This window comes from Serratia sp. CY81684 (assembly GCF_052166595.1).
GTDB lineage: Bacteria > Pseudomonadota > Gammaproteobacteria > Enterobacterales > Enterobacteriaceae > Serratia > Serratia nematodiphila.
In genome coordinates, this window is record NZ_JBJNOO010000004.1 from 1 (window position 1) to 57,671 (window position 57,671).

At 59.6% G+C, this 57,671-nt stretch carries 47 protein-coding genes; 13 read left to right on the forward strand and 34 right to left on the reverse strand.

Going from position 1 to position 57,671, the window contains the following annotated elements; translation table 11 throughout:
• Positions 1-342: 342 nt before the first annotated feature.
• Complete coding sequence (gene gmhB, locus ACJ8QF_RS15085) at positions 343-906, reverse strand: D-glycero-beta-D-manno-heptose 1,7-bisphosphate 7-phosphatase (RefSeq protein WP_015378880.1); 564 nt, start codon at positions 904-906, stop codon at positions 343-345.
• 188 nt (positions 907-1,094) lie between these two features.
• Between gmhB and metN the strand changes: the two genes are divergently transcribed.
• The 6 genes from metN (at position 1,095) to proS (ending at position 6,689) form a co-directional block, all read left to right on the forward strand.
• A complete protein-coding gene (gene metN / locus ACJ8QF_RS15090) occupies positions 1,095-2,126 on the forward strand; it encodes a methionine ABC transporter ATP-binding protein MetN (protein WP_004932012.1) in 1,032 nt (343 codons plus the stop codon).
• Positions 2,119-2,772 (forward strand): methionine ABC transporter permease MetI, encoded by a 654-nt coding sequence (locus ACJ8QF_RS15095; RefSeq protein ID WP_004932010.1) that lies wholly within the window; start codon positions 2,119-2,121, stop codon positions 2,770-2,772. Before metN ends, ACJ8QF_RS15095 begins: the two co-directional genes overlap by 8 nt.
• A 39-nt stretch (positions 2,773-2,811) precedes the next feature.
• Positions 2,812-3,627: a MetQ/NlpA family lipoprotein gene (locus ACJ8QF_RS15100; protein WP_004932008.1), complete on the forward strand. Its 816-nt coding sequence runs from the start codon at positions 2,812-2,814 to the stop codon at positions 3,625-3,627.
• Positions 3,628-3,741: 114 nt separating this feature from the next.
• Positions 3,742-4,146 (forward strand): Rcs stress response system protein RcsF, encoded by a 405-nt coding sequence (rcsF, locus tag ACJ8QF_RS15105; protein ID WP_004932006.1) that lies wholly within the window; start codon positions 3,742-3,744, stop codon positions 4,144-4,146.
• A complete protein-coding gene (gene tsaA, locus ACJ8QF_RS15110) occupies positions 4,143-4,850 on the forward strand; it encodes a tRNA (N6-threonylcarbamoyladenosine(37)-N6)-methyltransferase TrmO (RefSeq protein ID WP_004932003.1) in 708 nt (235 codons plus the stop codon). Before rcsF ends, tsaA begins: the two co-directional genes overlap by 4 nt.
• A 120-nt stretch (positions 4,851-4,970) precedes the next feature.
• Positions 4,971-6,689, forward strand: coding sequence for a proline--tRNA ligase (gene proS / locus ACJ8QF_RS15115; protein ID WP_004932002.1), 1,719 nt, complete (start codon positions 4,971-4,973; stop codon positions 6,687-6,689).
• Between the two features lie 61 nt (positions 6,690-6,750).
• Here proS and nlpE read toward each other — a convergent pair whose 3' ends face one another.
• Genes nlpE through ACJ8QF_RS15130 form a run of 3 tightly spaced genes read right to left on the reverse strand, consistent with a single transcriptional unit; the run spans position 6,751 to position 8,429 of the window.
• Entirely contained in the window at positions 6,751-7,434 is a 684-nt protein-coding gene (gene nlpE / locus ACJ8QF_RS15120) for an envelope stress response activation lipoprotein NlpE (RefSeq protein WP_004932000.1), read from the reverse strand.
• A 29-nt stretch (positions 7,435-7,463) separates the two neighbouring features.
• Positions 7,464-7,877: an alternative ribosome rescue aminoacyl-tRNA hydrolase ArfB gene (arfB, locus tag ACJ8QF_RS15125; protein ID WP_004931997.1), complete on the reverse strand. Its 414-nt coding sequence runs from the start codon at positions 7,875-7,877 to the stop codon at positions 7,464-7,466.
• A 3-nt stretch (positions 7,878-7,880) separates the two neighbouring features.
• Entirely contained in the window at positions 7,881-8,429 is a 549-nt protein-coding gene (locus tag ACJ8QF_RS15130) for a YaeQ family protein (RefSeq protein ID WP_004931995.1), read from the reverse strand.
• A 214-nt stretch (positions 8,430-8,643) separates the two neighbouring features.
• Here ACJ8QF_RS15130 and ACJ8QF_RS15135 point away from each other — a divergent pair, with 214 nt between their 5' ends.
• Complete coding sequence (locus tag ACJ8QF_RS15135) at positions 8,644-8,844, forward strand: YaeP family protein (RefSeq protein ID WP_033652508.1); 201 nt, start codon at positions 8,644-8,646, stop codon at positions 8,842-8,844.
• Complete coding sequence (gene rof / locus ACJ8QF_RS15140) at positions 8,831-9,094, forward strand: Rho-binding antiterminator (protein ID WP_004931991.1); 264 nt, start codon at positions 8,831-8,833, stop codon at positions 9,092-9,094. Before ACJ8QF_RS15135 ends, rof begins: the two co-directional genes overlap by 14 nt.
• Before the next feature lie 50 nt (positions 9,095-9,144).
• On the opposite strand, the gene ACJ8QF_RS15145 is transcribed toward rof, so the two are convergent.
• From ACJ8QF_RS15145 to rpsB, 25 genes are all read right to left on the reverse strand, one after another.
• Positions 9,145-9,459, reverse strand: a complete 315-nt coding sequence (locus ACJ8QF_RS15145; RefSeq protein ID WP_063990775.1) for a c-type cytochrome — start codon at positions 9,457-9,459, stop codon at positions 9,145-9,147.
• Positions 9,459-10,790 (reverse strand): tRNA lysidine(34) synthetase TilS, encoded by a 1,332-nt coding sequence (gene tilS, locus ACJ8QF_RS15150; RefSeq protein WP_154871637.1) that lies wholly within the window; start codon positions 10,788-10,790, stop codon positions 9,459-9,461. Before tilS ends, ACJ8QF_RS15145 begins: the two co-directional genes overlap by 1 nt.
• 56 nt (positions 10,791-10,846) lie before the next feature.
• On the reverse strand, positions 10,847-12,298 hold the full coding sequence (dtpD, locus tag ACJ8QF_RS15155) for a dipeptide permease DtpD (RefSeq protein ID WP_286093547.1): 1,452 nt from the start codon (positions 12,296-12,298) through the stop codon (positions 10,847-10,849).
• Between the two features lie 68 nt (positions 12,299-12,366).
• Positions 12,367-14,505 carry a lysine decarboxylase CadA gene (cadA, locus tag ACJ8QF_RS15160; protein WP_004931982.1) on the reverse strand — a complete coding sequence of 713 codons (2,139 nt, stop codon included), beginning with the start codon at positions 14,503-14,505 and terminating at the stop codon, positions 12,367-12,369.
• A 95-nt stretch (positions 14,506-14,600) separates the two neighbouring features.
• On the reverse strand, positions 14,601-15,944 hold the full coding sequence (cadB, locus tag ACJ8QF_RS15165) for a cadaverine/lysine antiporter (RefSeq protein WP_004931980.1): 1,344 nt from the start codon (positions 15,942-15,944) through the stop codon (positions 14,601-14,603).
• Positions 15,945-16,314: 370 nt separating this feature from the next.
• Positions 16,315-17,871, reverse strand: a complete 1,557-nt coding sequence (cadC, locus tag ACJ8QF_RS15170; RefSeq protein ID WP_442537659.1) for a lysine decarboxylation/transport transcriptional activator CadC — start codon at positions 17,869-17,871, stop codon at positions 16,315-16,317.
• 89 nt (positions 17,872-17,960) lie between these two features.
• Positions 17,961-18,350 (reverse strand): VOC family protein, encoded by a 390-nt coding sequence (locus ACJ8QF_RS15175; protein WP_442537660.1) that lies wholly within the window; start codon positions 18,348-18,350, stop codon positions 17,961-17,963.
• Between the two features lie 111 nt (positions 18,351-18,461).
• The gene (locus ACJ8QF_RS15180; protein ID WP_442537661.1) at positions 18,462-20,606 is read right to left on the reverse strand and encodes a lysine decarboxylase LdcC; all 2,145 of its coding nucleotides are present in this window, start codon (positions 20,604-20,606) and stop codon (positions 18,462-18,464) included.
• 111 nt (positions 20,607-20,717) lie between these two features.
• Entirely contained in the window at positions 20,718-21,677 is a 960-nt protein-coding gene (gene accA, locus ACJ8QF_RS15185) for an acetyl-CoA carboxylase carboxyl transferase subunit alpha (RefSeq protein WP_004931972.1), read from the reverse strand.
• 12 nt (positions 21,678-21,689) lie between these two features.
• Positions 21,690-25,178 (reverse strand): DNA polymerase III subunit alpha, encoded by a 3,489-nt coding sequence (gene dnaE, locus ACJ8QF_RS15190; protein ID WP_171454637.1) that lies wholly within the window; start codon positions 25,176-25,178, stop codon positions 21,690-21,692.
• 77 nt (positions 25,179-25,255) lie between these two features.
• Positions 25,256-25,849 carry a ribonuclease HII gene (gene rnhB, locus ACJ8QF_RS15195; RefSeq protein WP_015378890.1) on the reverse strand — a complete coding sequence of 198 codons (594 nt, stop codon included), beginning with the start codon at positions 25,847-25,849 and terminating at the stop codon, positions 25,256-25,258.
• Entirely contained in the window at positions 25,846-26,994 is a 1,149-nt protein-coding gene (gene lpxB / locus ACJ8QF_RS15200; protein ID WP_442537662.1) for a lipid-A-disaccharide synthase, read from the reverse strand. The genes rnhB and lpxB overlap by 4 nt, the downstream gene beginning before the upstream one ends.
• A 3-nt stretch (positions 26,995-26,997) precedes the next feature.
• Positions 26,998-27,786 carry an acyl-ACP--UDP-N-acetylglucosamine O-acyltransferase gene (lpxA, locus tag ACJ8QF_RS15205; protein ID WP_004931964.1) on the reverse strand — a complete coding sequence of 263 codons (789 nt, stop codon included), beginning with the start codon at positions 27,784-27,786 and terminating at the stop codon, positions 26,998-27,000.
• 3 nt (positions 27,787-27,789) lie between these two features.
• On the reverse strand, positions 27,790-28,245 hold the full coding sequence (gene fabZ, locus ACJ8QF_RS15210) for a 3-hydroxyacyl-ACP dehydratase FabZ (protein ID WP_004931962.1): 456 nt from the start codon (positions 28,243-28,245) through the stop codon (positions 27,790-27,792).
• Between the two features lie 160 nt (positions 28,246-28,405).
• Complete coding sequence (gene lpxD, locus ACJ8QF_RS15215; RefSeq protein ID WP_004931959.1) at positions 28,406-29,428, reverse strand: UDP-3-O-(3-hydroxymyristoyl)glucosamine N-acyltransferase; 1,023 nt, start codon at positions 29,426-29,428, stop codon at positions 28,406-28,408.
• 3 nt (positions 29,429-29,431) lie between these two features.
• Positions 29,432-29,929, reverse strand: coding sequence for a molecular chaperone Skp (skp, locus tag ACJ8QF_RS15220; protein WP_004931958.1), 498 nt, complete (start codon positions 29,927-29,929; stop codon positions 29,432-29,434).
• Between the two features lie 156 nt (positions 29,930-30,085).
• Complete coding sequence (bamA, locus tag ACJ8QF_RS15225) at positions 30,086-32,512, reverse strand: outer membrane protein assembly factor BamA (RefSeq protein ID WP_004931955.1); 2,427 nt, start codon at positions 32,510-32,512, stop codon at positions 30,086-30,088.
• Positions 32,513-32,547: 35 nt separating this feature from the next.
• Positions 32,548-33,903, reverse strand: coding sequence for a sigma E protease regulator RseP (rseP, locus tag ACJ8QF_RS15230; RefSeq protein ID WP_442537735.1), 1,356 nt, complete (start codon positions 33,901-33,903; stop codon positions 32,548-32,550).
• Between the two features lie 27 nt (positions 33,904-33,930).
• Positions 33,931-34,773, reverse strand: a complete 843-nt coding sequence (cdsA, locus tag ACJ8QF_RS15235; RefSeq protein ID WP_004931949.1) for a phosphatidate cytidylyltransferase — start codon at positions 34,771-34,773, stop codon at positions 33,931-33,933.
• 9 nt (positions 34,774-34,782) lie between these two features.
• Positions 34,783-35,541, reverse strand: a complete 759-nt coding sequence (ispU, locus tag ACJ8QF_RS15240; protein ID WP_004931947.1) for a (2E,6E)-farnesyl-diphosphate-specific ditrans,polycis-undecaprenyl-diphosphate synthase — start codon at positions 35,539-35,541, stop codon at positions 34,783-34,785.
• A gap of 277 nt (positions 35,542-35,818) precedes the next feature.
• Positions 35,819-37,015: a 1-deoxy-D-xylulose-5-phosphate reductoisomerase gene (gene ispC / locus ACJ8QF_RS15245; protein WP_004931944.1), complete on the reverse strand. Its 1,197-nt coding sequence runs from the start codon at positions 37,013-37,015 to the stop codon at positions 35,819-35,821.
• A 157-nt stretch (positions 37,016-37,172) separates the two neighbouring features.
• Positions 37,173-37,730, reverse strand: coding sequence for a ribosome recycling factor (gene frr, locus ACJ8QF_RS15250; protein WP_004931943.1), 558 nt, complete (start codon positions 37,728-37,730; stop codon positions 37,173-37,175).
• Between the two features lie 118 nt (positions 37,731-37,848).
• A complete protein-coding gene (gene pyrH / locus ACJ8QF_RS15255) occupies positions 37,849-38,574 on the reverse strand; it encodes a UMP kinase (RefSeq protein ID WP_004931940.1) in 726 nt (241 codons plus the stop codon).
• Positions 38,575-38,722: 148 nt separating this feature from the next.
• Complete coding sequence (gene tsf / locus ACJ8QF_RS15260; RefSeq protein WP_004931939.1) at positions 38,723-39,574, reverse strand: translation elongation factor Ts; 852 nt, start codon at positions 39,572-39,574, stop codon at positions 38,723-38,725.
• Positions 39,575-39,703: 129 nt separating this feature from the next.
• On the reverse strand, positions 39,704-40,429 hold the full coding sequence (gene rpsB, locus ACJ8QF_RS15265; RefSeq protein WP_004931937.1) for a 30S ribosomal protein S2: 726 nt from the start codon (positions 40,427-40,429) through the stop codon (positions 39,704-39,706).
• A gap of 345 nt (positions 40,430-40,774) precedes the next feature.
• On the opposite strand from rpsB, the gene map reads away from it, so the two are divergent.
• From map to ACJ8QF_RS15285, 4 genes are all read left to right on the forward strand, one after another.
• A complete protein-coding gene (map, locus tag ACJ8QF_RS15270; RefSeq protein ID WP_004931936.1) occupies positions 40,775-41,569 on the forward strand; it encodes a type I methionyl aminopeptidase in 795 nt (264 codons plus the stop codon).
• 73 nt (positions 41,570-41,642) lie between these two features.
• Positions 41,643-44,297, forward strand: coding sequence for a bifunctional uridylyltransferase/uridylyl-removing protein GlnD (gene glnD / locus ACJ8QF_RS15275; protein ID WP_004931933.1), 2,655 nt, complete (start codon positions 41,643-41,645; stop codon positions 44,295-44,297).
• A gap of 42 nt (positions 44,298-44,339) precedes the next feature.
• Complete coding sequence (dapD, locus tag ACJ8QF_RS15280) at positions 44,340-45,164, forward strand: 2,3,4,5-tetrahydropyridine-2,6-dicarboxylate N-succinyltransferase (RefSeq protein WP_004931932.1); 825 nt, start codon at positions 44,340-44,342, stop codon at positions 45,162-45,164.
• 129 nt (positions 45,165-45,293) lie between these two features.
• Positions 45,294-45,683: a DUF3461 family protein gene (locus ACJ8QF_RS15285; RefSeq protein WP_004931929.1), complete on the forward strand. Its 390-nt coding sequence runs from the start codon at positions 45,294-45,296 to the stop codon at positions 45,681-45,683.
• Positions 45,684-45,740: 57 nt separating this feature from the next.
• On the opposite strand, the gene ACJ8QF_RS15290 is transcribed toward ACJ8QF_RS15285, so the two are convergent.
• The 5 genes from ACJ8QF_RS15290 to ACJ8QF_RS15310 all read right to left on the reverse strand — a co-directional run bounded on the left by ACJ8QF_RS15290 (position 45,741) and on the right by ACJ8QF_RS15310 (position 55,904).
• Complete coding sequence (locus tag ACJ8QF_RS15290; RefSeq protein WP_016929894.1) at positions 45,741-46,193, reverse strand: flavodoxin; 453 nt, start codon at positions 46,191-46,193, stop codon at positions 45,741-45,743.
• A 33-nt stretch (positions 46,194-46,226) separates the two neighbouring features.
• On the reverse strand, positions 46,227-46,997 hold the full coding sequence (truC, locus tag ACJ8QF_RS15295) for a tRNA pseudouridine(65) synthase TruC (RefSeq protein WP_350983246.1): 771 nt from the start codon (positions 46,995-46,997) through the stop codon (positions 46,227-46,229).
• A gap of 60 nt (positions 46,998-47,057) precedes the next feature.
• Positions 47,058-49,406 (reverse strand): penicillin-binding protein 1C, encoded by a 2,349-nt coding sequence (pbpC, locus tag ACJ8QF_RS15300; RefSeq protein WP_442537663.1) that lies wholly within the window; start codon positions 49,404-49,406, stop codon positions 47,058-47,060.
• Positions 49,407-49,455: 49 nt separating this feature from the next.
• Positions 49,456-55,431: an alpha-2-macroglobulin family protein gene (locus ACJ8QF_RS15305; protein ID WP_442537664.1), complete on the reverse strand. Its 5,976-nt coding sequence runs from the start codon at positions 55,429-55,431 to the stop codon at positions 49,456-49,458.
• 146 nt (positions 55,432-55,577) lie between these two features.
• Positions 55,578-55,904, reverse strand: coding sequence for a YqcC family protein (locus tag ACJ8QF_RS15310; RefSeq protein ID WP_028127529.1), 327 nt, complete (start codon positions 55,902-55,904; stop codon positions 55,578-55,580).
• 178 nt (positions 55,905-56,082) lie between these two features.
• Between ACJ8QF_RS15310 and ACJ8QF_RS15315 the strand changes: the two genes are divergently transcribed.
• The gene (locus ACJ8QF_RS15315; protein ID WP_004931909.1) at positions 56,083-57,321 is read left to right on the forward strand and encodes an MFS transporter; all 1,239 of its coding nucleotides are present in this window, start codon (positions 56,083-56,085) and stop codon (positions 57,319-57,321) included.
• Positions 57,322-57,671: the final 350 nt, after the last annotated feature.

The following is a 57,671-nucleotide window of genomic DNA, read 5'->3' on the forward strand; positions in this document are numbered from 1 at the left end:
TGAATTTTACTTCAGTTAGTCACTCTTCAAGACTTGATATTTTTTTGCATCCGAAGATGCTGGATATCGTCTTGTGGAGTGCCCACACAGATTGTCTGATAAATTGTTAAAGAGCAGTGAGTTAGGCGCTTTCGCTTGCTAACTCGAGGTGGCGTATATTACGCTTTCCTCTTTCAGAGTCAACCCTAATTTTCAGGATTTTTTCTCTTTCTTCCCGGCCGCTGTGTGAAGTGAATCACTTGCGCCGTGTCGATGGAGGCGCATTATAGGGAGCCGGTTCAGAATGACAAGCGATAATATGCATTTCTTATCTGACCGCTCACTATTCATTCGTAACGCCTATTAAACCCGCTTTTTGATGGCTGCCGGCAGGTCCGCCAGGCTATTTAGCACCCAATCGGCCAGCTTTTCACCCTGCTCCGTCACCGGCTTGCCGGTACGCACCAGCACCTTGGTGCCGACGCCGGCCGCGATCGCCGCCTGCATATCTTCCGGTTTATCGCCCACCATATAAGAAGCGGCCATATCGATGTTCAATTCCTGCTGCGCTTGCAGCAGCATGCCCGGCTGCGGTTTACGGCAGTCACAGACCTGACGATACTCTTCCACTACCGCCTCCGGATGATGCGGGCAGAAATAGATGCCGTCGAAGTCGACGTCACGATCGGCCAGCGACCAGTCCATCCACTCGGTCAGGTACATAAACTGGTCTTCGCTGAACTTGCCGCGCGCAATGCCCGACTGGTTGGTCACCATCACCAGCGCGAAGCCCATCTTTTTGAGTTCGCGACAGGCGTCAATTACGCCGTCAATAAAGTGGAAATTGTCGATTTCATGGACATAACCATGGTCAACGTTAATCGTACCGTCACGATCGAGAAAAATTGCTGGAACGCTTTGTGTCACCGCTTTGCTCCTGAGGGGCTGAATACGCTGACAGTATCGCATGTTTTACCCCGCACTGAGAACGCCGGAGAACGTCGCTGGCCGTTGACTTAGACGTCTAGACGCCTTAACATCTGATCCATACCTTGGTTCCACGCCGAGGTTTACTTTTATCTAGCCACGGGCAACCACGCTAAAATAAGAAGAATATGATTAAACTTTCTAACATCACTAAAGTGTTCCAGCAGGGTTCGCGCACCATTACCGCGCTCTCTGACGTGACCCTTCACGTCCCTGCCGGGCAAATCTATGGCGTTATCGGCTCTTCCGGCGCCGGCAAAAGCACGCTGATCCGCTGCGCCAACATGCTTGAGCGCCCTACCTCCGGCCAGGTGCTGGTCGATGGCCAGGATCTGACGTCTCTGTCGGAAAGCGAACTGACGCGCGCCCGTCGCCAAATCGGCATGATCTTCCAGCACTTCAACCTGCTCTCTTCCCGCACGGTGTTCGGCAACGTGGCGCTGCCGCTGGAGCTGGACAATACGCCGCGCGCCGAGATCAAAAAGCGCGTGACCGAACTACTGGAGCTGGTCGGCCTGGCAGACAAACACGACGCCTATCCGGCCAATCTGTCCGGCGGCCAGAAACAGCGCGTGGCGATCGCGCGCGCGCTGGCCAGCAATCCCAAAGTGCTGCTGTGCGACGAAGCCACCAGCGCGTTGGATCCGGCCACCACCCGTTCCATCCTGGAGTTGCTGAAAGACATCAACCGCCGTCTGGGCCTGACCATTCTGCTGATCACTCACGAAATGGACGTGGTGAAACGCATCTGCGACCAGGTCGCGGTCATCAGCCAGGGGCAGCTGATCGAGAAAGACAGCGTCAGCGAAGTGTTCTCACACCCGAAAACCCCGCTGGCCCAGCAGTTCATTCAGTCCACGCTGCATCTGGATATCCCGGACGACTACGCCGCGCGCCTGTCGCCGGAGCGTCAGGGCGACCGCCAGCCGCTGCTGCGCCTGGAGTTCACCGGTCAGTCGGTCGATGCGCCGCTGCTGTCTGAAGCCGCTCGCCGCTTCAACGTGAACAACAACATTATCAGCGCCCAGATGGATTATGCCGGCGGCGTGAAATTCGGCGTGATGCTGGCGGAGCTGCACGGCAGCGACGAAGACGCGCTGGCGACGATTAAGTTCCTGCAAGAAAATCAGGTAAAAGTAGAGGTTCTGGGTTATGTCTGAGGCAATGATGTGGTTGATGGCGCGTGGCGTGTGGGAAACCGTCATGATGACCTTTGTCTCCGGCTTCTTCGGTTTCGTGCTCGGCCTGCCGGTAGGCGTGCTGTTGTATGTCACCCGCCCGGGGCAGATCATCGCCAACAATTCGCTGTATAAAATTTTGTCCGGGCTGGTGAACATATTCCGTTCCATCCCGTTCATTATCCTGCTGGTTTGGATGATTCCGTTTACCCGCATGATCGTCGGCACCTCGATCGGCCTGCAGGCGGCCATCGTGCCGTTGACCGTGGGCGCCGCGCCGTTCATCGCGCGCATGGTGGAAAACGCCCTGCTGGAGATCCCGTCCGGTCTGGTGGAAGCCGCGCGCGCCATGGGCGCCACGCCGATGCAGATCATCAAGAAAGTGTTGCTGCCGGAAGCCCTGCCGGGCCTGGTCAACGCCGCAACCATCACCCTGATCACCCTGGTGGGCTACTCTGCCATGGGCGGCGCTGTCGGCGCCGGCGGTCTGGGCCAAATCGGTTACCAATACGGTTATATCGGTTATAACGCCACAGTGATGAATACCGTATTAGTATTACTGGTAGTTTTGGTTTATCTGATCCAATTCTGCGGCGATCGCATCGTCAAAGCCGTTACCCATAAATAATTTCACCGCATGTTAATGCGAGTCTAATGAGGAAGGGATATGTCGTTAAAATTTAAATCCATCGCGGCAATTGGCGCACTGATTGGCACGCTGGCTCTGGCGGGCTGTGGCCAGGATGAAAAGAATCCGAACCACATCAAGGTCGGCGTGATCGTCGGTGCAGAGCAGCAAGTCGCCGAAGTGGCCCAGAAAGTGGCGAAAGAGAAATACGGTCTGGACGTCGAGCTGGTGACCTTCAACGACTACGTGCTGCCTAACGAAGCGCTGAGCAAAGGCGATATCGATTTGAACGCCTTCCAGCACAAGCCATATCTGGATCAGCAGATCAAAGACCGCGGTTACAAGCTGGTGCCGGTCGGCAACACCTTCGTTTACCCGATCGCCGGTTACTCCAAGAAAATCAAATCGCTGGACGAGCTGAAAGAAGGTTCGCAGATCGCGCTGCCTAACGATCCGACCAACCTGGGCCGTTCGCTGCTGCTGCTGCAGAAAGTTGGTCTGATCAAGCTGAAAGACGGCGTTGGCCTGCTGCCGACCGTGCTGGACGTGACCGAGAACCCGAAAAACCTGAAGTTGGTTGAGCTGGAAGCGCCTCAGCTGCCGCGCTCTCTGGACGATCAGCAGATCGCGCTGGCGGTGATCAACACCACCTACGCCAGCCAGATCGGCCTGACGCCGGCGAAAGACGGTCTGTTCGTGGAAGATAAAGACTCGCCTTACGTCAACCTGCTGGTTGCGCGCGAAGATAACAAAGATGCGGAAAACGTGAAGAAATTCGTTCAGGCCTATCAGTCTGACGAAGTTGACGCGGCCGCCAACAAAATCTTCAACGGCGGCGCGGTGAAAGGCTGGTAAGCGCTTATTCACCCATTTTATTCCTATAATTGCAAGACGGGCCAAGGCCCGTCTTGTTATTTCCGCCATAGCTTGCTTCAATAGCGCCACTTTCATTAAGGCAGAGGAATCTCAATGCGTGTTTTACCTCTCTGTTTGTTAGCGCTCGCGCTGGCCGGATGTTCATCGCAGCGTATCGCGCCGTCCTCAACAAGCAGCACCAGCAAGCCGACTACCACCGCTCCGGCCAAAACTACGCCGGCCGCCCGCCCCGCACCGGTAAAACTGTATAAAAGTGCAGAAGAACTCGTGGGCAAGCCGTTCCGCGATCTGGGTGAAGTGTCCGGCGAATCGTGCCAAACCACCGTGCAAGACTCTCCACCGAATCTGGCCACCGCCCGTAAACGCATGCAAATCCGTGCGTCTTACATGAAGGCCAACGCCGTGCTGCTGCACGACTGCCAGATTGTCAGCGGCGTCGCCGGTTGCTATCAACAGGCCGTTTGTCAGGGCTCGGCGCTTAACGTCTCCTCCAAATGACCGAATTCGTTTTCGAGCAGATCGGCGTGATCCGCTCGCCCTATAAAGAGAAATTCGCCGTGCCCCGCCAGCCGGGGCTGGTCGAAGACGGCGGCGGCGAACTGCTGCTGCTGCCGCCTTACAACCAGGCGGAAGCGGTGCGCGGCCTCAGCGATTTCAGCCATCTGTGGGTGATGTTCATTTTCCATCAAACCATGGAAGGCGGCTGGCGCCCGACGGTGCGTCCGCCGCGTTTAGGCGGCAATGCCCGCATGGGCGTGTTCGCCACCCGCTCCACCTTCCGCCCCAACCCGCTCGGCATGTCGCTCATTGAGCTGAAGGGCGTGCGGGTGAAAAACGGGGAAGTGGCGCTGGAACTGGGCAGCCTCGATCTGGTCGACGGCACCCCGGTGGTGGACATCAAGCCTTATCTGCCGTTCGCCGAGAGCCAGCCGCAGGCCCGCGCCGGCTTTGCCCAGGCCGCGCCCGCCGGCGATATGCCGGTGCGTTTCGCACCGCAGGCCGAGCAACAGCTGCAGCAACATCAGGCGCGCTACCCGCAATTAAGGCGTTTTATCAGCCAGGTGCTGGCGCAAGACCCCCGTCCCGCCTATCGTAAAGGTGAGGACATCGAACGGGATTACGCCGTCTGGCTGTTGGATTTCAACGTGCGCTGGCGCGTCGTGGACGGCCACACCGAAGTGTTGGCGCTCGACCCGCGTTAAAATTCCGCCGCCTCTCTTTTGGCGACCCGCTCGCGCTGGTAAACTAAACCACTTTTGTCACTTTTGGCCGCCACTCTGGCAGCCCGATGCAATTTGCAGTTCTAACGGAACCAAAACACCATGCGTACTAGCCAATATCTGCTCTCCACACTGAAGGAGACACCTGCCGACGCCGAAGTGATCAGCCACCAGCTGATGCTGCGCGCCGGGATGATCCGCAAGCTGGCCTCCGGTCTTTACACCTGGCTGCCGACCGGCCTGCGCGTTCTGAAAAAGGTTGAAAACATCGTTCGCGAAGAAATGAACAATGCTAACGCGATCGAAGTTTCCATGCCGGTGGTTCAGCCTGCCGATCTGTGGCAGGAAAGCGGCCGTTGGGAGCAATACGGCCCCGAGCTGCTGCGCTTCGTCGACCGCGGCGATCGTCCGTTCGTACTGGGCCCGACGCATGAAGAAGTGATCACCGATCTGATCCGCAACGAGATCAGCTCGTACAAGCAGCTGCCGCTGAACTTCTTCCAGATCCAGACCAAGTTCCGTGATGAAGTGCGCCCGCGTTTCGGCGTGATGCGTTCCCGTGAGTTCCTGATGAAGGATGCCTACTCCTTCCACACCTCACAGGAGTCTCTGCAGGAGACTTACGACGCAATGTACGAAGCGTACAGCAAAATCTTCAGCCGCATGGGCCTGGATTTCCGCCCGGTGCAGGCGGATACCGGCTCGATCGGCGGCAGCGCCTCGCACGAATTCCAGGTGCTGGCGCAGAGCGGTGAAGACGATATCGTGTTCTCCACCGGTTCCGATTTCGCCGCTAACATCGAGCTGGCGGAAGCGGTCGCGCCGGCAGAGCCGCGCGCCGCAGCCAGCGAAGAGCTGCGCCTGGTGGATACGCCGAACGCCAAAACCATCGCCGAGCTGGTCGAGCAATTCCAGCTGCCGGTGGAAAAAACCGTGAAGACGCTGATGGTGCGCGCCACCGAAGAGAGCGGCCACAAGCTGGTCGCCCTGCTGGTGCGCGGCGATCACGAACTGAACGAAGTCAAGGCCGAGAAGCTGGCGCAGGTTGCCGCGCCGCTGACCTTCGCCACCGAAGAAGAGATCCGCGCCATCGTCGGCGCCGGCCCAGGCTCACTTGGCCCAGTCAAGCTGCCGATGCCGGTGGTAGCCGATCGCAGCGTAGCGGCGATGAGCGATTTCGGCGCCGGCGCCAACGTTGACGGCAAACACTACTTCGGCATCAACTGGGAGCGCGATCTGCCGCTGCCGCAGGTGGCCGATATCCGTAACGTGGTGGAAGGCGACGCCAGCCCGGACGGTCAGGGTACGCTGCTGATCAAACGCGGCATCGAAGTGGGCCATATCTTCCAGCTCGGCACCAAGTACTCGGAAGCGATGAAAGCGACCGTGCAGGGTGAAGACGGCCGCAACCAGGTGCTGACCATGGGTTGCTACGGCATCGGGGTCACGCGCGTCGTGGCCGCCGCCATCGAGCAGAACCACGACGAACGCGGCATCATCTGGCCGGACGCCATCGCGCCGTTCCAGGTGGCGATCCTGCCGATGAATATGCACAAGTCGTTCCGCGTACAGGCGCTGGCAGAAGAGCTGTACAACACCCTGCGTTCCCACGGCATCGACGTGATCCTCGATGACCGCAAAGAGCGTCCGGGCGTGATGTTCGCGGATATGGAACTGATCGGCGTGCCGCACTCTATCGTTATCGGCGATCGTAACCTCGACAACGAAGAGATCGAGTACAAGAACCGCCGCATCGGCGAGAAGCAGATGATCAAAACCGGCGAAATCGTTGATTTCCTGCTGGGCCAGATCAAACGCTAAGCGTCGATCGCCAGAGAATAAAAAAACCCGCCTAGGCGGGTTTTTTTATATCCGAAACGCGTTACTTGCTGCTGCAGCTTTTACTGCGGTCGAACGCGATCTTACCGTCCGGCACCACCGCTTTTTCAATCTGCCCCTCTTCCATCGACGGCTGCACGCTGAAGTGCGCGTTGAAGGTCAGGAACACCGGCTCGCCAGCAGTCTTATTGGCCTTGGCGTAACCTTGCTCCAGCGCGATGTTGTTATCCACCGGGAAAGTGATGCCGGTGGCGCAATCTTTGAACACCGCCGCGTCGGCCATATAGCTGTAGCTGCCTTTCATCACCATCGGGGTTTTAGGCAACGGCTTTTCGACCGGCTCCAGACGGTAATTCAGCTTGGACTCGATCGGCGCGCCGCTGCGATCCAGCATCTCCAGGCTCTTGCCCACCGGACGGAAGTAGCGTTTCTCGCCTGTGCTGTCGGTCAGCACCAGCTTATCCGCGGTGCGCGCCCATTTGCCGTAGTCGGCAAAGGTCTGATCGCCGTCTTTGCTGCCGCGATAGGTTTCCTGCAGCACAAAAGTACCGTCTTCATCCAGGAACAGCGCCGTATCCAGACCGCCGCAATCAGCGCAAGGCAACACCCCTTGGTAACTCTGCGGCATTGCCTGCAGCGGTTGTTCCTTCGGCTGATAATGATTGTTGCATCCCAACAACGAGAGTGCGCCTGCCGCGAGGAACAGGGCTATCGTAATTTTCTTCACAGTTATTCTCCTACTGTGTTCATGTATTCCTAAGTGCGAACCTTGCCACGCAGCGCCTTGGTGGCGCCTTTGCGCGTCTTGCCTTCCAGGCGACGCAGTTTCGCTCCTTTCGTCGGCTTGGTCGCCTTGCGCGTTTTTTCCACCACCATCGCCTGCTGAATCAACGCGACCAGCCTGGCCAACGCCGCTTCGCGATTCAATTCCTGACTGCGATACTCTTGCGCCTTGATAATCACCACGCCATCAGCAGTAATTAAATGGTGATTCAGCGCCAGCAGCCTTTCCTTATAATACTCTGGCAGGCTGGATGCCCGGATGTCAAAGCGCAAATGGATCGCCGTTGAGGTTTTGTTCACGTGCTGGCCGCCCGCGCCCTGCGCGCGGATCGCCGTCAATTCCAGCTCATTATCCGGTATGGCGACGTTTCTTGACAGTTCCAGCACCGGTCACACCTGCGCCCGCTGCCACTCGGCAAACTGGATTTCCAGACTATTCTGAGCATCGGACAGCCAAATAGTTCCCTCCTGCAGCGTCGCCTGTAGCGTCATGGTGCGGCTGGCCAGCGCCGTCAGCCGCGCCAGCTGCTCGTCATCGAGGAAACGCACGCTCAGGTTCTTGTAACCGGCCACCTTGCCCTGCATTCCCTGCCACCACACGTGCGCGGCGCGCTCGCCGTAGGCGTACAGCACCACGCGCGGCGACTGGTTGCAGGCCTTGCGAATGCGCTTCTCGTCAGGCAATCCCATCTCGATCCACATTTCCAGCCCGTTATGGTCGTTGCGCTGCCAGATCTCCGGCTCATCGTCGGCGCTCAGCCCTTTGGTGAACACCAGCCGCTCGTCGGCATGGCAGATCCAGGCCAACAGGCGCAGCATCATGCGCTGTTCATTTTCGGACGGGTGTTGCGCCAGCGTCAGCGTGGCGTCGTGATAGAAGTGACGATCCATATCAGCGATATTGACCGCGGCTTTATAAATGGTTGCTTTCAGCGCCATGGGTGACCTCGTTGTTATTCGGCGACAGTGTACTTGATCAGGGGCGAACGCCGCCAGCGCAGCCCGGCTCGGCGCAGAACGAAAGGCGTGTCGGGGTGCTGATAACTCCATAACAGCTGTGCTATAGTCGTCTAGGATAGGATAAAACTCCGAGAGCCTGCGCCTCATCGCGAGAGCGGTCTTGATGATGCAGAGGTTCTTAAGGGAGGAAACTGTGCAACAATACTGTGAGTTAGTACGCCGTACTTACGCCGAGATTGGCAGTGGAGATCTTGGCTACGTGCCTGATGCGCTGGCTTGTGCGTTAAAGGCATTGGACGATGTCGCAGCGAACCACGCGCTACCGTCCTCCGTTAGGGAACAGGCGGCCTTTGCCGCCGCTAACTTATTGGTGAGCGACTATGTTGATGAATGATGAGTACCAACCCATCAATTGCGATGACTACGACAACCTGGAACTCGCCTGTCAGCATAAACTTATTCTGAAGCTGGAGTTACGCGACGGAGAAGTGATCGAGGCCAAGGCGATCGACCTGCTGCAAAAGAAACGCGTTGAGTATCTGACCATCGAACAGAACGGCCAGCAGCGCGACCTGCGTCTGGACCATATCAGCAGTTTCAGTCATCCGGAAATCGGTACCGTGGTCGTCAGCCTGTCGGACTGAGCAGCGGTAACCCCATCCCAACAGGGCAGCCCAACGGCTGCCCTCGTCATTTACGGCTTCAGGCTGGCATAGTAAGCCGCCAGATCGGCGATATCGTCATCCGACAGCCCCGACACATAGGCCTTCATCACCTCGGCCTGGCCGCCGTTGCGCTCTCCTTTCTTGTACGCCTGCAGCGCGTGCTGCAGGTACATGGCGTTCTGCCCGGCCAGATTCGGGTACATCGGCACCGTCACCTTGCCCTGCGCGCCGTGGCACGCCGCACAGGCGGCGGCTTTCGCCTGACCGGCGGCCGCATCCCCCGCCGCCAACGCCGGCAGGCTGAACAGGCCGGCGGCCAACAGCGTGATCCCCACAAACTTCATCATTGCTCCTCACGATTATGATTTTTTTCCCAGCGCAGTCGCCACGGGCGTTCGCCTTCCGGCACCTGCCCCGCCTCACAGACGAATGTGCCCAAGGCAGCGATCAGCTGCTCATCATAATAAATCAACGGGATGCGATCACGCTGCCAGGGAGGGATCCCCAGCTCCTGCCACAGTTTTTTTATCGGCCGCGAATGGGCGCGCCCCACGATACGCACGGCGCCCTGCACGCCGCCGAAACGAATGCTGATCCGCTGCGATGACAGCGGCGCGCGTAGCGCCAGATCGCCCTCACCGGCAACCAACTGCCCCAGCCCGTCCGGCAGCGTCAGCGGCTCGTCAGGCCGCCAGGGCAGATGCACACCGCGCAGCGCCGCCAGCGGCGGCAGCAGGTACAGTCGGCCACGGAAACGGCGGATCTGATAGGCACCGAGCTGCAGCTGCGGTTCGGCGTCTTCCCGGCTGAGTGCCACCTCCTCCCACAGGCGCTGTAGCTGCTCACGCGCCGGCATAGTGACGTTGAACAACGCGATCCAGCGCCGCAACAAGGCGAAACGCCGTACCGGCGAACAGTCGGTCAGGCCGCCGATCGCCAATGAGCGATCCGCCGCCAACAGGCTTTGCAGCGGTTCCGCCAGCAGTTCGTCCAGCAACTGCTCCTGCTCAGCGCACAGGCTGGCGCTGCGCGCCACCGCCGAAGCGAAGTGCGGCCAGCGCTGGTTGAGCTGCGGCAAAACCTGCAAACGCAGGAAATTGCGATCGAAGCGCGTGTCCTGATTGCTGTCGTCATCTATCCAGCTTAAGGCGTGGCGCTGCGCGTAGCTTTCCAGCGTTTGACGCGAGCAGCCCAGCAACGGCCGCAACAGCAAGTGCTCGCCCAGCGTGGCGCGCGCCGCCATCGCCGATAGCCCCGCCGGCCCGCTGCCGCGCTTGAGCGCCAACAGGAAGGTTTCGCTTTGATCGTCAAGGTGTTGGGCGGTGAGCAGCGCTTCTCCCTCCGCCAATGCTGCGCTGAAAGCGGCATAGCGCGCCGCACGCGCCGCTGCTTCGATGCCGCCCTGGCGGGCGTCCACCTGCACGTGCGTCACCGTCAGCGGCACCTGCCAGTCTGCGCAGCGGCGGCGGCAATGCTCCACCCAGCGGTCGGCGAAGGCGCTCAGGCCGTGGTGCACGTGCAGCGCACGCAGCTGCAGCGCCGGACGCTGGCGGCGCAACGTCGCCAGCAGATGCAGCAGCACGCTGGAATCCAGGCCGCCGCTGAACGCCACCAGCAGCCGCTGCTGCGCGCCCAGCTGGCCCGCTACCTGCGTCGTTAATTGATCAGTATCCATCGGTAGGCTTTGTCACTTCTACATAGCTGCACGTTAACCCCGCCTACCGTCATCAATCAAGCATTAACCGTCCGGGCCTGGCGTCGCGTCAGCAGCCACCAGCCGCCCAGCACCGCGATCACTGCCAGCGCGCACCCGGCCGCTCCCCAGCCAATCTGGGCGAAAATGCGGCCATACGCCTGCATCGCCGCCCCCTCGATGTGGTCTTCGGCGGTCTGATTGGCGATGATGCCCGCCAGATAGTTGGCGATCGAACCGGTCGCCAGCATATAGATACCGGTCAACACGCCGGTGGCGCCGGGGATATTCAACCGGGTGATCTGCGCCATCGCCACCGGATCGATAAACAGTTCGGCGAAGCCCATCACCGCCAGGCCGGCGATCATTAGCCCCATCGATCCCGGCCCGTGCAGCCGCGTATTGAGCGCCATCAGCGTAAAGCCGACGCCGATCAGCAGCAGGCCGAAGGCGAACTTGCACCAGATGCGCAGCGTGCGATCGCCCGTACCGTCACCGCTCGCCAGCCAGGCCAGCGCCACGCCGCCCAGCATCACCGCGCAGGCGTTAACCGACTGGAACAGCGCGGTCGGCACCATCCAGCCGAACCAGCGCCGGTCGACGAAGTGATCTATAAACAGGCTGATGGAGCTACCGCCCTGCTGGGCAAAGGCCCAGAACAGCGTGCCCAGCAGCATCAGTACGATGATCTGCCACAGGCCCCGGCGCTGGCCGGCATCCGCTCGCAGCATAATACGCGCCACCAGCACCACCGCCGCCACGCACACCAGCCCGAGCAAATAACCGGCCCAGTCGCGCACAAACAACAGCGTGAAGAACAGCGGCGACGCCAGCAACGCCGCCAACAGCCAGCCCCAGTGCGGCAGGCCCAGGCTTCTGGCGCGCATCAGCGGCACATTGACGCCGCGGGTGTGGCGGAAATGGCGTCCGCCAAGCAGAAAAATCACCAGACCGGCGAACATGCCGATCCCGGCCAACGCAAAACCGACGTGCCAACCATAGCGCTCGGCCGCCAACCCACAGGCGATCGGCGCCAAAATGGAACCGACGTTGCCGGCGGCGTACAGCAGCGAGAAGCCCCCTTCGCGGCGCGAGTCCTGCGCCGGGTACAGCTCGCCCAGCAGGCAGCTGATATTGGATTTGAACAGGCCGTAACCGCAGATGATGATCGCCAGCGCCAGATAGAGCGACTGGGCGGAGACCGCGCTCAGGCCGAGCACGATATGCCCCAGGGTCATCAGCGCCGCGCCGGCGATCACCGCGACGCGGTTGCCCAGCAGGCGGTCGGCGAGCCAGCCGCCCAAAATTGGAGTGACGTAAACTAACGAAGCGTAAGCGCTGTAGAGATCGATGGCGTGGCTGTCGGTATAGCCGAGTTGGTGGGTCAGATAGAGGATCAGTAACGCACGCATGCCGTAAAAGCTGAAATATTCCCAAATTTGTATCGCTACGACATAGTAGATTGCGCGCGGCTGTGAGGGTGTTTTCATGGTGGTCTCCCATCAGTCGGTGAACGACAAAGGGGAAGCGCGAGCGCCTCCCCTGTTTTTGGCTGCGGTTATTTCGCCTTCAGCACTTTCACCCGATAACGTCCGTCCGCCTGACGGTAGGCGCCGTGAATATCGGTTTCAAAGCCCGGATAATGCGCGCCGATTTCGCACAGCATCTGCAGGAACTCCAGCACCGGCCGGCTCTCTTCGGTCAGCATCTCGCCCGGCATCACCAGCGGCACGCCCGGTGGGTATGGGAGGATCATGTTGGCGTTGACCTTACCGACCATCTCTTCCAGATAGACCTCTTCCACTTCGCCGTGCAGCTCTTTCTGGAACGCCTGGTACGGGTTCATCACCATGGTTGGCAGCACTTCGAATGCGCGGTACATCAGGTCCGGCAGGTTGTGTTGCTCCACCAGGCGGTGAATGTTCTGTGCCAGATCCTGAATGCGCATGTTTTCATAGAAATCAGGCGCTTCCTGATACAGCGAAGGCAGCATGTTTTTCACCCGCAGGTTCAGGTCGAACGAGCGTTTGAAGTCGGTCATCGCGCGCAGCAGGCTGAGCGCCTTGGTTTTATCGATACCGATGCTGAACAGGAACAGCAGGTTGTACGGCCCGGTTTTCTCGACGATGATGCCGCGCTCGTCGAGGTATTTCGCCACGATGCTGGCCGGGATGCCGAACGGCTGCATCTCGCCTTCCTTGCTCATCCCCGGCGTCAGAATGGTGACCTTGATTGGGTCCAAATACATGTGTTCATTGTCGATGTTCTTGAAACCGTGCCAGGCGCTGTCGGAGCGCAGCGGCCAGCATTCCGGCTCATCGATATGCTCCGGCTGCCAGACGTCGAAGAACCAGCCGTCGGATTCGACTTTCAGGCGTTTGATCTCTTTACGGAACTTGATCGCGCGTTCGATAGAACCGTGGATCAGGCGCTTGCCGGCGTTGCCTTTCATCATCGCCGCGGCGGTTTCGGTCGAGGCCACAATGCCGTAGTGCGGCGAAGTGGTGGTGTGCATCATGTAGGCTTCGTTGAAGGTCTCTTCGTTGATGTCGCCCTTCACGTGGATCATCGACGCCTGCGAGAAGGCCGCCAGCAGTTTGTGGGTGGACTGGGTTTCATAGATCACCTTGCCCTCCACGCGGCCGCCGCTCATGCCACACTTGCCTTTATAGATCGGATGGAAATTGGTGTAAGGCACCCAGGCGGAGTCGAAGTGGATAGACTTCACGTCCAGGGTGTTCTTGATAAAGTCGGTGTTGTACAGCAGGCCGTCATAGGTGGAGTTGGTGATCACCGCGTGCACCGGCCAGGTGGCGTTCGGGGTGTCCTTCACGCGTTTGGCGATGGTGGCGCGCTGGAACTCGCTCTGCGGAATACCGCCGAGGATGCCGTAAGCGTTGCGGGTCGGGCGGAAATAGATCGGCGTGATGTCGCTCATCATCATCAGGTGAGTCAGCGACTTGTGGCAGTTGCGGTCAATCAGCACCGTGCTGCCCGCCGGCGCCGAATACATGCCGACGATCTTGTTGGCAGTGGAAGTGCCGTTGGTGACCATGTAGCTGCGTTCGGCGTTGAACACGCGAGAAATATACTCTTCCGCCTCTTTGTGCGGGCCGGAGTGATCCAGCAGCGATCCCAGCTCGGACACCGAAATCGAGATATCCGACTTCATGGTATTCGGGCCGAAGAAATCGTAGAACAGGCTGCCGACCGGGCTTTTCTGGAACGCGGTGCCGCCCATGTGGCCCGGCGTACAGAAGGTGTATTTGCCTTCGCGCACGTATTTGAACAGCGCCTTGGTCAGCGGTGGCAGGATGGTGTCGATATATTCGTCGGTATTCTGTTTGATCTTGGCGGCGATGTCGGTTGCCGCGCCGAGCGCATATTCGAAGAAGCGCACCTGCATGCGCAGATCGTTCAGGCTGACGTCCAGCGTCGAATAGGTGTTGGCGAATGCGTACAGCGGCATGTACTCGTTCAGTTGGCTGATCTCTTCGCACAGCTCCAGGTTGTATTTGTCCCAGTCGAAGATCACCCCGCACAAACGGGCGTTGTTCTCGATCAGTTTCAGCAGGTCTTCGCGATCGTTAGGGTAAACGATGCGGAAATCCAGACTTTCCAGCGCCTGATGCAGTTCACGGATAGGCTCTTCTTTAAAGTAGACACCCATGTGATTCATGATGGCGATAACGTTCATATGCATTTCTCCTGGCAAAGCAAGCCCCTTCCCGTCGCGGCTGACAGGTCGGAAAGAAAGGGGCTGGGTAAATTCAGTCGGTCAGCGGACGCGAATCAGTGCGCTTTGGCCGTGGTGTTTTCATCGACCGCCGCTGCGCTGGCAGCCTGGCGGGTATTCATTTTCCGGGCGTAGAACATCAGGATAATCAGGCTGATGATAAAGGTGCCGGACAGCTCGAATGAGTTGGCGCCCATCAGCGCGATGAAGCAGAAGCCACAGCCGCACACCGAAGCGATCAGGCTCAGCAGGTTGCGCACGTTGACCCCTTCAAAGCGGATCAGGTCTACGCAGGAGTAGAAGTAAGGCAGCATGGTCAGCAGCACCGCGATACCGGTCAGCTCGCCGAACAGGTCGGACGCTTTGCCGCCGGCGGAGCTCATCAGGGTGATCAGCACCATCAGCGCGGTCATTTTGCAACCGGCCAGCAGCAGGCCTTTCTTCGGAATGCCGTTTTTATCCAGCTCGCCGTACACTTTCGGGAAGTTGCCGTCGTTGGCGGCGCGCACCCCGGCCTGGCCGACCAGCATCATCCACGAACCGAGCGAGGTCAGGCAGGCGAAGGCGGTGAAGGCGGAAACCATCGGTGCGGCCCAGTTGCCCATAATCGCCGAGGCGCTGATGGCGAACGGCGCGCCGCTGGCGGCCATTTCAGACGCCGGGAACATGCCGCTAATCACCTGGGTGGCGGCGATATAGATGATGCCCGCCAGACCGGTGCCGAGCATGGTCGCCAGCGGTACGGTGCGTTTCGGGTTTTTCACCATGCCGGTGCTGACCGCCGCGGATTCCACGCCGATGAACGCCCACAGGCACAGCAGGATACTTTTGATGACCGCATGGCTGTCGGTGGTGCCGGAGGTATTCCAGTTAGCCTGGTAGGTGGCGGCGTCAAACCAGTGCCAGCCGAGGGTGGCGGTCACGATCACCGGGATCAGCACCAGCACCAGGCCCAGGGTGGTCAAACGGCTGACCCAGGTTCCGCCCAGCATGTTCACGAAGGTGAAGACCCACACGATGGCGATACAGGCGATGCCGGCGGGCACCGGGTTGTTCAGCGCCGGGAAGAAGGTGGAGAGATAAGAAACGGCGGTAATGCCGATGGCCAGGTTACCGATCCAGTTGGCATGGTAATAAAGCACGCCGGTCTGGAAACCGAAGGCCGGGGAAATTTCACCGGCGTAGGCGATAGGGCCGCCCTGCTGTGGGTTTTTGGTGGCGAGGCGGGCATACACATAAGCCAGCGACATCGCCCCGATAATCGAGATCACCCATCCCCAAATGGCGATGGATCCGAGACTCGCCAGGTTGGCGGGCAATAAGGCAATCCCGCTCCCCATCATATTACCGGCGACCACGCCGGTGCAGGCAATAAGCCCTATTTTCTTGGGTGAAGCCATGGTCAGTTTCTCCTGATTTACGTTTCTTATAAGCCACGCCCATAAATAAAAGATTTTAATGAGCCGGCTTGATAGTCAGGATGCTAACCATCGGGGGGAATAAAGTCCTAAAGATAAAGTGAGATTACGCTCATGATCATACAAATGATAACCTGAGGTTTTTTATTAACACATCAAGATAAAAAGACAGGCTAAAGAAAAGATAAACATCATTTAAAAACAAAAAGATGACAAGGTTAATAACGCATAACAAATGGCAAAAAAGAGATAATATCGCGCAGCAAAATAATACATTCATGCAACATGACTTCACCAATAAATAACGCCGCCATGATCCCCGAAGAATAAGAGCGGCGTGATATTGGGTTAATTATTGGCGCTGATAGTTATTTAAATAAGGTACGACGTTGGTCAATGACGTCTGGAATACGCCATTGGTGATCCAATGCAAGGTATCCTCACCGGGGCGAAGATTGAAGGCGGTAATATAAGAGTCGGCCGCCAAATGATTCTGCCCCTGCATTTCATACACCTTGCCCAACAGCACATAGTTCAGCCACGACATTTGCAGCTCAATCCCCAGATCGATAGCCCGGTGCGCTTCGTCAATGCGCCCCTGCGTCAAGGCATCTACCGCCAGAACCTGCTGCATGATCGGCGTGTTCTTCAATTCGGGGATCGTCGCCAGATGGCTGATATCGGCCCGCAATTGCGCCAAGGCCGCGCTGTCGAACGGTTGATAAGAATTGCGCAGCAGATCCACCAACGCTTTTTCAGCCAGCAGATAGCGGAAGTTCGGCGCGCTGTTAATCAGCTCGCTCAGCTGGGCGCTGGCGCGGGTCAACGAATCGGCGTCACCGCGGATCAGCAACTGATGCGCCTGGTAGAAACGCTGCAGCAACGGCCCGTTGTCCGGCAGCAACTGCGCCAGACGCTGCTCCAGCTGTGGCGGCCAAGGCTGCTTCAGCGCCGCGGACAGGCTGGCGAGGAAGTCGGTCTGGATCTTCAGCTGGTTATCGGCGGTGATGAAGTAACGCTTGTCCAACATGATCGAACTGTCGGCGTTATCCACCAGCCGCACGGAGAGGAAACACTGCTGGGCGCGGTAGTGGCGCTGATTGACGAACTCGATATACAGCGACTTGCCCGAGTTGCTGGGGCCGGAATAGTTGTAGTTGGTCTGGTCGTGCACCAGGAAGGTAGAGTAAGTGTTCAACGAATCGGTAATCAGCTCGCTGACGCCCACCACATAAGAGAGCTGCGGCATCCAGTTGCTGCAGCTCTCGCCGCCCTGAATGCGGATATCGATATCGCGCGGGTTGAGCAGCACCGGCATGGTCGATACCGGCACGCGCTGCGACAGCGTGGCGATGCCGACAAACGCCACGCAGACGCTCAGCGCACTCAGAAACGCCAGCCACACCCAGAACGTCGAGCGGCGATAAAAATGCGGCTTCTTCTCGCCGGGCGCGGCAGCCGGCACGCTTGCCCGGCGCGGCGGCACATAGGGCGTATCCTCTTCATCATCGCTGCCGTCTTCCGGCTCATGCATAATCACCGCGATCTGCGGCGCCGGTGCAATCGCGGGTTGTGTCTCCCCCTCTTCACACCAGATCACCGACGTCGCCAGCTTATACCCGCGCTTGGGCACGGTGATAATGTATTCCGGGCTGTCGCTGTCGCCGTCTTTCAGGTACTTGCGCAGCTCTGAAATACATTGGGTCACCACGTGGTTGGTGACAATATTGCGCTTCCAGACGTTGTCGATCAGCTCGTCGCGGCTCAGCACCACGTCGGGGTGCCGGGCGAAATAGCACAGCATGTCGATCAGGCGCGGTTCCAGCGTTTTCTGGCGACCATCGCGGCTGATGGTGTTGTCGGCAGGAGTAACCAGCCACTCCCCGACGCGAAAAGCAGGCTCTTGCATGGCGGAAATAACTCTGTAGGCATGTAGGGCAAGGGCGCGATCATAGCATAACCGCCCCCGGCTGTGGCCGCCGGGAGGCGATTAAGCCGTTAACTCTCGTATAATTCTAACGGTAAACCATCGGGATCGCTGAAAAAGGTAAAGCGGGATTGGGTGTAGGGATCGACACGCACCGGTTCGCAGGCAACGCCGGCCGCCTGCAGATGAGCGATAGTCTGATCGATGTCGTCGACGCTGAACGCCAGATGACGCAGGCCGCAGGCCTCCGGGCGGCTGACCCGGGCCGGCGGCGAGGGGAAAGAAAACAGCTCGATGGTGTATTGCCCGTTGAGCGCCAGATCCGCTTTCCAGGAGCCGCGCTCCTCACGGTAGACTTCGCTCAGCAAAGTAAATCCGAGAATGTCGCAGTAAAAACGCTTGCTGGCGGCGTAGTCCGCGCCAATGATCGCGATGTGGTGCACCTGACGTAATGCCAGCATAGAAACCCTCCCCTGTTCATTCTGATGGGGCACGGTATCCGGCGGCGGCGATGCCGTCAATGAAAAAGCCCGGCTTATCTTCAAACCGCCGGGCGCGTTCGCGTTATGGCCTTATGGCTGCGGGGCTTTCAGCACCTTCACCAGATAGCCCCCGTCTTCCGTCAGTTTGGCGCCGTGGATATCGGTTTCAAAACCGGGATAGCGCTCACCGATCGAGCATAGCATCAGCAGGAAATCGAGCACCGCACAGCTCTCTTCGGTGATCATTTCCCCCGGCATCACCAACGGCACGCCCGGCGGATAAGGCAGGATCATATTGGCCGCCACCTTGCCCACCAACTGATCCAGCTCGCAGGTTTCGACATTGCCGCGCACCTGCTCCTGGAACATCTGGTGCGGCGTCAGCTTCATTTCCGGCAGCACGTCGAACGCCCGCTGCATCAGGCCTGGCAGATCGTGTTGGCGGATCAGGCGATGAATGCCGGCGGCCAGATCCTGGATGCGCATATGGCGATAGAAATCCGGATCTTCGGCGTACAGATCCGGCAGCATGTTCTTCACCCGCAGGTTGAGATCGTAGGCGCGCTTGAAGTCGGTCAGGCCGCGCAGCAGGCTCATCGCCTTGGTTTTATCGATGCCGATACTGAACAGGAACAGCAGGTTGTACGGCCCGGTCTTCTCCACCACTATGCCGCGTTCGTCGAGGTACTTCGCCACCAGCGCCGCCGGGATCCCCTCCTCTTCCAGCGCGCCCAGCTCATTCATGCCCGGTGTCAGGATCGTCACCTTGATCGGATCGAGGTACATATGATCGCGATCGGTCTGGCCGAAACCGTGCCAGTTATCGTCCGGATCCAGCGGCCAGCACTGCGCCTCATCGATCTCTTCCGGCTGCCAGATATCGAAGAACCAGCTGTCGCTCTCCTCGCGCAGCCGCTGCACCTCTCGGCGAAAATGCAGCGCGCGCTCCACCGAACGGTTGATCAAACGCCGCCCCGGGTTGCCGCGCAGCATGGCGGCAGCGGTCTCCATCGACGCCACGATGCCGTAGTGCGGCGAAGTGGTGGTGTGCATCATGTAGGCTTCGTTGAAGGTGCTCTCATCGTAGTCGCCCTTGATATGAATCATCGAGGCCTGCGAGAAGGCGGCCAGCAGCTTGTGGGTGGATTGGGTTTCGTAGAAAACCTTGCCGGGCACCCGCTCGCCGCTCATGCCGCTCTTGCCGTCGTAAATCGGATGGAAGTTGGTGTAAGGCACCCAGGCGGAATCGAAGTGAATCGACGGCACCTCCAGCGTCTGCTTGATGTAGTCGGTGTTGTACAGCAGGCCGTCATAGGTGGAGTTGGTGATCACCGCGTGCACCGGCCAGGTGGCGTTCGGCGTCGCCTGCACCCGAGCGGCGATGCTCTCGCGCGTGAATTCGCGCTGCGGAATGCCGCCAAGGATGCCGTAGGCGTTGCGCAGCGGGCGCAGATAGATCGGCACGATATCGCTCATCATCAGCAGGTGGCACAGCGATTTGTGGCAGTTGCGGTCGATCAGTACCGTGCTGCCCGCCGGCGCTGAATACATGCCGACGATCTTGTTGGCGGTGGAGGTGCCGTTGGTGACCAGATAGCTCTGCTCGGCATTGAAGGTGCGCGCGATGTACTCTTCGGCCTCCAGATGCGGGCCGGTGTGATCCAGCAGCGACCCGAGCTCGGTAACCGAAATCGAGATGTCGGCCTTCAGGGTATTGGCGCCGAAGAAGTCATAGAACAGGCAGCCCACCGGGCTTTTCTGAAACGCGGTGCCGGCCATGTGGCCCGGCGTGCAAAAGGTGTACTTTCCTTCGCGCACATAGTTGAACAGCGCCTTGGTCAGCGGCGGCGTAATGGTGTCGATGTATTCCGCCGTGTATTGCTGGATGCGCTGCGCGATATCGTCTGCCGCATTCAGGCCATACTCGAAGAAATAGAGCACCATGCGCATTTCATGCAGGCTGACGTCGAAGGTGGAGTGGGTATTGATAAAGGCGTACAGCGGCAGGTATTCGTTCAGCTCGTTGATCTCGCTGCACAGCTCCAGGCTGTAATCGTCCCAGTCGAAGATCACGCCGCAGATGCGGGCGTTGGCTTCGATTAGCTTCAGCAGGTCACCGCTGTTTTTGGGGTATACCAGCTGGAATCCCATCGCGCCCAGCGCCGCGTGGAGCTCGCGGATCGGCTCATCTTTGTAGTAGACGCCCGTCGGGCCCATGATGGCGATGATATTCATCGGCAGCTCCTGTCAGTTAACGGCCAAGTCTCTATAACACCACGAAAATCCGGCGGTGTGTAGCCAAAAAAAAACCGCCCGAAGGCGGTTTATTACCGTGAAGATCGCAACTCAGCAGTAGCCGTAGTTCATCAGACGCTGGTAACGTCGGTTGAGCAACTCTTCGTCGTTCAGGCCATCCAGATCTTTCAGATCGGCCAGCAGCTGCGCTTTCAGCGCGGCGGCCATCGCCGGCACGTCGCGGTGCGCGGAACCCAGCGGCTCCGGGATCACTGAGTCGATCAGCTTCAGCTCTTTCAGACGCGGCGCGGTGATGCCCATCGCTTCCGCGGCCAGCGGCGCCTTGTCGGCGCTCTTCCACAGGATGGAGGCGCAGCCTTCCGGCGAAATCACCGAGTAGGTGCTGTACTGCAGCATGTTCACCTTGTCGCCCACGCCGATCGCCAGCGCGCCGCCGGAGCCGCCTTCGCCGATGACGGTGCAGATGACCGGCACGTTCAGACGCGACATCTCACGCAGGTTGCGCGCGATAGCTTCCGACTGGCCGCGTTCTTCCGCGCCCACGCCTGGATAAGCGCCCGGGGTATCAATAAAGGTGATGATCGGCATCTTGAAGCGTGCGGCCATTTCCATCAGGCGCAGCGCCTTGCGGTAGCCTTCCGGCGCCGGCATGCCGAAGTTGCGGCGGATCTTCTCTTTGGTTTCACGGCCTTTCTGGTGCCCGATGATCATCACCGGGCGGCCATCCAGGCGCGCAATGCCACCGACGATCGCTTTGTCGTCAGCGTAAGCGCGATCGCCCGCCAACTCTTCGAAGTCGGTAAAGATGTGTTTGATATAATCCAGGGTATAAGGACGGCGCGGGTGGCGTGCCAATTGGGCAATTTGCCAGGCCCCAAGATCGGCAAAAATCTTGCGCGTCAGCTCAACGCTCTTTTCACGCAGGCGCTGAACCTCTTCGTCCAGATTAATATCTAATTTTTCGTCTTGACGGCTGACTGCAGTCAGCGAGTCAATTTTCGCTTCCAGCTCTGCAATCGGCTGTTCAAAATCAAGAAAATTCAGACTCATAGCATTCCTATTTTAGTCAAATTCCAAGTCCACCTGCTCATTGCCTACCAACGTCCGCAAGTCGATCAACAAGCGGTCGGTGGGCGTCACGCGCCAGGTTGCGCCAAAACGCAGCTTGGCTCGCGCATCTTCCCGTTGATAGTAGAGATGCACTGGAATCGTCCCCGATCGATGGGGTTCCAACGACTGACGGAGACGGTTCAAAAGCTGGTCATCAATTTGCCTGTCAGTCAGCGAGATAGCAAGCCCGCGAGCGTATTTTTCCCGGGCTTCACTGATGTCCATTACCTCGCGGGCCATCATTTTAAGCCCGCCGCTAAAGTCATCAAAGCTGACCTGTCCACTGGCGATAAGGATACGGTCTTTTTCCAACAAATGCTGGTATTTTTCTAACGCTTCGGTGAATAACATCACTTCCAGACGGCCCGAACGGTCATCCAGCGTGCAGATGCCGATGCGGTTGCCGCGCTTGGTCACCATCACCCGCGCGGCGACCACCAACCCGACGGCGGTAGTCATTTTGCCCCGATCCGTCGGGTGCATGTCTTTCAAACGCTGGCCACCGGCATAACGTTCGATCTCCTTCAGGTACTGGGTGATCGGGTGGCCGGTCAGGTACAGCCCCAGCGTCTCCCGTTCACCGTCCAGCACCACCTGCTCCGGCCAGGGCGCGATATTGGCGTAGGATTGCTCCACCTGCTCCGGCGCTTCCGCCAGCACGCCAAACATATCCACCTGGCCGATAGCTTCGGCTTTCGCATGCTGATCCGCCGCTTTCAACGCGTCGCCGAGCGAATTCATCAGCGCGGCGCGGTGCGGCCCAAGGCGATCGAACGCCCCGGACATGATCAGTTTTTCCAGAATGCGGCGGTTCAGTTTCTTGATGTCGGAGCGCGCGCAGAGATCGAACAGGTCTTTGAAGTAACCTTGTTCGCCGCTGTTGCGCGCCTCGATGATCGCCTCGATTGGCCCTTCCCCTACGCCCTTGATGGCGCCGATGCCGTACACGATCTCGCCGTCGTCGTTGACGTGGAAGTGATACAGGCCGCTGTTGATGTCCGGCGGCAGGATCTTCAGCCCCATGCGCCAGCATTCGTCCACCAGCCCTACTACTTTGTCGGTGTTGTCCATATCGGCGGTCATCACCGCCGCCATAAACTCGGCCGGGTAGTGGGCCTTCAGCCACAGCGTCTGGTACGACACCAGCGCATAGGCGGCGGAGTGCGATTTGTTGAAGCCATAACCGGCGAATTTCTCCACCAGGTCGAAGATTTTCACCGACAGTTCGCCGTCGATGCCGCGCGCTTTGGCGCCGTCTTCAAAGCCGCCGCGCTGCTTGGCCATTTCGACCGGGTTCTTTTTACCCATCGCACGGCGCAGCATGTCCGCGCCGCCCAGCGTGTAGCCGGCCAGCACCTGGGCAATCTGCATCACCTGTTCCTGATACAGGATGATGCCGTAGGTCGGCTCCAGCACCGGCTTGAGCGACTCGTGCTGCCACTGAATGTCCGGGTAGGAGATCTCTTCACGGCCGTGTTTGCGGTCGATGAAGTTATCCACCATGCCCGACTGCAGCGGCCCCGGACGGAACAGCGCCACCAGTGCGATCATGTCTTCGAAGCAGTCGGGCTTCAGACGTTTGATCAAATCTTTCATGCCGCGCGATTCAAGCTGGAACACCGCCGTGGTTTCCGAGCGCTGCAGCATGTCGAAACTTTTCTTGTCGTCGAGCGGGATGGCGGCGATGTCGATCGGTTCCAGCCCGGTCTTGGCGCGCCGGGCGTTGATCATCTCCAGCGCCCAGTCGATGATGGTCAGGGTGCGCAGACCGAGGAAGTCGAACTTCACCAGCCCGGCGTATTCCACGTCGTTCTTGTCGAACTGGGTCACCGGGTGGTTCCCTTCGGCATCGCAGTACAGCGGCGCGAAGTCGGTGATCTTGGTCGGCGCGATCACCACGCCCCCGGCGTGTTTACCGGCGTTGCGCGTTACCCCTTCCAGCTTGCGCGCCATGTCGATCAGCGCCTTGACCTCTTCGTCGGCCTCGTAAATTTCCGGCAGCTGCGGTTCGGCGGCGAAGGCTTTCTCCAGCGTCATGCCCGGATCCGGCGGCACCAGCTTGGAAATGCGATCGACGAAGCCGTACGGGTGCCCCAGCACGCGGCCCACGTCGCGGATAACCGCTTTCGCCGCCATGGTGCCGAAGGTGATGATCTGCGATACCGCTTCGCGGCCGTACATCTCCGCCACGTGCTCGATCACCTGGTCACGCTTCTCCATGCAGAAGTCGACGTCAAAGTCGGGCATTGAGACACGTTCCGGGTTCAGGAAGCGTTCGAACAGCAGATCGAACTCCAGCGGATCGAGGTCGGTGATTTTCAACGCATAGGCCACCAGCGAACCGGCGCCGGAGCCGCGCCCCGGGCCCACCGGCACGTTGTTGTCCTTCGACCACTGGATAAACTCCATCACGATCAGGAAGTAGCCAGGGAAGCCCATCTGGTTGATCACCTTCAGCTCGACGTCCAGACGCTCGTCATATTCCGGGCGGCGCTGCGCGCGCACTTCAGGATCGGGGAACAGGAACTCCAGACGCTCTTCCAGCCCCTCTTTCGATTTGAGCACCAGGAAGTCCTCGGTGCTCATATCGCCGGTCGGGAACTGCGGCAGGAAGTATTCGCCGAGGCGAATGGTGACGTTGCAGCGCTTGGCGATTTCGACGCTGTTCAGCAGCGCTTCCGGGATGTCGGCGAACAGTTCGCACATCTCGTCTTCGCTGCGCATGTACTGTTGCGGGCTGTAGTTGCGCGGCCGCTTGGGATCGTCCAGCGTAAAGCCGTCGTGAATGGCGACGCGGATCTCATGGGCGTCGAAGTCATCTTCCACCAGGAAGCGCACGTCGTTGGTGGCCACCACCGGCAAGCCGCGCTCAGTGGCCAGCGCCACCGCCGCATGCAGGTAGTTCTCTTCGTCCGGGCGGCCGGTGCGGATCAGTTCCAGATAGTAACAGTCCGGGAAATGCTGCTGGTAGAAATCAAGACACTGATCCACCTGCGCCTGGTTGCCGCGCAGCAGAAACTTGCCGACGTCGCCCTGACGCGCACCGGAGAGCAGGATCAGCCCTTCGCGATGTTCAATCAGCCAGTCGCGATCGATAGTCGGGCCGGCGGCGCCGTAGCCGCGCTGATAGGCGCGGGAAATCAGCAGCGTCAGGTTCTGGTAGCCTTCGTTGTTGCTGGCCAGCACCGTCAACTGAGCCAGTTCATCGCCCAGCTCTTCGCTTTGCACATGGAAATCCGCGCCGATGATCGGTTTGATCCCGGCGCCGTGCGCGCTGCCGTAGAATTTCACCAGCCCGCACAGGTTGGTGAAATCGGTGATTGCCAGTGCAGGCATGGCTAACGCGGCGGCTCTTTTCACCAGCGGCGCCGTCTTGGCCAATCCATCAATCATGGAGTAGTCACTGTGGACGCGCAGGTGAATAAAACGAGGTTCGGCCATCTCCAGATACCTGATTGAAGGGGCTCAGCAGGCTGAGCCCGGGTTAATGCTATCGTCGAGCCGGTCAGGCTCGCAGACTACAGCGCCAGCGCTCTTTTCACCGGCGCGAAACTGCGGCGATGATGCTCGGTGGCGCCCAGCGCGGCCAGCCGCTCCAGGTGGAAGGCGGTCGGGTAGCCTTTATGCTGCGCGAAACCGTAGTCCGGGTACTCGCTGTCCAGCTCGGCCATTTCGCGATCGCGCGTGACCTTCGCCAGAATGGACGCAGCGCTGATCTCCGCCACGCGGCTGTCGCCCTTCACCACCGCCTGCGAACGCATCGGCAAGCTCGGGCAACGGTTACCGTCGATTAAAACCATGTCCGGCGCGATATGCAACCCGGCCACCGCGCGCTGCATCGCCAACATGGTGGCGTGCAAAATGTTCAGTTGGTCGATTTCCGCCGGTTCGGCGCGCCCCAGGCTCCAGGAGAGCGCCTTGGCGACGATTTCGTCATACAGCGCCAGGCGGCGTTTTTCACTGAGTTTCTTGGAGTCCGCCAGACCGACGATCGGCTGCGCCGGATCGAGGATCACGGCGGCGGTGACCACCGCGCCGACCAACGGGCCGCGGCCCACTTCGTCCACACCGGCAATCAGTGTGGCAGCGGGATAGATAAAGGGTTCAATCATGCTTTCGCCAGCTCCCACACAGCCTGAGCGGCCTGTTCGTCCGCACCGCAACGGATGCTTTGGTGCAAGGTAAGGAAAGTCTGTTTCAGCGCGTCGGTTTCCGGGCTCTCTTCCAGCAGCGGCATCACGGCGGCGGCCAGTTTGTCCGGCACGCAGTCATGCTGCAGCAGTTCGGTGACGATCTCCCGCCCCGCCAGCAGATTCGGCAGCGAAACGTAAGGCGTTTTTACCAGCTTCTGCGCCAGCCAGAAAGTGAACGGCTTCATGCGATAGCCCACCACCATCGGGCACTTGGCCAGCATGCACTCCAGCGCCGCCGTACCGGATGCCAGCAGCGCCGCGTCGCTGGCGATCATCGCTTCGCGCCCCTGCCCGTTCAGCAGGTGTACGGTCAAATCCGGTGCAACCTCGGCCTTGATGCGCTCAAACTGCTCGCGCCGTTTGGCGTTGACCAGCGGCACCACCACTTCCAGCTCGGGATAACGGGTGCGCAGCAGCTGCGCGGTTTTGAGGAAATCGGCGCTCAGCATCTCGACTTCGGCGCCGCGGCTGCCCGGCAGCAAGGCCAGACAGCGCGCCTGCGGAGCGATGCCAAGCTGAGCGCGCGCCGCCAGCCGGTCGGGCTGCAACGGCATGGCGTCCGCCATGGTGTGGCCAATAAACCGGCAAGGCACGTTGAAACGATCGTAAAACGCTTTTTCGAAAGGGAGAAAGGCCAGCACCAAATCGGTGGCTTTGCCTATTTTGAAAACGCGCTTTTGCCGCCAGGCCCACACGGAAGGGCTGACGTAGTGGATGGTGCGAATGCCGCGCTGCTTGAGGCGGCCTTCCAGCGTGATGTTGAAGTCCGGCGCGTCGATGCCGACAAACACGTCCGGCCGCAGCTCACCGAAGCGGCGGGTAAGATCCTTGCGGATCTTCAACAGGCGTGGCAAACGCTCGAGCACTTCCACCACGCCCATGACCGCCAGCTCTTCCATTTCGTACCAGGCTTCGCAGCCTTCGGCCTGCATCAGCGGGCCGGCGACGCCTACGAAACGCGCGTCGGGGATCTGCGCCTTGAGCGCACGGATCAAGCCGGCGCCGAGAATGTCACCGGAGGTTTCTCCGGCGACCAGTCCGATAGTCAATGGACGATTCGACATAACTCAGCGAATGATGCCACGGGTGGAACGGGTGAAGAAATCGAGGTATTGCTGCACCACCGGCTGTTCTTTGGCCAGGGCTTCGATTTCCGCTTTCGCTTCATCCAGCGTTTTCTCGCTGCGATACAGGATTTTGTAGGCGTTGCGGATTGCCTGCATTTCATCCTTGTCAAAACCGCGGCGCTTCAGGCCGACCGCGTTGACGCCGAACGGCGTAGCGTGGTTGCCCTGAGCGATGACGAAAGGAGGCACGTCCTGAGCGACACCGGAACAACCGCCTACCATCACATGCGCGCCGATAATGCAGAACTGGTGGATCGCCGTCATGCCGCCGATGATGGCGTGATCGTCGATTTCCACATGCCCCGCCAGCGTGGCGTTGTTGGCCAGCACGCAAGCATTGCCGACCACGCAATCGTGGGCGACGTGCACGTTGACCATCAGCAGGTTGTCGTTGCCCACTTTAGTCAGGCCGGTACCCTGCGCGGTGCCGCGATGAATGGTCACGCTTTCGCGGATGCGGTTGCGATCGCCCACTTCAACGCGCGTCGGTTCGCCCGCGTATTTCAGATCCTGATTCACTTCGCCGATAGAGGCGAACTGATAAATCTGATTATCGCAGCCAATCTTGGTAATGCCGTTCACCACCACGTGGGATTTCAGCACCGTGCCGGCGCCGATTTCCACCTGAGAGCCGACGTAGCAGAAAGGGCCGATATGCACGTTGGCGCCGATCACGGCGCCTTCTTCGACTATCGCGCTAGGATGGATAAAGGCGGTTTGGTCAATCACGGATTAAGCCTCCCGGCTGCGGGCACACATCATGGTTGCTTCGCAGACAATTTTACCGTCAACGGTCGCCACGCCTTTGAAGCGAGTCAGACCGCGGCGAGTTTTCTCGAAGGTGACTTCCATGACCATCTGATCGCCTGGCACCACAGGGCGCTTGAAGCGTGCTTCGTCGATACCGGCGAAGTAATACAGCTCGCCCGGCTCCAGTTTGCCGACGCTTTTAAACGCCAGGATACCGGTGGCCTGCGCCATGGCTTCCAGGATCAATACGCCTGGGAAAATCGGTTTGCCAGGGAAATGGCCCTGGAAAAACGGTTCATTCACCGATACGTTTTTCACCGCACGCAGATATTTGTGCTCTTCAAACTCGAGGACGCGGTCGACCAGCAAGAACGGGTAACGGTGAGGAAGCAGATCCAAAATTTCTGCAATATCCAGAGTATGAGTGTCAGTAGTCAAAATACTCTTCCTGTCTCTAAAAACTGATGGCATCAACAACACGGCCTGCGCTGACCCCAAAAGGAGATCATCATGCAGGCCGCAAATTAACATCTCTTTGCGCTTTTGGTCTCACGACCAACGCGTTTCGTTTTGTACCCGCCAGGGCGGGCGGCAATGATTAGTCTTTTCCGACTTTACGTTCGACAGCTTTCAAGCGTTTGCTGATCTCATCGATATTCATCACCAACGCAGCGGTTTTACGCCAAACCTTGTTAGGCTGCAACGGAATGCCCGAAGAGTATACCCCAGGTTCGGTGATTGGTCGCATAACCATTCCCATTCCGGTAACAACAACCTTGTCGGCGATCTCCATGTGACCGTTGATCACGCTGGCACCGCCGATCTGGCAGTAGCGGCCGATTTTCAGGCTGCCGGCCATGATCACACCGCCGGCGACGGCGGTATTGTCGCCAATCACGACGTTATGTGCAATCTGACATTGGTTGTCGATGATAACACCATTCCCGATTTGGGTGTTATCCAAAGCGCCGCGGTCAATGGTGGTGCAAGCGCCGATTTCGACGCGATCGCCGATAATCACCGTGCCCAACTGAGGGATTTTGATCCACTCGCCGCGCTCGTTCGCATAGCCGAAACCGTCCGCGCCAATCACGGTGCCGGACTGGATCAGGCAGCGCTGGCCGATTTCAACCGCATGATAAATTGTGACATTCGCCCACAGACGCGTTCCCGCGCCGATGCGTGCGTGTTTGCCGATGAAGCAGCCCGGGCCGATAACCACGTTATCGCCAAGCACCGCACCCGACTCAATCACCGCGTTCGCCCCAATGGCGACGTTCTGCCCCAGCTGCGCTTCAGGCGAGATCACCGCGCTTGGCGCGATATCCTGCGCTGGTGCCGGCGTAGTGTCCATCAGTTGCGCCATGCGCGCGTAGGTCAGATAAGGGTTTTTAACCACCAGCGCCGCAGCACGGCAGTGTGGTAAATCCGCTTCGGTAAGCACCACGGCGCTTGCCTGGCAGGAAGACAGCTGCTCTTGATAGCGGCTGTTTGACAAAAACGTGATTTGGCCAGGCTGTGCCGAATGCATAGAAGCAATGCCGGTGATGACGAGATCGCCATCACCGTGCAATTGTGCATCCAACTGCTGCGCTAAATCAGCCAGTCGAATTGAAAGCATGTGTTATTTAACCTGTTTCAGCACGTCAGCAGTGATATCTTTGGAAGAGTCTGCATAGGCAACGGCGTTGGCGTCGATCACCACGTCATAACCGCCTTTGCTGGCGACAGATTTCACCGCGTCCTGAATACGGCTCAGGATCTTGTTACGTTCTTCCATCTGGCGACGGCGGTTGTCCTGCTCGAAGGCCTGGGCTTTCTGAGAGAACTGCTCGCGTTGCGCCATCACGTCTTTTTCCAACTTGCTGCGGTCGCTGGCTTTCATGGTAGCGCCGTCACGCTGCAGACGTTGCATTTTGGTCTGCAGGCTACGTTCCATGTTCTGGAGTTCGCTTGCACGGCCTTTAAACTCGTTTTCCAGCTGTTTAGCGACCGCTTCGCGGGCCGGCAGCTGTTGGAAAATGCTGGAGACGTTAACGACAGCGATCTTATCTGCTGCCTGAACGCCAGCTGAAGCAGCCATTGCTAAACCGAGGCCTGCGGCACACAACCACTTTTTCACTATAAACTCCTTACCATCACCCATTTGTGTCATATGACACTGAAGTACACAATTTGCCAGACTTGTCCCACCAAACAATGAGAATCATCTCCCTCTGCCGGCGGGCGCCTGGCCATTGCGATTCTTAATAACTGTTATGCCCAGAGGCGAGACCCGTTACCAGGTCTTACCGATGTTAAACTGGAACTGTTCGGACTTGTCGCCTTCGTATTTCTTGATCGGGTTGGCGTAAGAGAACACCAATGGCCCCAATGGCGACATCCACTGCAGCGCGATACCGGCGGAAGAACGAATATTGCTGGCCTTGCTGTAGTCCGGCACGCCGTACATCAGCGTTTCGTCGGTATTCTTCCACTTGGTATCCCACACGGTACCGGCATCGATGAACAGCGAGGTCCGCACCGAGTTGGCGTATTTCTCGCTGATGAACGGCGTCGGGGTGATCAGCTCCAGGCTGGCGACCGCCATGGCGTTACCGCCCACCGCGTCATCCGAGCTACAAATGCTCTGACGCGAGGTCGTGCTGCCGGCGTTGAACTGACACTGGTACGAGTTGGAGTTGTAGTACACCGCCTTCGGACCAATGGTGTTGGACTGGAAGCCGCGCACGGTGCTCGAACCACCGGCGTAGAAGTTCTCGTAGAACGGCATTTCCTTGCCGCCCAACCCATCCGCGTAACCCAGACGGCCACGGCCCAACAGCACCCAGGTGCGATCGTCGTTGATCGGCACGTACTGTACGCTGTCCAGCGTCACCTTGTAGTATTCGTTGTCCGAGCCCGGAATGGTGACCTTACCGTTCAACGTGGTGCGGTTACCCGAGGTCGGGAAGTAGCCGCGGTCCAGGTTGTTGTAGGTCCAGCCCAGGTTCAACGTAAAGTCGTCGGTCGAGTAGCTGGCGCGGTCGGTTTTGTTCGCATCCACGCCCATCGAGTCGAGGTAACGCCACATGGCGATCTGCGGCTGCATGTTCGACAGGCCGTTGTGGACGTAGCCCAGGCCGGTACGCAACGAGTTGTTTTCGTTGATCGGGAAGCCCAGCGTGCCGTCGATACCGTAACTCTTGTTGGTATAGTCCGACAGATCCGCGTCATCCGCCTTAAAGTCGTTGTAGAAGATGCGGCCGCCCAGGCTCACACCGTCAACGGTGAAGTACGGGTTGGTGACCGACAGTTCGGTATAGGTCTGATAGTCGTTCTTGGTGCCGCTGATGCCGACCGAGTACCCGGTACCCAACCAGTTATCCTGCTGCACGCCCGCCTGGAAGCTGACGCCGCTCTCGGTGCCGTAACCGACGCCGAAGTTGAAGGTACCGGTGTTGCGTTCTTTCACCTTGTAGGTCACATCGACCTGATCGGCGGTGCCCGGCACGCGCTGGGTTTCCACGTCAACCGTTTCGAAGTAGCCCAGACGGTTCAGACGCTCTTTGCCCTGCTCGACCTGCTCGTTGCCGAGCCAGGCGCCTTCCATCTGGCGCATTTCGCGACGCAGTACGGAATCCTTGCTGGTGTCGTTGCCTTCGAACTTGATGCGACGCACGTAGAAGCGGTTGCCCGCGTCAACGTTGACGTGCAGTTTGACGGTTTTATCCGCGTCGTTGATCTCAGGCTGAGTGCCGACGCGCGGGTAGGCGTAACCATAACGGCCCAACATCGTTTTGATGTTGTCTTCCATTTTGGTCACCTTGCTGCCGTTGTACAGCTCGCCTGGCTCGATTTTGGTGATCTGAGCGACTTCCGCCGAGTGGCCGGCCAGATTGCCGTTCACGACAACATCGGAAAGCTTGTACTGCTCGCCTTCGGTGATGTTGATGGTGATGTAGATGCCTTTTTTATCCGGCGTCAGGCTCACCTGGGTAGAATCGATGTTGAAGCGGGCATAGCCGCGATCCAGATAGAAGCTGCGCAGGGTTTCGAGATCGCCCGCCAGTTTTTGCTTCTGGTATTTGCGATCGCCGACCAGGTTCCACCATGGCACTTCGTCACGCAGTTGGAAGCGTGAGATCAGTTCATCGTTGGTGAAGGCATGGTTGCCGACGATGTTGATTTGTTGAATCTTGGCGGAGACCCCTTCCGTGAACACCAGCTTCAGGTCGACACGGTTGCGCGGCAACGGCGTGACTACGGCTTTCACCGAGGCGCTGTATTTACCGACGCTGTAGTAGAAGTCTTCCAGCCCTTTTTCAATGCTGGAGATCGTGGTGCGGTCGAGCGCCTCGCCCACCCGGACGCCGGAGGCTTCCAGGTTCTGCTTGAGCATGTCATCCTTCACCGACTTGTTGCCGGAGAAAGTGATGCTGGCGATGGTAGGACGTTCCTTCACCTGCACGATCAAGGTATTACCATCGCGCAGTACGCGCACGTCCTCGAAGTTGCCGGTGGCAAACAAGGCACGGATGGTATTACTGATGTCATCGTCAGTGACGGTATCGCCGACGCGAACCGGCATGTTGAGTAACGCCGCACCGACGGCGACTCGCTGCAGGCCTTCGAAATGAATGTCTTTCACTACGAACCCGTCTGCACCGTATACGGTGGCGCTGCCAAACAGCAGCGACGCTATGAGCAACTTTTTCATCGCCATCGTTGTTATGCGTTCTTCCTAACCTATCCCCGCCCCTAAAGGCGGGAAAAATCATTGAAAAGTGCAAGACCCATCAACAACACCAGCACGATCGAACCTATGCGGTAGCTGTAGTCCTGTACTCGCTCGGAAACCGGCCCACCCTTCAGCTTTTCTATCGCCAGGAAGAGGAGATGCCCACCATCTAACACCGGTAATGGGAACAGGTTGATGATACCCAGGTTGACGCTAATCAACGCCAGGAACATCAGATAATACACGAACCCGACTCCGGCTGACGCCCCAGCTCCCTGTGCAATCGAGATCGGGCCACTCAGGTTGTTCAGCTTTACATCACCGGTTATTAATTTGCCCAGCATGTTGACCGTCAGCCGCATCAGCTGCCAGGTCTTGTCGCCGGCCTGATACAGCGCCGGGAACGGTCCATACTGGCGAATCGTTTTATACTCGTCCGGCAGCGGCAGCACTTTTGGAATGATGCCTGCAAACCCCACCGATTTGTCTTTTCCCACCGGCTTTTTATCCGGTATCAGCGTCAAAGACAAGGGGGCGCCGTTTCTTTCAATCTCCAAAGCCAGCGGTTGCCCCGGGCCATCGTGGATACGCTTCACCAGCGTCTGCCAACGACCCAACGGCTGACCATCGACTTTAACGATCCTGTCCCCCGCTTGTAAACCCGCCTTTTGCGCCGCCGAGTTAGGCTGCACTTCCGCCAACACGGATTCGATCTGCGGGCCGCGCGGCATAATGCCCAGCGCGACAACGGGATCCTGCTTGTCCGGTTCAAAGTTCCACTGGCGCAAGTCCAGGGTTTTGGTCACCACCTGCGAAGAGCCGAACGGCGCGACGCCGACCTCGGTTTGCGCATCGCCAATCTTCGCCACCAGCGCCAGACGAACTGACTCCCAATCAGGCGTTTCGATGCCGTCAACCGACTTTAGTTCCATGCCAGACGAAATTTCGGCCTTGGCGGCGATGGATTGCGGCGCGATTTCGCCGATCACCGGGCGGAAACTCGGCACGCCGATGATGAACACCAGCCAATAGGCAAGGATAGCAAACAGGAAGTTGGCGATGGGGCCGGCGCTGATGATGGCCGCGCGCTGCCAGACGGTTTTGTTGTTGAAGGCCTGATGGCGCATTTCCGGCGCCACCGACTCCACGCGCTCGTCCAGCATCTTCACGTAGCCACCGAGCGGAATCAAAGCGATGACGTACTCGGTGCCCTGGCGATCGGTGCGGCGCCACAGCGCCCGGCCGAAGCCGATGGAGAAGCGTTCAACGCGCACGCCGCAACGACGGGCAACCCAAAAGTGTCCGAACTCGTGCACGGTAATCAAAATACCGAGCGCAATCAGAAACGCCACCAGGTTCCAAAGCACGCTGACCATCATCCCTCACTTTCCGTCATTGACGGATTAAAACACCAACAGCATCAGGCAGGCAAACACCGGCACCGCCGCGGTCAGGCTGTCGATACGATCCAGTATGCCGCCGTGACCGGGAATCAAATGACCGCTGTCCTTGATGCCCGCTTCGCGTTTGAACATGCTTTCGGTCAAATCGCCCAGCACCGAAGCCAGCGCGGCGATCACCGAACAGGCCAGCAGCGTGGTCGGCACCACGTTCAGCGGCGCGTAGCGGCCGAACAGCCAGGAAATAACCGCCGATGTCAGCAGCCCGCCGATCAACCCTTCCCAGGTTTTACCCGGCGAGACCTTCGGCGCCAGCTTATGCTTGCCGAACAGCTTGCCGAACATATAGGCGCCGGAATCCGCGCCCCACACCAGCAGCATCACGTACAGCAGCCACCAGGCGCCGGTAAACGGGTTTTGCTCATAGCCGAACTGGCGCAGCGCCAGCATGCCCCAAAAAAACGGCACGATGGTCAGCAGGCCGAACAGCAGGCGCAGCGGGCGCGAATTGCGCCAGATGGCGGCCGAGCCGGGGTAAAACAGCACCAGCAGCAGCGCCGCCAGCCACCAGGCCAGCGACAGCCACAGCGAGCCGCTTACCTGCGGCACGGATTGATGGTAGGCGGGAACGCTGAGCATCATCAGCGCCAGCAGAAAACCGCACAGTATCGCCAGCCAGATGCGCTGCGAACGGGAGGTAAAACCGGCCAGTTGGCCCCACTCCCAGGCTGCTAACATGCACACGACGAGCGTTACCAGAGCAAAGGCCAGCGGCGGCAACAGGAACAGCGCCGCGATAACGATCGGGATTAAAATCAGAGCAGTTATGAGGCGATACTTCAGCAAAAGTTCTCCCTAGGACGCATCGGCGCCGATAGGTGTTGTTCCCCCGAAGCGGCGCTCACGTTGTGCAAATGCATTCAGCGCACCTTCAAAGACAAGTTCATCGAAATCAGGCCAGAGCACATCAGTAAAGTAAAGTTCAGCATAGGCGATTTGCCACAGCAGGAAGTTACTGATGCGATGCTCGCCACCGGTGCGGATAACCAGATCCACCGGCGCCAGGTCGCTCATGCAAACCCGTTCGCTCAATAATTCCTCGCTGATCTGATCCGGGTGCAACTCCCCGCCCCGAACCTGCTCGGCCAGTTCCCTTACTCCCTGAATGATATCCCAACGGCCGCCGTAGTTGGCAGCGATATTGAGCGTCAGGCCATCGTTATTTTCCGTCAGTGCTTCAGAGCGGCGGATCCGCTCCTGCAAACGCGCGCTGAACCGGCTAATATCGCCGATCACCCGCAGCCTGACGTTATGTTTATGCAGGCTTTTTACTTCACTATCCAAAGCGCGGACAAAAAGCTCCATCAGGGCAGAGACTTCCTGCACCGGACGGTTCCAGTTTTCGCTGCTGAAGGCATAAAGCGTGAGTGCATCTAAATGGTGGCTGGCGGCAAAACTGACCGCGCGGCGAACCGATTTCACCCCTGCTTTATGACCGAAGACACGTAACTTGCCCTGACGTTTGGCCCAGCGTCCGTTACCGTCCATGATAATGGCGACATGGCGCGGCCCCGGGGAAGATGGATTAGCCTCTTGTTGGTTTGCGGACGACATAACTCGTACTTATTTCCTCAATAGAAATATAACTGCCTTTCCGGAACATCAGACCCTTACGCGCAAAAAAAGCCGTGTGCCCGACACGGCTTTCAGCCTGCCCTCGCGATACCCGACGCAGCCGGGTCGCCATTGGCGCACAAGGCGCCAATCGAGCCATAATTCAACGGTATAACCGCTGACAGGTGGCGCAGACTATACCACCTCAGCGGGGCATGAACAAACGGCCCCGCGGCGGCACGCGCGAATTACGAGCAAAATCGGATAATCGCCGTGATCAGCCGCACAACGCGCGAACGCGTTCCTCGGCGGCGGCGCGCGCCTGGCGGTCAATGTCTAAGACCGCTTCGATGCTGGTCGGTTCCTGCAGCGCGAGACGCTCCACCACCTGGCGATTGACCGCCGCAATGTCGGTAAAGCGAATCTGCTGCTGCAAAAATGCCGCCACGGCGATTTCATTGGCCGCGTTCAGCGCGGTGGTCGCCGCCTGGCCGGCCTCGAACGCTTCGATCGCCAAATACAGGCAAGGATAACGTTCGCGTTCCGGTTCAGCGAAGGTCAGCGAACCGATGCGGCAGAAGTCCAGCGCTTGCACACCGGAGTTCACGCGCTGCGGATACGCCATCGCGTGGGCGATCGGCGTGCGCATATCAGGCGTACCCAGCTGCGCCAGCACGCTGCCGTCGGCATAGCGCACCATCGAGTGAATCACCGACTGCGGGTGCAGGATCACTTCCATTTGCTCGGCCGAGGCGTTAAACAGCCAGCGGGCCTCAATGTATTCCAGACCTTTGTTCATCATGGTGGCGGAGTCCACCGAGATCTTGCGGCCCATCGACCAGTTCGGGTGGGCGCAGGCTTGATCCGGCGTCATCGCGGCGAACTGTTCCAGCGGCGTGGTGCGGAACGGGCCGCCGGAGCCGGTAAGTACGATGCGCGAAACACCATGACTGTCCAGTGAAGAGTATCCCAACTGGCGCTGAATACTCTCAGGCAAACTCTGAAAAATCGCGTTGTGCTCGCTGTCGAGCGGCAGGAGTTGCGCCTGGCTTTGCCGCACCGCGTCCATAAACAGGCGGCCGCAGGTGACCAGCGACTCTTTGTTGGCCAGCAGCACCTGCTTGCCTGCACGGATCGCCGCCAGCGTCGGCAACAGCCCCGCAGCGCCAACGATGGCCGCCGTCACTTGATCGACGTCGTCCAAAGCCGCCAGTTCGCAGGCCGCTTGCTCCCCGGCCAATACCTCGGTAGCGACGCCGTTTTCCGCCAGAATGGCGCGCAGCTCGCGGGCGGCGCTTTCATCCGCCATCGCGGCGAAGGCGGGCCGGAATTCGATGCATTGCTGCGCCATAACCGCGACGTTGCGGCCGGCCACCAACGCTTTGATCGCAAAACGCTCGGGATTCGCCCTGACCACGGCCAGGGTGCTGGTCCCTACCGAGCCGGTCGAGCCAAGAATGGTCAGTTGCTTCATGAGTTCACTCTGAATAACTGTCTGATGAGATCGGAGGTGCTCCAGTGTGGAACCTTGGACAGCGCTTGTCCATGATCTTTCAGTACGATGAAACGGGATCTGCGCCACAAAAAACAAAGCGCCGCCCAGGCGACGCTTTTTTTCTGCGCGATGCTGATTAGAAATCCATCAGCTCTTTTTCTTTCTCCGCCAACGCGGCGTCGACCAGCTTGATGTAAGCGTCGGTCATTTTCTGAATCTCGTCTTGTGAACGACGTTCTTCGTCTTCGCTGATCTCTTTGTCTTTCAGCAGCGCCTTGACCTTGTCGTTGGCGTCGCGACGCACGTTACGCACCGCTACGCGGCCCTGTTCGGCTTCACCGCGTACGATCTTGATCAGATCCTTACGGCGTTCTTCGGTCAGCGGAGGCAGCGGAACGCGAATGTCAGAACCGGCGGAAGACGGGTTAAGGCCCAGATCGGAGCTCATGATCGCTTTCTCAACGGCCTGGCTCAGGCTGCGGTCGAACACGTTGATTTTCAGCGTGCGGGAGTCTTCCACGGTCACGTTGGCCAGTTGACGCAGCGGGGTAGCGGCGCCGTAGTATTCCACCATGATGCCGTCCAGAATGCTTGGCGAAGCGCGGCCGGTGCGGATCTTGCTGATTTGGTTTTTGAATGCTTCTACGCTTTTTTCCATGCGTGAATCAGCATCTTTTCTGATTTCATTAGTCACGTTGCAAACCCTTGGAAGCTGGTTACTTGGCAGGCGATACTCAAGTATAGCCCGTAATCGTACTCGGAGAGCGCGCGGCGCCTGGCGTCACGCGCTCCGAAAAGGGGTGTGAACAGCCTTATTTGCTGATCAGCGTACCTTCGTTCTCACCCATCACCACGCGGCGCAGCGCGCCAGGCTTGTTCATGTTGAACACGCGGATCGGCAGACCGTGATCGCGAGCCAGCGTAAACGCCGCCAGATCCATCACTTTCAGCTCGCGCTCCAGCACGTCCTGATAGGTTAATTGTTCATACAGCGTCGCATCCGGGTTTTTCACCGGATCGGCGGAGTAGACGCCATCCACTTTGGTGGCTTTCAGCACCACGTCCGCTTCGATCTCGATGCCGCGCAGGCAAGCAGCGGAATCGGTGGTGAAGAACGGGTTGCCGGTACCGGCGGAGAAGATCACCACGCGGTTGTTGCGCAGCAGGCTGATCGCCTCTGCCCAGCTGTAATTGTCACACACGCCGTTCAGCGGGATCGCCGACATCAGGCGGGCGTTCACATAGGCACGGTGCAGTGCATCACGCATAGCCAGGCCGTTCATCACGGTAGCCAGCATTCCCATGTGGTCGCCCACTACGCGGTTCATGCCGGCTTGCGCCAGGCCCGCGCCGCGGAACAGGTTCCCGCCGCCAATAACTACACCGACCTGAATTCCCAGTTCGACCAGCTCTTTCACTTCCTGAGCCATGCGATCCAAAACGCTGGCGTCGATACCAAAACCTTCTGCACCTTGCAGGGCTTCGCCACTCAGTTTAAGCAGAATACGCTGATATACGGGTTTTGCATTGGTTGCCATGGTGTTCTGTCCTAAGAAGCAGTATTAGTATTGGGGATTTCAGCCGATGAAACGCGCCTGAGGTGAGTATCACGCTGCAGGGCTTGCCACCGGTGTAATTCTGGCTGGATAGTATGGAACCGCCAGACGGCGGTTCCATCGACAGTCATTAAGACTGTTTGCTCATCGCGGCAACTTCAGCAGCGAAGTCGGTTTCGACTTTCTCGATGCCTTCGCCCACTTCGAAGCGAATGAAGTTGGTCACGTCAGCGTTGTGCTCTTTCAGCACCTGAGCAACGGATTTGCTCGGATCCATAACGAAAGGCTGACCGGTCAGAGAAACTTCGCCGGTGAATTTCTTCATGCGGCCTTCAACCATTTTCTCTGCGATTTCTTTCGGCTTGCCGGACTGCATGGCGATGTCCAGCTGAACCTGGTACTCTTTTTCTACCACTTCAGCAGACACGTCTTCTGGCTTCACGAACTCTGGCTTGCTCGCCGCAACGTGCATTGCGATTTGCTTAACCAGCTCTTCATCAGCGCCTTTAGCCGCAACCAGAACGCCGATACGCGCGCCGTGCAGGTAGCTGCCCAGCACTTCGCCTTCCAGGGAAGCAACGCGACGAATGTTGATGTTTTCGCCGATTTTTGCCACCAGCGCTACGCGCTCTTCTTCGAACTGTGCTTTCAGCACGTCAACGTCAGTGATTTTGCCAGCCATAGCGGCATCCAGCACTTTGTCGGCGAACGCCTGGAAACCAGCGTCTTTTGCTACGAAGTCAGTCTGGCAGTTAACTTCCAGAATGATGCCGTAGTTGCCTTCGATCTTGGTTTTGATCACGCCGTCAGCAGCCACGTTGCCTGCTTTTTTAGCGGCTTTGATCGCACCGGACTTACGCATGTTTTCGATTGCCAGTTCGATGTCGCCGTTGGATTCAACCAGCGCCTTCTTGCAATCCATCATGCCAGCGCCGGTACGCTCGCGCAGTTCTTTTACCAGGGCAGCGGTAATATCAGCCATTTCTTTTTCCTCGGTTATCTCGCGTGGAGACAGTTCTCATTCAGATAAGCAAAGGGGGCCTTAACAGGCCCCCCTAACCAACATATGTCAATACCTGGTTAATAAGGGCTCAGTGACGAGCTTGCCTTATTATTCAGCTTCTACGAAGCCTTCTTCCGCCTGAACGGCCAGATCTTGAGAACGACCTTCACGCACAGCGGCAGCAACGGCAGTCAGGTACAGGTTTACTGCACGGATTGCGTCGTCGTTACCAGGGATGATGAAGTCAACGCCGTCTGGGTTAGAGTTGGTATCAACGATAGAGAATACCGGGATACCCAGGTTGTTGGCTTCTTTGATCGCGATGTGTTCGTGATCGGCATCGATAACGAACAGTGCGTCTGGCAGGCCGCCCATGTCTTTGATACCGCCCAGGGAGTTTTCCAGCTTGGCCAGTTCACGAGTGCGCATCAGCGCTTCTTTCTTGGTCAGCTTGTCCAGGGTGCCGTCTTGAGACTGGATTTCCAGATCTTTCAAACGTTTGATGGACTGACGAACGGTTTTCCAGTTAGTCAGCATGCCGCCCAACCAGCGGTGGTTCACGAAGAACTGGTCACAGCTGTTAGCAGCGTCTTTTACCGCTTCGCTTGCTGCGCGCTTGGTACCAACGAACAGGATCTTGCCTTTACGGGAAGAGATCTTGGTCAGTTCAGCCAGAGCGGCGTTGAACATTGGTACGGTCTGCTCCAGGTTGATGATGTGAACCTTGTTACGAGCGCCGAAGATGAAAGGCTTCATTTTCGGGTTCCAGTAACGGGTCTGGTGACCAAAGTGAACACCAGCCTTGAGCATGTCGCGCATGGAAACAGTTGCCATGATTAAACCTCTATAGATTAATTGGGGTTATGCCTCCACGTATCCCATAACGCCGACCCTGGCGGCGACAAGTCACCTCAGGGCACCCCGGCGGATGTGCCGATACGTGTGTGTTATTTACACAAAATGAGTGCAGTTAAAGTATTTTCGGCCGATTCCCGCCAGGCCACAAGAACCAAGTCGCGGATCGCCGGCGCGCTTTATACCATAAACCCGCCGCCGACACCAACTTTTGTTGCGTTTCGCCGGGCGTCAGGAAATGAAATTTGGCAGCCCCCGGCCGGGCTGATACCATAAGTCACTGCTTCTTATTGTCGACGATAACGACACCTGCGGACGAATTTCATGGCAATCTCAATTAAAACACCTGATGACATCCAAAAAATGCGCGTGGCCGGCCGCCTGGCCGCCGAAGTGCTGGAGATCATCGAGCCGCACGTCAAACCTGGCGTGACCACCGGCGAACTGGACCGTATCTGTCACGAGTACATCACCAACGAGCAGCAGGCCATCTCCGCCTGCCTCGGCTACCACGGCTTCCCGAAATCCGTGTGCATCTCGGTGAACGAAGTGGTGTGCCACGGCATCCCGAGCGACGACAAAACGCTGAAAGACGGCGACATCGTCAACATCGACGTGACCGTGATTAAAGACGGTTTCCACGGCGACACCTCGAAGATGTTCATCGTCGGCAAACCGACCATTCTGGGCGAGCGCCTGTGCCGCGTCACTCAGGAAAGCCTGTATCTGGCGCTGAAGATGGTCAAACCGGGCATCCGTCTGCGCACCCTGGGCAAGGCCATCCAGCAATTCGTCGAGGCCGAGAAATTCTCCGTGGTGCGCGAGTACTGCGGCCACGGCATCGGCGAAGTGTTCCATGAAGAGCCGCAGGTATTGCACTATGACGCGGACGACGGCGGCGTGGTGCTGCAGGCGGGCATGGCCTTCACCATCGAACCGATGGTCAACGCCGGCGACTACCGCATCCGCACCATGAAAGACGGCTGGACGGTAAAAACCAAAGATCGCAGCTTGTCGGCGCAGTATGAGCATACTATTGTGGTCACTGATAACGGCTGCGAGATAATGACGTTGCGCAAGGATGACACCATCCCCAACATCATTACGCACGAGATGTAAGCACCGCGGCGCACGCCGCGTGCAGAATGTCACCAGGCCGGCTTATGCCGGCCTTTTTTATGGGCTGCGCACTATGTCTGACAATCTCCTTCAACCGGCCGTGCCGATGCCGCCCGCCTCTCCCAGCGTCTACGGCGACGACGAGCTCACCTGCCCGCTGCTGAAACAGCGGCTGGAGCAGTTCCAGCTGTGGCTGGCGGCGGCGTTCGACGCCGGATCCAGCGCCGAAAGCCTGGTGGCGGCGCGCAGCGACTTCATCGATCGCCTGCTGCGCCGGCTGTGGACGTTCTACGGCTTTGAAGATATCCCGGAAACCGCGCTGGTGGCGGTCGGCGGCTACGGCCGCGGCGAGCTGCATCCGCTGTCGGATATCGACGTGCTGGTGCTCAGCCAGCGCCGGCTGACGGAGCAACAGTCGCAGCGGGTCGGCGAATTCATCACCCTGCTGTGGGATCTCAAGCTGGAGGTGGGCCACAGCGTGCGCACCCTGGAAGAGTGTCTGCTGGAAGGGCTGGCGGATCTGACCGTGGCCACCAACCTGATCGAATCGCGCATGATCTGCGGCGACGTTGCGCTGTTCCTGCAGATGCAAAAGCATATCTTCAGCGACGGCTTTTGGCCTTCGCCGCAGTTCTTCCACGCCAAGATCAGCGAGCAGCAGGAGCGTCATCAGCGCTACCACGGCACCAGCTATAACCTGGAACCGGATATCAAAAGCAGCCCCGGTGGCCTGCGTGACATCCACACGCTGCTGTGGGTGGCGCGTCGCCACTTCGGCGCCACCTCGCTGGACGAAATGGTCGGCTTCGGTTTCCTCACCCAGGCCGAGCGCAACGAGCTGAACGAATGTCAGAGCTTCCTGTGGCGCATCCGCTTTGCGCTGCATCTGGTGCTGCCGCGTTACGACAACCGTCTGCTGTTCGATCGTCAGCTCAGCGTGGCGCAGCTGCTGCGCTATGAAGGCGAAGGCAACGAGCCGGTCGAGCGCATGATGAAAGACTTCTACCGCATGACGCGGCGCGTCAGCGAGCTGAACCACATGCTGCTGCAGCTGTTCGACGAAGCCATCCTGGCGCTGGACGCCACCGAAAAGCCGCGTCCGCTGAACGACGATTTCCAGCTGCGCGGCGATCTGATCGACCTGCGCGACGAAACGCTGTTTATCCGCGAGCCGCAAGCCATCATGCGCATGTTCTACCTGATGGTGCGCAACCGCGAGATCAAGGGCATTTATTCCACCACCGTGCGCCAGCTGCGCCACGCGCGCCGCCACCTGAAACAGCCGCTGTGCACCATCCCGGAAGCGCGCGATCTGTTTATGGCCATCCTGCGCCACCCCGGCGCGGTGTCGCGCGCGCTGGTGCCGATGCACCGTCACAGCGTGCTGTGGGCCTATATGCCGCAGTGGGGCAAGATCGTCGGGCAGATGCAGTTCGATCTGTTCCACGCCTATACCGTCGACGAACACACCATCCGCGTGCTACAGAAGCTGGAGAGCTTCGCCGAGCCTGAAACCCGGCCGCGCCATCCGCTGTGCGTGGAGCTGTACCCGCGCCTGCCGCACCCGGAACTGCTGCTGCTGGCGGCCTTGTTCCACGATATCGCCAAAGGGCGCGGCGGCGATCACTCGATCCTCGGCGCGGAAGACGTGGTGGAGTTCGCCGAACTGCACGGCCTCAACTCGCGAGAAACCCAACTGGTGGCCTGGCTGGTGCGCTGCCACCTGCTGATGTCGGTCACCGCGCAGCGCCGCGATATTCAGGATCCGACGGTGATCCAGCAGTTCAGCAGCGAAGTGCAGAGCGAAACCCGCCTGCGCTATCTGGTGTGCCTGACGGTGGCGGATATCTGCGCCACCAACGAAACCCTCTGGAACAGCTGGAAGCAGAGCCTGCTGCGCGAGCTGTATTTCGCCACCGAAAAACAGCTGCGCCGCGGCATGCAAAACAGCCCGGACCTGCGCGAACGCGTGCGCCACCATCGCCTGCAGGCGCTGGCGCTGCTGCGCATGGACAACATCGACGAAGAGGCGCTGCACCGTATCTGGAGCCGCTGCCGCGCCGACTATTTCCTGCGCCACTCGCCGAATCAGCTGGCCTGGCATGCCCGCCACCTGCTGGCCCACGACTCCACCCAGCCGCTGGTGCTGGTCAGCCGCCAGGCGACGCGCGGCGGCACCGAGATCTTCATCTGGAGCCCGGATCGCCCTTACCTGTTCGCCGCCGTCGCCGGAGAGATGGATCGCCGCAACCTGAGCGTGCACGACGCGCAGATCTTCACCAACCGCGACGGTATGGCGATGGACACCTTTATCGTGCTGGAGCCGGACGGCAGCCCGCTGGCGCAGGATCGCCACGCGGCGATCCGCCAGGCGCTGTTGCAGGCCATCACCCAGCGGGAATACCAGCCGCCGCGCGTGCGCCGGCCGTCATCCAAGCTGCGCCACTTCAGCGTGCCGACCGAGGTCACCTTCCTGCCGACCCACACCGATCGCCGCAGCTACCTGGAGCTGACCGCGCTCGATCAACCCGGCCTGCTGGCGCGGGTGGGCGAAGTGTTCGCCGATCTGGGGCTGTCGCTGCACGGCGCGCGCATTTCCACCATCGGCGAGCGGGTCGAGGATTTGTTTATCCTGGCCGACGGCGAGCGGCGCGCGCTCGACCAAGAAACGCGCAGAAAGTTGGAGCAACGGTTGACAGAGGCCCTCACCCCAAACGATAAAATGTGATACAAGTAACTTTTTACCGACAACATCAGGAAAGAGAACAGCATGCAGCAATTACAGAACGTTATTGAAAGCGCCTTCGAACGCCGTGCGGACATCACTCCGGCGAACGTAGACACCGTAACGCGCGAAGCGGTAAACCAGGTGATCGGCCTGCTGGACAGCGGCGCCCTGCGCGTCGCCGAGAAGATTGACGGTCAATGGGTCACCCATCAGTGGCTGAAGAAAGCCGTGCTGCTCTCTTTCCGCATCAACGACAACAAAGTGATGGACGGCGCGGAAACCCGCTACTACGACAAAGTGCCGATGAAATTCGCCGACTACGACGAAGCGCGCTTCCAGAAGGAAGGTTTCCGCGTCGTGCCGCCGGCCACCGTGCGCCAGGGCGCGTTCATCGCGCGCAACACCGTGCTGATGCCGTCTTACGTTAACATCGGCGCCTACGTCGACGAAGGCACCATGGTCGACACCTGGGCCACCGTCGGTTCTTGCGCGCAGATCGGCAAAAACGTTCACCTGTCCGGCGGCGTCGGCATCGGTGGCGTGCTGGAGCCGCTGCAGGCCAACCCGACCATCATCGAAGACAACTGCTTCATCGGCGCGCGTTCCGAAGTGGTGGAAGGCGTGATCGTGGAAGAAGGCTCGGTGATCTCGATGGGCGTCTACCTCGGCCAAAGCACCCGCATCTATGACCGCGAGACCGGCGAAATCCATTACGGCCGCGTGCCGGCGGGTTCGGTGGTGGTTTCCGGCAACCTGCCGTCGAAAGACGGTTCTTACAGCCTGTACTGCGCGGTGATCGTCAAGAAGGTCGACGCCAAAACGCGCGGTAAAGTCGGCATTAATGAGTTATTGCGTACTATCGACTAAATTGAAATAGCGGGTGATTCACCCGCTATTTTTTTGTCTGCGTTTCGCTGGCAGTCACAGTCGCAGATCTCGCTTTCCGCCATAATCGCAGTCGTGGAATATAACGATCACATCTAAAGAGGGCGCAGTATGTACGATAACTTGAAGAGTTTGGGCATCAATCAACCGGAAGACGTCGATCGCTATAGCCTGCGTCAAGAGGCCAACAACGACATCCTCAAGATCTATTTCCGCAAGGACAAGGGCGAGTTCTTCGCCAAGAGCGTGAAGTTCAAGTATCCGCGCCAGCGTAAAACCGTAGTGGCGGACAACGCCGGCCAGGGCTACAAGGAAATTCACGAGATCAACCCGAACCTGCGTTACGTGATCGACGAGCTGGATCAGCTGTGCCAGCGCGATCAGGTGGAAGTGGATCTGAAGCGTAAAATCCTCGACGACCTGCGCCATCTCGAAGGCGTGGTGTCGCACAAGATTGCCGAGATCGAAGCCGATCTGGAAAAACTCACCCGCGGCAAATAATGCGGATCGGTTGACCCGCATCATCGCCAAGGCGCCCTTTTGCGGCGCCTTTTTACTTTACGATTGCAGCAGAGTGCCCCACTGCTCGACCCACGGGCAGGCGGCCACTTCCGGTTCCGGCTGTTCCATCGCATCGATCTCCAGCACTTCGCCAACGCGGGTGGCGCCCTGCTCCTGCAGCAGCGCGTCGAACGCACGCCCGGCGCCGCAGAAGTTGTCATAGCTGCTGTCGCCGAGGGCGATCAGCCCATAGCGCAGCTCCGGCTGATAGCCAACCTGATCGCGGATAGCGTGGAACAGCGGCGCGATGCTGTCCGGCAGATCGCCCTGCCCGGTGGTGGAGGTGATCACCAGCGCGTAGTGCTGACGATAATACTGCCAGGCCTCCAGCGTGCCCTCTTCGAACAGTTTGACCTCATGGCCCTGCTCGCTGAGGATGTTTTGCGCCTCTTCCGCCACCAGCAGCGAATTGCCGTAGACCGTTCCCACGAAGATACCAACCTGAGCCATGGCTCCTACTCCCTTCATTACCTTTAAAAATTGTCAGCTATCCTGACCGTTAGCCGCGCTAAACTCAACCCCGGCAAGTTCAGGGAATAGCCCCGCCCAGCCGAACTGCGCCATCACCCCTTGCCAGGCGTCGTCCCAGCGCGCCGTCACCTGCAGCGGTTCGCCGGTCACCGGGTGCGTCAACTGCAGGTGGCTGGCGTGCAGCATCAAGCGCGGGCAACCGAAATGCTGCGCCATCCCGCGGTTCTGCCGCAGATCGCCGTGCTTGCTGTCGCCGATGATCGGATGGCGAAGATGCGCCATATGGCGCCGCAGCTGATGTTTGCGGCCGGTTTCCGGCTGCAGTTCCACTAGGCTGTACCGCGCGCTGTCGTAGCGGCCGACGGCCACCGGCATCTCCACCTGCGCCAACGGCCGGTAGTGCGTTACCGCCGGCTGCGGCCCCTTATCGGCATCGGCATGTTTATCGGCGATTTTGTCCAGTTCCGCCGTCAGCGGATAATCGAGAGTCGCCCCCTCCTGCACGTAACCCCGCACCACCGCATGGTAGGTTTTCTGCACCTGATGTTGTTCGAACTGCTGCGACAGCAGGCGCGCCACCTCGCTGGACAGCGCCATCAGCAGCACGCCGGAGGTCGGGCGATCGAGACGGTGCACGGTAAAAACGTGCTGCCCGAGCTGATCGCGCACCGTCTGCATCATAAAGCGGGTTTCATGACGATCCAGCCAACTGCGGTGCACCAACCAACCCGACGGCTTGTTCACCGCCACCAGGTGTTCATCCTGATATAAAATCTCAATCACATCACGTTCCCAGGTCAATAACCGTTTCGGGCGCGAGTATAACAGGCATGAGACGCAACGCTAGTTCACCCATTCGATGGTCACCAGCCGCGTATCGGCGCGGCCGCGCTCGTCTACCGCCCGAATGCGGTAGCGCCCGTTGTCGATAGGCCGCCAGTCGATCGGCTTTTTGCTGGCACTGCTGCCGAGATAGATATCGTCGACGAACCAGTACACCGTCTTGCTGTCGGCGTCCGTCACCGCATTGAAGGCGATTTTGTCCCGCCCCTGCTGCGACTGGCGCAGGGTATAGGTGGTGTTTTTCAGCGGTGAAGTGATGCGCGGCGCGCTGCCGCCGACGGCGATGCCGTTGTCCTTGCAGCGATTGATCGGCGGCGCCCGCTTCGGCAACCCGGCCTGAGCGAACACGTTGGCCAGATCGGAAGGCCAGAACTCAAAGATTTCGGTGCGGGTCTGCGCCGCGTCATACGGCGGGCAAACGACCTCACCGCTGTGAATATCCAGCACCACCGGCCGGTAAACGCTGTCGACCTTGATCGGCGACTTGCCGGGAATGAACCAGGTCTTGCCCTTTTGCTGGCACCACGGCGTCGGCAGATCGCCGCTGGCGAGACAAATGTCCACCCGCCGCAGCCGTTTGGGGAACGGGTGCTTCGGTTCTCGCAGGGCGGGATAGCTGGCGTTGACGCTGTCGATGATATTGAAAAACAGCGGCGCGGCCGCCTCGGCGCCGACCAACGCATTGTTGCCGCGCCCGTCGAAGTTGCCTTCCCACACCACCAGCACATAAGGGCCGAAAATCCCGACGCTCCAGGCGTCGCGAAAGCCCCATGAGGTGCCGGTCTTCCAGTACACCGGCAGCGACGAAGAACGCTGCGCCAGCGTATCGCCCGGCCGCCGGTGCTGGCGCAGCATATCCAGCGTGATGAAACTGGCCTCCTCGCTCAGCAGCCGTACCGGCGTCGATTCGGCCTGGTTCAGCTGCATGCGAAGCGGCCGCAGCTCGCCGCGATTCGCCAGCAGCGCATACAGCTTCGCCAATTCCTGCGCCGTTACCTCGCCGCCGCCCAACACCAGCGACAGTCCGTAGTGGCTCTCGTTGGCCATATTGGCGACGCCGGTCAGGCGCAAGAACTGATAAAAGGTCGGCTGACGCAGCTGTGAAGCGACATACACCGCCGGAATATTGCGGCTGAAATTCAGCGCGTCGGTGGCGGTCACCGGGCCGAGAAAGCGCCGATCGAAGTTTTCCGGCGCATAGGCGCCGAACGACGAAGGCACGTCTTTAAGAATGGTCATCGGATGCAGCACGCCCTGCTCCATGCCCAGCGCGTAGATGAACGGCTTCAGCGTCGATCCCGGCGAACGCTTGGCGTTGGTGCCGTTTACCTGCCCCTGAATCGGACGATTGTAATAGTCCGCCGAACCCACCAACGCGCGCACCCCCATATCGCGGCTGTCCACCAGCAGCACCGCGGCGTTTTGGATGCCGCGGCTGCGGTTGCGGGCGATAAAGGCGTTGACCTGTCGTTCGACCAGCCGCTGCAGCCCGGCGTCCAGCGTGGTGTCGACGCGGGTATCGCGCTGCACCAGTTGCTGCGTCTGCAGGCGCAGCTGTTCGATAAAGTGCGGTGCGATATAAGGCACTTGTTCAGGCTGCCGCAGCGCCAACGGCAGGCGGAACAGCGTTTGCTGGCTGGCGTCGGTGGGGTAAGCCTGTTGCCAGCGCAGGAACAGACGGTTGCGCGCCTGCGTCAATGCGGCGCCGAGCATGCCGGTTTTCGGCTCCAGACGGTAGCTGGGTGACTGCGGCAACACCGCCAGCGTCAGCGCCTCCGGCAGAGTCAACTCCCGCGGCGACTTGGCGAAATAGATCAGGCTGGCGGCGCCGATGCTTTCAATGTTGCGGCCGTAGGGCGCGTAATTCAGATAGGCTTCCAGGATATCGCGCTTGGAGTAGCTCAGTTCCAGCTGCACCGCACGCAGCACCTGCAGCAGCTTGCCGCCCGGCGTGCGGGTATTGAGATGCCAGCGCATGCGCGCCAGCTGCATGCTGATGGTCGAACCGCCCTGCATTTTGCCGCCGGCGACATAGCTGCGCCAGAAACCGCGCACCAGGCTGACGGGGTTAAAGCCGGGGTTATAGTAGAACCAGCGATCTTCGTGCAGCAACAACCCGCGCACCGCCAGCGGCGACACTTGCTCCAGCGGGGTCCACAGCCGGTAGCGATCGTCGTTGGCCAGCGTAATGCGCAGCAGCGCGCCGTGCCTATCGTAATAAACGGAAGACTGCGGCAGCCCCTGCCACAGGGGCGGATGCGGCCACAGCCGAATTGCGGTCAACAGCAGCGCCAGTAAAAACACCGCCATCAAGCCGTTTTGCAGCACGCGCCCGGTCAGGATCTTCATACGTTCTCAGCATTCCGGCGCCAGACGCTGGCCTGGCGCCGGATACGGCCTAGTCGTTGCCCGCCGGCACCACCACCAGCTTGCCGCCGCCGGCCGACATGGCCTGCACTTCACGGTCGTACATGGCTTCGCCGTAGGCCGGTGGAATAATAAAGCTGCCGGTATTGGTGGCCTTGATTTGATAAACGAACTCCTGCACCTCGGTGCCGGCGCTGCCGTAGATAATCACCCGATCTTCGCGGATATCGCTGTAGTCCGGCGCCCAGGAGGAGCCGGAGGCGGCCAGCGGCGACTGCCAGCCGCCGCGATCGTCGCTCTCTTCACCGGCGTCGGCCGGCTCCGGCGGCGTCTGCTGCACCACTTCGAACCCGCCCGGCAGCAGATCGACGATCGCCAGGTTGCTCTGCCCCTCTTTCGAGTTGGCGCGCACCTTCAGATGGACGTTGATCTTCTGCCCCAGCGTCACCTGCGTCACCGGCTTGCCCTGTTCGTCGGTGTAATCGCGGACGATCTCAATTCCGCGCGACAGCGCTTTTTGCGGCGCATTCAGATCGTAACCGGCCTGCGTCACCACATACCAGGCCGGCGCGCTGCCGCCGTTGGTGAAGCGCACGGCAGTAGCGTCGGCGTTAAATTGCCCCTGAACGAACAGCCCCTGCAGCTCGCTGATGCGCTGCGGCTCGCCGCCCGCTTTGCCTACCTGCACGATGCCTAATGCATCCGCATTGGCGGACTGCGCCGCCACCTGGGCCGAATAGCTTTCCAGCGCCAGAATGCTCATTGCAGAGGAGTAGGTGGTGTAACGCTCTTCTTTCAGCGCCTTGACCATATTCTCCAGCACCTGCGGCGGGATCGACGCCACCTTCTCCGGGAAGTGGCGGGTAATCAGATACAGCCGCGTCGCATCCTGCACCAGCGGATCGAAATAGTTCTGCGTCCACCAGGCGCTGTCATACGCCTTGCTCAGCTGCTGCCAGCTCGGTTGCAACAGCGCGGCGGCTTCGTCGTCCATCTTCAACAGGCGATAGGAAGAGGCCAGATACAGCGCGCTCAGATCGGTTTTCCAGCCCTCGCCATAGCGTTTTTGCAGCGTATCCTGCACCGCCGCCAGCGAGTTGGTGGTCACTTCGCCCTGCAGCGTCAGCAGGTAAACCGCCCAGCTGCGCAGGCGCAGCAGATACAGATCGTCAAATCCGCTGGCCGCCAGCTCGCGCAATGCGCCGTTGGCCTCGTCCAGCATGCCGTCCGGCAGGGCATAGCCCGCCGCTTTGGCTTCGAGCAGATACTGCACCACATAAGGCGTGACGAAAGGATCGGCATCCGGCGACGAACGCCAGGCGCCGATCGCCCCGCTGTCGTTCTGACGGGCGCGCAGCACGCCCAGCAGGTTACGCAGCTGCTTGCTGACTTCCGCCTGGCTCAGGCTGCTTTTCATCTCCGGATGACGGCTCTGCAGCATCAGCGGAATGGAGCGGCTGACGATCTGCTCGGAACAGTAATACGGGTAATCCGCCAGGTATTGCGCCAGCCCGCTGGTCAGCACCAGCGGCGAATTCGACACCGCCGCCCGGCGCTGCGCGAAGGCGTCGAACATCTGGCGCAGGCCATCGACATTCTGGCTGCCGCCGCTCATGCGCCCCATCACCGATTGAGTGCGGTACGGCGCCGCCGGCCGCACCGAGGTGCTGACGGTGCGGCGGCTGGCCTGGTCGCCGTAACGGGCGTCGAACACCAGCGGCGCATCGCCCAGCACGGCTTTGGCGCGCAGGCGGAAGGCGATCACGCCCTCGCGTTTTTCCGCCAGCGTCAGGCTTTGCGTCGCGTTGCCCACCACCTCCAACTGCGGCGGCGGCGTCAGCAGGACGTTGATGGCCACCGACTGGCCTTTCAGCCCTTCAAGATTGTTGCTGACGCCCACGCTGACGTCGAACTCGTCGCCCGGCGCCACCATCGCCGGCACATTCGGCGTCATGATGAAGCTGTCGCGCACCGTGGCGGCGGTTTGCGCCTTGCCGATTTTCTCCGGCGTCACCGAAATCGCCATGACGCGGATCTTGCCGTTGAAGTAATCCGGCACCGGATAGACGAACTGCTTCTCGCCGCTGACCTCGGTAATGCCGGACCAATAGGCCACCGGCTTATCGCGCTTGCGCTTGAACGGGTTGAGGTTGAGATCCAGCCCTTCGCCCGCATCGCCGCCCGGCGCCGCGGTCAGCGCCATCAGCTTGCTGAATTCCGGCAGGATCAGATCGAGGATCTGCGAGCTGCTCACGTTGAGTTCGCGCTTGCTGAAGAAGAACTCCAGCGGATCCTTCAGGCGGTAACGCGCCACCTGCAGAATGCCCTCATCGACGGCGAACAGCGCCACCTGCTGCGGCGCATCGGTCTTGACCGTCATCGTCAGGTTTTCACCCGGCTTGATGACCTCCGGCGCCGTCACCTCGAGGCTGTTTTGGCGCGCCTTGGTGCTGATCTTGAACGGCATCACGCCGTAGCTCAGCGGGCTCATGAAGATCTCGCTGGAGTTGATGTCGCGCACGAACTGCACGTTGATGTAGCCGTTGCCCTCCATGCCGGCCGGCACTCGGATCGTCTGCACCGAGCTGGTGGTGTCGGTGTGGAACCACTGCCAGGCGTAAACCTTGTCCTTTTCAATGGTGATCAAGCCGCTACCGGTATAAGGCGCGTTGATCGCCACCTCGATCTCCTCGCCCGGCTGGTATTCCGCCTGGTTGAGTTTCAGCTTCAGTTCGGCATTGCGATCCAGCGAACGGCTCAGGTTGGCGTTACCGGCCACACTGTAGGCGACGCGATTGAGCGTCTTGCCCTGCGCATCTTCAATCACCAGCACGAAGTCGCCCGGCTTATCGGTCGCCAGCCGCAGATCCGCGCCCTGCTCGCTCAGCGCCAGCGGCTGTTCCGACAGCTGCACTTCCTTCATCTTCGACTGGTATTTGTAAACGCCCGAATCCTGTTTGGTCAGCACCGAAATGTATTTCTGCTCGATCAACACCTGCTTCAGGTTCGGCATGGCGATCTGTTTCAGGGCCGGATCGATGGCGATCACGTTCAGATGCCGCTCCGCGTCGCGGTTGATGTAGCCCAGCTCGCCGTCCGCCTTCACGCCGATCAGGTAATCGTAAGGGGAAACCAGCGTACGGGCGGTAGCCGCCACCGAGCGCCCGCCGCCGGCGACGAACGCCTCCGACAGCAATTGCAGCTGATAGGTGGCGTCGGCGTAGGATTTCAGATCGAGCGGAATATCGGCCGCGCCGTGCTCATCGGTGGTGCGATCTTCCAGCTCGGTCTCGAACCCGTCGCTGTTTTGTCGGTTTTCATAGAACGCATAATCCGGGAAGCGATCGAAGCTCGGATACATCGGCCGCAGCGTCAGCCTGGTGGTCACGCGGCGATCCTGCGCCGGGGTGCCGAACAGATTCTGCACATCGATGCTGGCCTTCAGCTCGGACGGTTTTACCCAGCCTTGCTGGCGGTCCGGCGTCAACGCCAGCTTCACTTTCAGCTGATCCGGCTCGAACTCCTTCACATTGACTGCGGTATGGCCGAGCAGCGTGGAGGTGTCGTTGTTTTTGCCGATCAGATACAGATAGACGTTCCACTCGCCGGTAGGCGAATTTTCATCGGTGGTATAGCTCAGCTCGTTGAAACCGCTGGCGCCCAGCGTCAGCGGCACGGTGGACATCAGCTTGTCGCGCGGATCGCGGATTTCGGCGCGCACCGGCACGCCGGCCAGGCCAACGCCCCAGTCGGCGGCGCGGGTGATCAGGCCGATGTTAAAGGTATCCCCCGGCCGATAAACGCCGCGATCGGAGAACAGGTAGCTGCTGAGCGTGCGCGGATCGGTCGGCGTTTGTTCACCGGCAACGTCGAAGCGCGAGAAATCCAGCCCGCGATCGTTATAGCTGCCGGTCGGCAGGAAGGAGACATCCCCTTCTTTCTCCACCAGGAACATCACCGGCTGGCGCTCGTTGGTGTACACATCCAGCGCCGGAAAACGCACGTGCCCATCGGCGCCGGTGGTTTGGCTGAGCAGCGTCACGCCGTTTTTGGCCACCACCGACACGGTGGCGCCGCTGACCGGCGCGCCGCTTTGGATCGACTGCACAAAGACGTCGCGCGTCTTGTCCTGCGAGCTCTTGGCGACGATGCCCAGATCGGTCACCACCACAAAGCGCGAATCGCCGACGTCGGGCTGTTCTTCCCCTTCGCTCTCATCCTGTTCCTGATCCTGCTCGGCGCCCGCCTCTTCCGCCGCCGGTTTTCGGTTCGGCTGCCATTCAGACAGCGTCAGCAGGAACACCCCGCGATGGGAACTGGCGTTGGTGGAGAGATAGCGGGAAAGATCGATGCCCTGATAGTTCACTTCCCCCGGCCGCTCGTTGTTGAGCGCCGTCTGGTATTTGAAATGCTCGGTGAAATATTCGTCGTTGAGCCGGTTGAATTCCGTGGAGGAGTATTCCCGGCTTTTGAAGGAGACGATGTGCTGCAGCTGGCTCGGGATCACCCGCTTGATGTCCAGCCGCAGGCCCGCCACGTTGCGCGCCGCCACGCTGACCTGCTTGTCGCCGTTGACCGACAGCAGCGAGCCCTGCGACATGAACTGCAGCGATTTCGGGAACTCCGGCACTTCGACCACGCGGTAAACCTTCTTCGGCATTTTGTAACCGCCGGCGGAAACCAGCTGGTTATCGATCTCGAGCAGCACAAAGCGGTGCGCCGGGGCGTCGAAACGGAAGCTGAACTGCGGTTGGTAGGCCTCTTCCGCCTCGTTAAGCGTCAACGGCAGCGGCGTCGCCTGCGCCAGCACGTTTTTACCGACGCTGTCGACCGTCCATTGATAGAAATCGTCGGCATCGTTGGCGGTCTCGGCATCGCTCGGATCGTGCTGCGGCAGCAGCCAGGCTTTCGCGGCCCGCGCCAGCTCGGCATCCTTCACCGCATCAATGAAACCGACCACCAGCGCACGCTGGCCTTTACCGCTGTCGGTATCCACGACCTGGGCGCTGGCGTCGCTCAGCGCCAGGCTGTACAGCGTCGGTACTTTGACCCAGTTGCTTTTCGCTTCTTCGACTGCATTGCCGGCCGCCGTCGATTTAACGCCCTTGCCGACGGTCAGATGTACCGCGCCGCCCTGATCCAGCGCCTGCAGCGGCTCGGAATGCACCCAGGCGTTCAGTTTTTTCTCGTCATAGACCAGAGAGAAGTTCAGCTTTTTCTCGGAGGTGGCGCTGCCTTCTTTCAATCCCAGCGAAATCTGTTTTTCAAAGCTGCCGACGTCAACCGGCGCGTTGAACTGCAAATTGAAGATCGCGCTGCGTTTTTGCGCATTTTGCGGATCGCGGTAATACTCGGCCTGCCCCAGGCGGTAATCGAACGCGGGCACGGTGAAGGCATAACGGGTTTTGGCGAGCTTGACCTGCGGCGCCAGCAAGGTGGCGGGCTCAAGGGTCACCTCATATTTCGCGCCCATCAGCAGCGGCTTTTTCGCCGTGAACACCAGTGTCGACTCATTGCTCCATGCCCACTGCCCTTCCGCCGACGGTTTCAGAGTGATGCCGGCGCTCACGGTTTTGCCCGCCGCGGTTATCGGCGCAGCCGAGCCGCTGAAGGTCAGGCTCACCGTTTGCGGCGCCTGCCGGGCGGCGGCGTAGTCTATCGGCTCGGGGTTGGACAACTCGGCGTTGATCTCCTGAACCACCATCGGCGCTGGTTCAATCGGTTGGGGCAGGTTTTGCCACCAGTGCCAACCGTAAAATGCGCCGCCCGCAACGCCTGCCAGCAGCAGCAGGCTCAGACCGACCGCTTTCGGGTGTTTATCCACGCCGCTTTCCAGCCGCAAAAAACCGCGCAGCAGCGCAGCCCACCAGGCCGGCGCACGCCAGCTGAGGTTGCCGACCAGCGGTCTCAGCAACCGCCCCAACAGCGACAACGCCCCGCCCAGCAGGCGACAAACGCCCTTAACCAGGGTAAAAGGCAAACGCAGGATAAACCTTAATAAATCCATTATTGCAGCACCTCATCATCCTAATGCAGCTCCCGGTCAACCGCCGCGGTTAAACCGAGCCGAAAGACGCCGTCGGCTCTCCTGCCCGGCATCCGCGCGAGTACTCTACACTGCCGGGCGGCAAAAATCTGCGCGCCGCCGGCGCATTACGGCTCTTTATTCAACATCAAATCCAGCTGCTGCAGCAGCACCAACAGCGGCAGACTGCTCGGTTCACGATCTTTCAACGCCTCTTCGAAATAAGGCGTGATGGCGAAGCGCGTCGGCAACGGCGCCTCGGCGTCCAACAACGCATACATGCGCGGCAAGAACACCCACTGCAGCCAGGCTTCGGCCGACATGCTGTCGATGCAGAACGGCTCGGTGCTGGAGAAAGCCTCATGCTCAGGGGGCGCGGCCTGCCACAGCGCCAGATCGCGCATGGATTGTTCAATCGCCTGCAAACTGCGGCGCACCTGGTTATGTATACTCATCTGCATTCCCGATCTCTTTTCATCATGGTATTCAGCGCTCTGGCTGAAAGGCGGCAAAGCATAGCATTTTTATAGCCCAAATTCGGCGCGCCTGAGACAGCTCGCCGTTTTTATCTGGTGACGCTCGCCGTCGCGCGGCACAATAGGCCCACCGAATTCACCACACAGATAAAGATTCATGTCCGTAATAACAGAGAAAAAAAACCACGCGACGCCCGGTAAGGCCATGTTGGCCTCGGTCACCGGTTATGCCATGGACGGGTTTGACCTGCTGATCCTCGGCTTTATGCTGCCGGCCATCAGCATCGAATTGGGATTAACCTCATCGGCCGCCGGTTCGCTGGTCACCTGGACGCTGATCGGCGCGGTGCTGGGCGGCGTGATCTTTGGCCACCTCAGCGATCGTTTCGGCCGTATCCGGGTACTCACGATCACCATCCTGATGTTTTCCCTGTTCACCGGCCTGTGCGCCGTGGCGCAAGGCTATTGGGATCTGCTGGCCTATCGCACCCTGGCGGGCATCGGGCTGGGCGGCGAGTTCGGCATCGGCATGGCGCTGATCGCCGAAGCCTGGCCGGCGGAGAAGCGCAACCGCGCTTCGGCTTACGTCGGCATGGGTTGGCAGTTGGGGGTGCTGGCGGCCGCTTTCCTGACGCCGCTGCTGCTGGAACACATCGGCTGGCGCGGCATGTTCCTGGTCGGCCTGCTGCCGGCGCTGGCGTCATTCCTGATCCGCCGCACGCTGGGCGAACCGGAGGAATTCGTGCGGCAGAAAGACGCCGGGCAGCCGCTTTCCTTCTTGCAGCGTTTGCGCCTGCTGTTTAAGGATCGCGCCACCGGCAAGGCCAGCATCGGCATCTTCATTCTCTGTTCGGTGCAGAACTTCGGTTACTACGGGCTGATGATCTGGATGCCGACTTACCTGGCGAAAAACTTTGGTTTCTCGCTCACCAAGTCCGGCCTGTGGACGGCGGTGACGGTCGTGGGCATGACGTTCGGCATCTGGCTGTTTGGCGTGCTGGCCGACCGCTTCGCCCGCTGGAAGATTTTCGTGCTGTATCAGGTCGGCGCGGTGGTGATGGTGATCGGCTACGCCCAGTTGAGCGACCCGATGCTGATGTTGTTCGCCGGCGCCGTGATGGGCATGTTCGTTAACGGCATGATAGGCGGCTACGGCGCGTTGATTTCCGATACTTACCCGGTACAGGCGCGCGCCACCGCGCAAAACATCCTGTTCAATCTCGGGCGCGGCGTCGGCGGCCTGGGGCCATTAGTGATCGGCGCGCTGGTGACGCAGGTGTCGTTCACCGCCGCTATCAGCCTGCTGGCGGCGATTTACCTGCTGGATATCTACGCCACGCTGTTCCTGCTGCCGAAAAAACAGGGCGCAGGCGATACGCTGGGCGCGATTGGTTAACGCTGGCGATGGATTAAGCAGAGAAGCACGCACGGCGGGATAGAACAAAAAGTTGGGGGCACTGCGTTAACAGTGCCCCCGGTTCGTTTTATAGCCATCCCGCTACACAGTGTGCTCCCTGCTCAATCCTTGAAAACTTTTCCTGCGGCCATCCTGACCAAGTGGTCCTTGCATCATCCTGCAGCATCGTCCTGACGCGGTTCCTCAGCCTTCCTGACCCGCCGACAGTCCTGTGCCGGCTCTCAATCTCCGTCCTGGAGGTGTCCCTGGTTTCTATCCTGAAACATCCTGGGCATCTCCTGACGCCATCCTTCGCTCTTGCCTGAGCGCATCCCTTTCTTCGTCCTGAA

Coding starts and splice junctions, on each gene's coding strand:
- metN (WP_004932012.1), top strand. CDS start 1,095: ATGATTAAACTTTCTAACATCACTAAAGTGTTCCAGCAGGGTTCGCGC.
- ACJ8QF_RS15095 (WP_004932010.1), top strand. CDS start 2,119: ATGTCTGAGGCAATGATGTGGTTGATGGCGCGTGGCGTGTGGGAAACC.
- ACJ8QF_RS15100 (WP_004932008.1), top strand. CDS start 2,812: ATGTCGTTAAAATTTAAATCCATCGCGGCAATTGGCGCACTGATTGGC.
- rcsF (WP_004932006.1), top strand. CDS start 3,742: ATGCGTGTTTTACCTCTCTGTTTGTTAGCGCTCGCGCTGGCCGGATGT.
- tsaA (WP_004932003.1), top strand. CDS start 4,143: ATGACCGAATTCGTTTTCGAGCAGATCGGCGTGATCCGCTCGCCCTAT.
- proS (WP_004932002.1), top strand. CDS start 4,971: ATGCGTACTAGCCAATATCTGCTCTCCACACTGAAGGAGACACCTGCC.
- ACJ8QF_RS15130 (WP_004931995.1), bottom strand. CDS start 8,429: ATGGCGCTGAAAGCAACCATTTATAAAGCCGCGGTCAATATCGCTGAT.
- rof (WP_004931991.1), top strand. CDS start 8,831: ATGTTGATGAATGATGAGTACCAACCCATCAATTGCGATGACTACGAC.
- ACJ8QF_RS15145 (WP_063990775.1), bottom strand. CDS start 9,459: ATGAAGTTTGTGGGGATCACGCTGTTGGCCGCCGGCCTGTTCAGCCTG.
- tilS (WP_154871637.1), bottom strand. CDS start 10,790: ATGGATACTGATCAATTAACGACGCAGGTAGCGGGCCAGCTGGGCGCG.
- dtpD (WP_286093547.1), bottom strand. CDS start 12,298: ATGAAAACACCCTCACAGCCGCGCGCAATCTACTATGTCGTAGCGATA.
- cadA (WP_004931982.1), bottom strand. CDS start 14,505: ATGAACGTTATCGCCATCATGAATCACATGGGTGTCTACTTTAAAGAA.
- cadB (WP_004931980.1), bottom strand. CDS start 15,944: ATGGCTTCACCCAAGAAAATAGGGCTTATTGCCTGCACCGGCGTGGTC.
- cadC (WP_442537659.1), bottom strand. CDS start 17,871: ATGCAAGAGCCTGCTTTTCGCGTCGGGGAGTGGCTGGTTACTCCTGCC.
- ACJ8QF_RS15175 (WP_442537660.1), bottom strand. CDS start 18,350: ATGCTGGCATTACGTCAGGTGCACCACATCGCGATCATTGGCGCGGAC.
- ACJ8QF_RS15180 (WP_442537661.1), bottom strand. CDS start 20,606: ATGAATATCATCGCCATCATGGGCCCGACGGGCGTCTACTACAAAGAT.
- accA (WP_004931972.1), bottom strand. CDS start 21,677: ATGAGTCTGAATTTTCTTGATTTTGAACAGCCGATTGCAGAGCTGGAA.
- dnaE (WP_171454637.1), bottom strand. CDS start 25,178: ATGGCCGAACCTCGTTTTATTCACCTGCGCGTCCACAGTGACTACTCC.
- rnhB (WP_015378890.1), bottom strand. CDS start 25,849: ATGATTGAACCCTTTATCTATCCCGCTGCCACACTGATTGCCGGTGTG.
- lpxB (WP_442537662.1), bottom strand. CDS start 26,994: ATGTCGAATCGTCCATTGACTATCGGACTGGTCGCCGGAGAAACCTCC.
- lpxD (WP_004931959.1), bottom strand. CDS start 29,428: ATGCTTTCAATTCGACTGGCTGATTTAGCGCAGCAGTTGGATGCACAA.
- bamA (WP_004931955.1), bottom strand. CDS start 32,512: ATGGCGATGAAAAAGTTGCTCATAGCGTCGCTGCTGTTTGGCAGCGCC.
- rseP (WP_442537735.1), bottom strand. CDS start 33,903: ATGGTCAGCGTGCTTTGGAACCTGGTGGCGTTTCTGATTGCGCTCGGT.
- ispU (WP_004931947.1), bottom strand. CDS start 35,541: ATGTCGTCCGCAAACCAACAAGAGGCTAATCCATCTTCCCCGGGGCCG.
- ispC (WP_004931944.1), bottom strand. CDS start 37,015: ATGAAGCAACTGACCATTCTTGGCTCGACCGGCTCGGTAGGGACCAGC.
- pyrH (WP_004931940.1), bottom strand. CDS start 38,574: ATGGCAACCAATGCAAAACCCGTATATCAGCGTATTCTGCTTAAACTG.
- tsf (WP_004931939.1), bottom strand. CDS start 39,574: ATGGCTGATATTACCGCTGCCCTGGTAAAAGAACTGCGCGAGCGTACC.
- rpsB (WP_004931937.1), bottom strand. CDS start 40,429: ATGGCAACTGTTTCCATGCGCGACATGCTCAAGGCTGGTGTTCACTTT.
- map (WP_004931936.1), top strand. CDS start 40,775: ATGGCAATCTCAATTAAAACACCTGATGACATCCAAAAAATGCGCGTG.
- glnD (WP_004931933.1), top strand. CDS start 41,643: ATGTCTGACAATCTCCTTCAACCGGCCGTGCCGATGCCGCCCGCCTCT.
- dapD (WP_004931932.1), top strand. CDS start 44,340: ATGCAGCAATTACAGAACGTTATTGAAAGCGCCTTCGAACGCCGTGCG.
- ACJ8QF_RS15285 (WP_004931929.1), top strand. CDS start 45,294: ATGTACGATAACTTGAAGAGTTTGGGCATCAATCAACCGGAAGACGTC.
- ACJ8QF_RS15290 (WP_016929894.1), bottom strand. CDS start 46,193: ATGGCTCAGGTTGGTATCTTCGTGGGAACGGTCTACGGCAATTCGCTG.
- pbpC (WP_442537663.1), bottom strand. CDS start 49,406: ATGAAGATCCTGACCGGGCGCGTGCTGCAAAACGGCTTGATGGCGGTG.
- ACJ8QF_RS15305 (WP_442537664.1), bottom strand. CDS start 55,431: ATGGATTTATTAAGGTTTATCCTGCGTTTGCCTTTTACCCTGGTTAAG.
- ACJ8QF_RS15310 (WP_028127529.1), bottom strand. CDS start 55,904: ATGAGTATACATAACCAGGTGCGCCGCAGTTTGCAGGCGATTGAACAA.
- ACJ8QF_RS15315 (WP_004931909.1), top strand. CDS start 56,083: ATGTCCGTAATAACAGAGAAAAAAAACCACGCGACGCCCGGTAAGGCC.